Raw genomic sequence first — 41,227 nt, 5'->3', positions numbered from 1 at the left:
CTTAGCGACTGGGATCTTCGGCCCTTCTGAAGGTAGTGACGTGAAGATAGTCGTTATCGCTTCATCACCGAAATCCGCGACGACCTCAGATGCGACTACCTCCATACGTTCTCGATCTTCATCATTGAAGTCCGAGTCAACCAAGAATTCGAGGACAATCTCGTTGCCATTCCAGCCGCACGTAACAGCGGCTAGCGCCGACGATACTGCCCCAAGCAACGCGTGTTGCACACTAAGTCGAAGTCTTATTTCTCGATCAAGTGTGGACATCAAAAACCTCCGCCATGGAGCGATCTTATCGCACTATCACCACGGACTTTGTCAACAGGGCCTAGCGATTTGACGGCGCCGGAGTTGATCGTGCTGCACTAGAGCTCCGTGGTCCCGGCGACAACTGATCCATCCGGAAGACCTACGGCAGTCTGAGGACCTGCAAGAACTCCCGCTTGCTTGGTTTGCCCGCGCGGGCCTCCGGCAGGCGGCGGATCGTGGCAAAGCATTCCGGCAGGCCATAGCCCCGAAGCGGCGTTGCTAACCGAGCCCGACGATGAGGTCTTGCCGAAACCCGCGATGGATCGTGTCATTTTCGAAATATGACATCGTTTGGCTGATACAGCGACGATCCTATAGCCGCGTCCAAGTCTGGGATTTGCACAGCACGTTCATAACGCAACCCTGCATTCTGAGGCTGCGACCCGTGATTTTTAGCGTGCCGCTGTAGATCTTGTTGGTCTCTGGATCCGTGAGCTGGCCGCGATAGCTGTCGTCCTTTTCGCTGAAGGTGCCTATCTTGCGACCTGCATACTTTCCAGTCTTGATGGTGATGCAGTAGCCCGAACCGCAAGGGGTGATGGACGACGCTTCGCCGTTTTCAGTCTTCCAGTTTCCGACAAGAGCGTCGGCAGCGCTAGTCGCACCAGCGACCAGCAGAAGGGCTACTATGAGAATAGAGGCTCGTCTCATTGATAATCTCCGCGTTTGTCTGAACGATTCTCTTGATATGAGAGAAGCCGCGCCGGGATAAGGAGCATAGCAGTCACATCTTCTTCGGCATCCGATCTGGCGACACTTCAGTTCCACTCTTATTGCGGAGGTTCTATCTTTCTCGCAAGGGGCAGGAAGAGTATGGCGCAGCCGGTCAGAATAGCGATGCTCAGCCATGCTTCGTTCATGGCCTCGACGCTTGCGGCCGTCTGGATCAGTGGGTCGAGCACGGCCGTGGCATTGGCGTCGAAGGCTCCCATGTGTCCCGCCATTATCTGCGCCGGCGCGCCTATGAACGCGGCGGTCTCGGCATCGCCGCTCTGAAGCCGCTCCCACAGCTTTTGCCCGAGCGGCTCCGATCGCGTGTAGATGATGGTATCAATCAACGCGATGCCGATTGCGCCGCCGAGGTTTCGCATCAGGTTGAACAGGCCGCTTGCATCAGGAATGCGGTCCGGCGACAGGGTTCCGAGTGCGAGCCGCGTCGGCGGCAGCAGGCAGAACATGATCGCGACGCCTCGGATGATCTGCGGCCAGAACATCGCACCGAAATCCGAACGGGGGTCCTGAAACGCACTCATGCCTAGGCCGACGGCAAACAGCGCAAAGCCCGCGACAGACAGGAGACGTGCATCCACGCGTTTCTCCAACGCCACGGCGATCGGTGCGGTCACCAGCTGCGCGATACCCGTGACAAGCATAGTCGCTCCGATTTCAAGCGCGTTGTGTCCCCTGATAAAAGCCAGGAAAACCGGCATCAGGTAGACGGAACCGAAGAGGCCAATTCCGAGGACGAAACTCAGCACAGACCCGACGAGAAAGTTCCGGTCTTGAAAATTATGGAGATCAATGACCGGACGAGCCTGGCGCAGGCCACGCCAGACGAAGAAGCATCCCGAGGCAATGAACAGGGCAAGCAGGCTCATGACATACAACGATGTCCAGCCGCTCGTCGGCGCCTCCTTTAGGCTCAGCTCCAGGCTGGCAAGAGCCGTTGCCATCATCACAAGCGACAAGCCGTCGAGATGGCGCAGTTCAGAGAAATCGATCCGCTGCCGCGGCAAGAAACGACCGGCGACAAGAGCCGAGACGATACCCGGGACTATATTGATCAAAAACAGCCAATGCCAGGAATAGGTCTCCGTCAGCCAGCCGCCGACAATGGGGCCGACCGTCGGCGCTAGCACGGCAAGCACGCCGGCTATCGTGGTGGCGACCGCTTGCCGCTCATTGGGAAACAGAATGAAGACGGCGGAGAAGACGGAGGGGATCAGTGTTCCGCCTGAAAACCCCTGGAGAACACGCCAGGCCACCAGTTCGCCAAAGCTCCCACTGGTCGCACAGCCGATGGATGCAAAGACGAATAGGGCTATTGCGGTCACGAAGAGCCAACGCATCGAAAGCAGTCGGGTCAGAAAGCCGGTCAGCGGAATCGCGACCACTTCGGCAATCAGGTAGGAGGTCTGGATCCAGCTCATTTGATCCGGATCGATGTCAAGCGCCGACTGGATCGTCGGCAGCGACGTCGCAACGACCTGCACATCGAGGATCGCCATGAACATCCCGACGCACATGGCTATGAAACCCGTCCACACCAGCTGAGGGTTGATGGCAGAGCGCGGGAGATCAGGCCGGTTTTGCATGGGACAATCCTGAAAGGGCTGCATTCTCGGCCTTGATGCGTATGGCAAGGATCAGAGCATTGGCGATCGAGAACAGGAGTGTATAAAGCGGCATATCAAAGCACATCGGAAGAGCTGCGATCTCGCCGATCACCACAGCATAATTCGGGTGCCGCACAAACCGGTAGGGCCCTTCGACCACAAGCGTCTCTCCGGGTACAATGATGATCCGTGTCGTCCATCGCCGACCAAGCGTGGACAGGGTCCAGAGCCGCAAGACCTGAAGACCTACGAAGACTGCGAGCCATGCCATATTAAGTGGTGCATTCCACGCGAGAAGCCAGAGCCCGAGGAGCCATGCAGCATGCAGAGTGACGATCGCCGGATAGTGCGAGGCTGCAACTTCGACAGCTCCCCTTGCCATCAGTATCTGCGTGTTGCTTCTGGCAAGCCAGAGTTCGCCCAGCCTTTCAAGGGTCACCGCCGTCAGCAGCAGGATCGGCCAGATCATGCCGCAGCCTTCAAGGAGGCGCAATTCAGCGTAAATCCTGGTCCCAAGGCGGTGAGTAGCGTGCGTCGCGGCAATCCGGTGGAGATCAGCCGTTCCAAGACGAACAAAGCCGTTGGCGATGACATGTTTCCATAGTCCGACAAGACATCGCGTTCGTGGTTCAATGTTCCCTGCCCAAGGTCAAGCGCCGATTCCAGCGCATCGATAACCTTCGCGCCGCCGGGATGACAGGCAAACCGGTCGACGTTATCAATCTTCAGGTTGGAGCGCGCCAGAATGGACGCGACGGCAGGATGAATGTTCGCCTCGGCAAACGGCGGTATAGCCCGATCGAAGATCACGCCCAAACCCTCAGGTTCGACGCTCCAGCCCATGATGTCCAGCGTGTCGGGCCAGGTATGCTGGCCACTCATCTCGACTTCGGCGATGCCGTCATTCGTCGCACGAAGAATGCAGGCTGCCGCACCGTCACCGAAAAGAGCGGTTGCGACGATGTTGGCTTTTGTCAGCTTATCGATGCGAAAGGCAAGGGTGCATGTTTCCACCGCGACAAGCAGAACGACCGAGCCTGGCCTGGACGCAGCTAGTCGCGACGCAATGGAAAAGCCCGAAACACCACCGGCGCAACCGAGCCCGAAAACGGGAACGCGCTCGACATCAGCGCGAAATCCCATCTGTGCAATGACCCGCGCCTCAAGGCTCGGCGTGGCGATGCCCGTGGATGAAATGGTAACTATCGTATCAACATCCGCCGCCAAAAGGTTGGCTAATTGCAACGCCTTAGTCGCTGCAGACACGAACAGGGCGCTCGCGCCCTCGATGAAGGCGTCGTTCCTGTCCGGCCAGCCTAGCGTCTTGAGATACCAGTCGAGCGGACGAACGCCATACCGACGCCTGATACCGGAACTTTCGAAGACTTTTGCGAGGCGTTCGAAGTCTGGAAAGCGTGACGAAAATGCTTGGTGGGATGCGAGCGCGGCGTCACGCTGATCGATGACATGAGGAGGGACGGCAGTCCCGATGGAGACAAGCTTGACGGATTCAGGCATGGGATTCCCTACGCGGGCGCTTATGGGGCATGGGCCAGCTGCGCCGCGGCAGGTCCGTCACATGAACGTGCCGAGATGGCAAAGGTTTCATGCGGCCTTGATTGAGTTAGAGGTATTCTAAAAAAGAGCGTGCCGAGCAGAGATTGAAAGAGTCTGGCTGCGGAACAGCAGGCGATTGTTGAGTTCCACGTTATTTTCACCCTTCTTCACATTTCGCGGTGATCCATCAAAGTCGTCGGGACCCCTACGGCGCTTTGCGTTACTCATATCGGCTCGGGTCCGATATAAACGGAAAAAAGGGCCAAAAGGACTTGGATCCTTGCCACCTCCATTCTGGCAATGGCCCTCGGCTATTTCCTAATATTCCTGTACGACGGACTCATTGCACTCTTAGTCAAAGAAATTGGATTTTCGAGCGCCTTACTTGGAGCATCCGTGGCATCCGCAGGCGCCGGCGGAGTAATTGGTGCTTTGCTTCTCGAACAATTCTTTGGACAACGTGACCCTTCTCAGCTGATGATCGCTTCGGGCCTTGTCGGAGGGCTGCTAATTGCCTTCATGGGACATGTTGGGCGCGGCGATATCGTGATTCCTGCTGCGGCCTTCTGTCTACTTCTATTTGCCACAGGTTTGGCCAGCGCAGGTTTCTTCGTTCCCTATCGAGTGGTGCTACAGAAGGAGACACCACTTGAACTTTTAGGGCGCGTTGCGGCGGTAGGCGAAGGGCTCAGCGCAGCGGCGATGATGGCTGCCCCGCCACTTGGGGCCGGACTAGCGGAGATTGCCGGGGTGGCCGCACCGTATCTGGTTAGTGGCTACGCTACCGCCTGTTTGGCATTTGTGCTGCTCTTTGTACGGCGTCGAGTGAACAATAGGAATGACTTGGTTCCTGATGACTAACGCGGCGAGAGTCGGCACGGAATCGGAGACGGGGAGCTGTAAATTCATGAGATCGATGGTCTGAGTGAAGAGGCAACCAGAGACGACCGCGTCGCGTGATTTACAAAGCTCCTTGCAAGACCTCAGCTTTGCCTCACATGCGTTAACAGGATCTATGGCCTCGATGAAACATTTCAAAGATGGTGCAAAAACTATCCAAACCTGTCACGATCGCCGCCTGTCTAAGGGAGAGTATCCATGAGATTCGGTCTTTTTCTTGCCATAACGACGTTGGGAATCGTCGCCGGTACCGAGGCGCAAGCAGCCGCTGGCCGCGATTATGAAGTCACATATTACAAGGAATACGGGCTCAAGACGCAAGTCGGAACCTTCTACAAGCCGTGCGGCACCGGCACAGCGAGACTGACTGGGCGCCGGACGCCCTATTTTACGAAATCTCAATCGACATGCCTGGGCGGTGGCGGGCACTCGCCAGCGTCGGTCAGTTGCCACTTCACCCAGCCGGGCTGCACGGACGCTCTCGGCCGGGTGATCCCGAAGAAGCCGCGCAAGAAAGTGACCACCGCCAAAACGGTGAAACATCCTAGTCAATCAGCGCCTTGCTGACGGCATCGTCTAGGCCTGGGGTGGCATCGTCAATTTGACGGCAACGAGGGCATCCTTGTCGATCGATATCGCTTCGACGAAGGTCTTGATTGTCTCGTCCAGGCTCGCCCCAGCTTTCGTCCATGTCGCAGCGCTCGTCATTCCCCTCGTACTGACTATGCCGCATGCTTCGCCGGTTTCATCGTCAACGGCGATTTCCAACGTACCAACTGGGATGCTGTCAGGAGCGAGGTAAATGCCGACCGAGTGGAATTGAACTTCAGATCGATCCGCGACTGCCGATATCAATTCCGGTTCTGCCTGGTCTGGAGGCATATCGCTAGGAGGGGACCAATAGTAGAACGGCTCGAAATGAGCCTTGGTGCGCGGATCGTTAATTGCGTTGTCGTAGGTGACCTGCGATCGCAATAACCTGGCTTTTGCAACGATGCCTTTCAAGCACAACGCCTACCGCCGCCATCGTATTGGCAAGATGAAGTTCAAAGTCACGAACTGGCGGGAGTACGAGACAGGCCTTCGTCGGCGCGGAAGTCTGACGCTTTGGGTGACGCCCGAGGCACTGTCGTCCTGGCGAGCGCCGAAGCGAACGACGCGCGGCGGCCAGCCGCGCTATTCCGATCTGGCGATTGAGACTGCCCTGACGCTGGGACTGGTGTTCGGCTTGCGGCTGCGGCAGACCGAAGGCTTCTTGACCTCGGTACTGAAGCTGATTGGGCTGGATTTCGCCGTTCCCGATCACACGACCCTGAGCCGTCGGGCCAGTAAGCGGAAGGCGCCGAACAAGCGGCACGATGATCGCATCCCGGAGAAAGGGCCTGTCCACGTCCTGATCGATAGCACAGGGCTGCAGGTCTACGGCGCTGGCCAATGGCTGGAGGAAAAGCATGGTGTTAAATCCCGTAGGGCTTGGCGGAAACTGCATCTGGCGCTGGATGCCGACAGCTCTGACATCATCGCTCACGTTATGACGGACCGGGATGCCGGCGACGCCTCGCAGGTGGAGCCACTACTCGACCAGATCGACATGCCGATAGCGCAGTTCACGGCCGATGGAGCCTATGACGGTGAGCCGACCTACGCTGCCGTCATCAGGCACACCGCCGATGCTGAGGTAGTTATCCCGCCGCGTGCCAATGCGGTAGAACGTCAGCACGACGATCCCACCAATCAACGAAACCAACATATCGCGACGATCAACGCTGATGGCCGGATGAAATGGCAGGCCGCGACCGGCTACGGCAAACGATCCTTGGTCGAGACCGCGATCGGTCGCTACAAATCCATCATCGGCGGCCGGCTAAGAGCGCGCTCGTTCGCAGCACAGCAGACGGAAGTCGCCCTCAGCTGCGCAGTGCTCAATCGAATGCTGGCATGCGCACGCTCGAAATCCGTCCGGCTCAAGTTCGCTATCGCATAGTCGTAGCATCAAAGACGGAATTCCGTTCTTTCAACGATCCGCGCACCAAAGCCTTTTCGATCAACACCTTAAATGCAACTAGGTGGTACAATGCGAAATGAAAAAGTGGCGCAAATCTAGCTGAAACCCGACAGTTCTGTTTCGAAATAGCTTTCCCTAACTGAATCAAAACCAATACGGCGAGCCTGATGGAAGGGACGAGACTTGCGAACGGTCACGGTAAGATTTGATAATTTGATTGGATTCTCCTCCTTTTGTATAGCAGGCTGCCGATAAATTTCTATTTGTTGACATAGTATCAATATTGAGACATACGGTTATTTATGAGTTGACGTCCACTTTTTGGTCGGTAAGGGCATGCCATGTATCCTGCTCCATTTCGGTATCACAGGCCGATGACGCTTCAGGACGCCTTGTTACTTTTGGTGCGGTACGCACCCAACAGCGCTATTCTCGCCGGAGGTCAGAGCCTGATACCGCTCATGAACCTGCGCAAGGTAAGGCCTGGCACGCTCATCGACATTGGTCGCATTCCCGGACTTTCTCGAATGTCGTTTTCCGATGGCGTGTTCTCGGTCGGCGCAATGGTGCGCCATCAATCGCTCTGCGAGGGTGAAGTCGAACGGTTGGGGCTGCCGATCTGCTTTCTGCGCGTGCTAAAGCAGATCGGTTCGCAGATCGGCAATCTTGCCATCCGACATCGCGGCACTTTTGGTGGCAGTCTTGCACTGGCGAACCCGGCTTCACAATGGACTCTGCTTTCGGTGCTGTTGGATGCGAATGTGGTGATTGCATCGACCCGTGGCACTCGTCGCCAACGTTACGCTGACGTCCTAGGACCGCCGGCTCAAACCTGGCTTGGACCGGATGAAGTCGTCTTAGGCGCGGACATGCGCCTATCCAATTTGAATGAAGTGTTCGGATTCGCACAGGTTGCACCCTCTGCGGGAAGGCCAGCGATGGCCTTTTCGCTCGTAGCAACGCAACGCGACGATGACAGGATCTTGAACTGTCGGATAGCAATCGGAGCCTGCACGCCGCGTCCTTTGCGGCTCTATTCGCTGGAAAATGAGCTTGCGAACTCCCGCAGGGCCTGGCGCGAAGATATCGCCCTTGCCGATATCATTCGCAGCGAGGTTGGCCACCTGCAGATGATCGAGGGTACCGATTGCCGCTATGCCCGGGAGATCGCGGTTGCGGCGATAACACGTGCATTGAAACAGGCAATGATGCAATGACAACAGAGCAGATGTCCGGCCACATCTCATTCAAATTGAACGGTAGAGAGCAAATTGTCAGCGTTGATACCAGGACATCGCTTGCTGACGAATTGCGCGAACAATGCGGCATGGCGAGCGTCCGCGTTGGTTGCGCTCAGGGCGAATGCGGAACCTGTACAATCTTGCTGGATGGAATGCCGATACGCGCGTGCCTGCTTCTCGCGGTTCAGGCAGACGGAGCTCATGTCCAGACTGCGGAAGCCCTTTCTTCGCCGGACATGCTTGCAAGGATAAAAAGAGCCTTCAAAAAGCATAAGGCCTTGCAATGCGGCTATTGCACGCCGGGCTTTCTCGTACTGGTCGACTACATCCTTCGCCGGGCTTTGCCGCTCGACGAGGCACGGCATGTTCTGTCGTCGAACCTCTGCAGATGCACCGGTTACGAGCCGATCGTCTCGGCCGTGGCTGATCTGCTTTCCTCCCGCGGTGATGAGCTCGGGGAGTTGCAATGAGCTTTGTCGGAAAACCGGTCGAACGAGTAGAAGATGAGGACCTGCTCAGCGCCAGGACGCGTTTCGTAGGCGCATTGTCGTTTGACAACATGCTGCATATGCACGTCGTGCGTTCGCCACATCCGCATGCCTGCCTGAACGCCATTGGAGTGGATCGCGCAAAATCTGTCAGCGGCGTCGTCGCCATTTTCACCGGCAGCGACACACGCGAGCTCGCCCCGATCGGATTTCGCCGTGTCGTCGAACCCGAGCTGTCGCTTTATCAGCAACCTGTGCTGGCCCTTGATCGATTGCGCTACGTGGGTGAGCCGGTTGCAATCATCATTGCCACCGATCCGCGCATCGCCGAAGATGCGGCAGAGCTTGTTACACTCGATGTAGAATGTCTTCCTCCCGTCAGCAATGCAGTAGCGCCTGGCCCGGATGACGGACTTGGGCTTCACGTGCAAGAGGCTGCAGGCATTGACAAGTCCTACGGCGACATTGCCGCTGCCTTTGAAGCGGCAGCGCATCGGTTTTCGATATCCTGCGAAATCGCCAGGCAGACCGCGGTTCCAATGGAGACCCGAGGTGCGCTGGCTGTCCCTCATGGCGACGCCAGCGGATTTGATTTTTACGGCGCCGCAAAGGTGGTTCATGCAAACCGCGCCGAGCTTGCCCGGATCCTCTGCCTGGATCCGAACCGGGTCGTCCTGCGCGAGGGGCATGTGGGCGGTGGCTTTGGTGTCCGTGGCGAGCTCTATCCTGAAGATGTTCTTGTTGCCTTTGCAGCACTTCGGCTGCAGCGCGCGGTACGATGGATCGAAGACCGGCGGGAGCATTTCCTTGCGACCAATCACTCGCGCGGCCAAGTTGTCATGCTGGACGCTGCCGTTGATCACAACGGAGTAATCCTCGGATTGACCGCCGATATCGTTGCCGATCAGGGAGCGTATTTGCGCACGCACGAGATCAAAGTTGCCGATCTGTCCTGCGCCTTTCTACCCGGACCTTATCGGATCCCCGCATATCGGGCCCAAGCCAGCGTTCGGCTGACCAACAAAACGCCTTGCGGCACGTATCGCGCGCCGGGTCGTTTTGAAGCGACATTTGCGATGGAGCGCATGATGGACACCATCTCGCGTGTGCTCAAGATCGATCCGATCCAGGTGCGCCGCAGGAATCTAATCCCTGCCTCAGAGATGCCGTTTGATCGAGACCTAACTGCCGCCGGCAAGAAGGTTCGTTATGATTCCGGCGATTATGGCCTGACGCTGGACAAGGCTGTGCGCGCTTTCGATTTTGAAGGAATGCGCAAATCGGCGGCTGATCGTCGGGCGGCCGGCGAGCACGTCGGCGTCGGCCTGGCAATGTTCGTTGAAAAATCTGGTGTCGCGTTGCGCGAAACGGCGAGCCTTTGTCTTTCATCCGACGGCTCTGTCGAGCTCGTCACCGGTGCCTCTTCTCTCGGGCAAGGTCTCGAGACGGTTCTTTCCCAGATCGCTGCCGATAGCGTTGGTCTGGACATGAGTGACTTCAAGGTGGTCCGCGGCCAGACGGATCGCATTTCCCAAAGCGGCGGCACGTTTGGCTCGCGAGCCACCATCATGGCGGGGTCGGCCGTTCATGCAGCTGGACAATTGTTTCGACAGGCGATCATCAAACGTGCCGCAGAGCTTTTCGATGCGGCGCCCGAAGCTGTTCATCTGCAAGACGGTCGGTTGGAGATCGCCGGCCAGCCAGTAGACCTATCGCGGTTGCATATGGGCAACGGCGACAACGCGCCGGCCCTCAAAATTGAAACGACGTTTGACGCAGAAAATGTCAGCTATCCCTATGGGGTTCATATCGCGCAGGTTAGCGTCGATCCGGATACGCTGCAGGTTCGGGCCGAGCGATATTGCATTGCCTATGACATCGGGCGTGCCGTCAATCCCGACCTTGTCAAAGGGCAGCTCGTTGGGGGCGCTGTTCAGGGTATTGGTGGCGCGCTTTTTGAGGAAATAACATATTCCAACGACGGTTACCCGCACACCACCGGGCTTTCCACCTATGCCATTCCTAAAATGGCCGACATACCCGCTTTCGACGTGTTGGTGCTCGAAGACTGGCCGAGCCCGACAAATCCGCTCGGCCTGAAGGGGGCCGGCGAGGGCGGGATCAACGCAGCCGGTGCGGCAGTGGCTGCTGCGGTGGAAGATGCGTTCTCCTCACAGCTGACGCCGTATCGGCTACCGATGACCGCGCCGTATTTGTTCAAACTTAAAACAGCGAACGAGCGCCGACGCCGTCAGCTCGACAATCTCAGCGATTGAGCAAGGGTTATTATAGATGGATTTTGCAACTCGCTTTCACAATGTTGCTGACACCATATCACCGTTCTGCCTGGGCATAGATCCATCGACAGCACTGTTGGATGCAGCCGGCCTGCCAGACGATTGCCAAGGCGTGCGATCTTTCTGCGAGCGCTTGCTTCAGGCATCCGATGGATTGAATTCCATCATAAAGCCGCAAATCGCCTATTTCGAGCGATTTGGCGCCGACGGGCTCTTGGAACTCAAGCGTCTTGTCGACATGGCGCGCGAAAAAGGCCTGCTCGTCATCATGGACGCCAAGAGAGGCGATATCGATTCGACCTGCGCGGCCTATGCGCAAGCCTATCTCGGGCCGAAAAGCTACTTCAATGCGGATGCACTGACGGTGAACGCCTATATGGGCTTCGGCTCGCTTTTGCCGATTCTGGATGTCGCGGCCGAATACGGCAAAGGCATATTCGTTGTTCTGATGTCGTCGAACCCGGAAGGCGCGCCCATACAGACTGCGCTGGTTCAAGATGCGGAAACGACGGTTGCCGGCTTTCTGGCCGAGCAGATCGCCGCCTTCAACATTCGCAAAGAGCAGAAGGTAATCGGCGGTGTGCTGGGAGCCACAATCGGCGATCGCCTGGCCGACATGGTGGCGCGCATGGACAATGGGCTCATTCTTGCGCCGGGCATCGGACATCAGGGTGCGACTTTCGCCGACCTCGAAGCTGCGTTTTGCGATGCCAGACGGACGCTTGTTCCGACGATGGCGCGGGGGATCGTGCGCGAAGGCTTCAGCGGCAACGTTCTAAGAGCAATCGTGCACGAGAAGAGCGCCCAAGCACGCTCATTCAGAAACGGCGAGGGGATCGTCGCGGCGACATAGAAGGCAAGGCGTTGCAGTTCGACGCCGACACGACCGAAAGTCGGCATATTTCATCGGAAAGGGAAAGCATGGCTATCGATACACACGCCCATTACGTTCCAGCTGAGGTTCTGCATACGCTTGAGGAGAGTGCCCGGGATTTCGGCATCGCGCTGCATCGGGAGACGCCGCAGGCTGTTCCCGCTCTCCATTTCGATTACGGGCTTAAGGTACGCCCCTTTTTCCCCAAGCTAATTGAAACAGTCGAGCAGCGCCTATCAGGCATGGCCGAGATGGGCGTCACACATCAGGTTCTCAGCCAATGGACGGATATCTTTGGGTACGGGTTGCCGCCATCCCAGGCCGTCGCGTGGCACCGCCTCATGAACAGTGCCTATCAGAAGCTATGCGCGGCCTATCCGGAACATTTTTCCTTCATGGCATCGGTTCCGCTCAACAGCGGTGAACTGGCGGCGGCAGAAGCGGCTCATGCGGTGCAGGCCATGGGGGCTGTCGGCATCTGTGTTGCAGCCAATGTCGACGAGGTCAATCTGGGAGACATTGCGCTTGATCCGCTGTGGTCGAAACTCCAGGAACTCGGCGTACCTTTGATGATCCATCCGGTCCAGGCCGTTCCTGGCTCGCGTGTGAACAAGTATGCGCTTACGCAGGTCGTGCAGTATCCATACGATACCACGCTGGCGATCGGCTCCTTGATCGGTTCAGGCGTATTCGACCGTTTTGCCGGACTAAACGTCCTTCTGTCTCATGGGGGCGGTCTATTGCCATTCCTGATCGGGCGTTTTGATCGGCTTCACAGTCGGATGAACAAGCAGCAGCAACATTATGCCGCCGAGAACGAAACGTCGTTCTATCTGAAGAACCTCTATTTCGATACGATCGTCCACTCCCCGCGAACGCTGCGCTTTCTTGCCGAAACCGTCAGCACCGACCGGATCGTGCTTGGAACAGACTATTCGTTTCCGCCAGCGGATATGGCCCCGCTTTCAACTCTCCAGGCATCGCAACTGTCAGACATCGACCGCGGCAAGATTGCCAATGAGAACGCGTTGGCACTCTTTCCCGGACTAAAGACACAGTTGCGCAAAGGGGACGCTATCGGCTCGCCAATTTCACACAACTAGCGGCTTCGACTGCACTACTCCTAGGAGCGCCAGATGCGCGTATTTCTTCTCCATTCCCATCCGGTTGAATCAAGTTACGGTGCGGCGCTCTGCCGACAGGCAAGACAAGGGCTTGAAGCAGCAGGACACGAGGTTGATTACTGCGACCTTTATGCGGAGCAATTCGACCCGGTATTGTCGCGTCATGAACGTATCGTCTACCACGATGAATCGGTAAACCAGGAGGCGGTGGCAGGCTATGTCCACCGCCTGAAGGCCGCACAGGCGCTAGTATTGGTCACACCGATCTGGCACTTCGGCTTTCCGGCCATTCTCAAAGGATTTTTCGATCGAGTCTTCCTGCCCGGCGTGTCCTTCAAACTTGAGGGCGGACGGATGCAGTACACCTTGAAGCACATCACAAAGCTTGCGGCGATTACAACATACGGGGCAGATCGCACCAAGGCGCTCATTGTCGGCGATCCGCCCAGGCGGATCGTCAAGCGCGTCATCAGGGCTCAGATCCATCCGATGGCCAAGGTCTTATATCTCGGCCAATATTCGATGAACCGCACGACTGCGGTAGCGCGCACGAGATTCCTCGCCGCGGTGCAGCACGAAATGCAGCGTTTCTGACAGGGGCGCCCCCGCCATGCTGTTCGACAGAGCCGACTTTCCCCGGAGCGAAGCCTTCGTCCTCGCCAATGCAAGGGTCCCTCGCTGCGTGCTTGACGCCCATCTTCGGTTCTCGGGCGAAGATCTAATCAAGGTCGATATCGTTGTTGCCGGTTCATCCATTGCCGCAATTACCCCCGCCGGCATTGTCCAGCACGGATTGTATGGCGCCGACATCGATTCCGGGATCGTTCTTCCATGCTTCACGGATATGCATACGCATCTCGACAAAGGCCACATCTGTTCGCGAACGAGCAATCTGGATGGTACGTTCAGCGGTGCTCTGGAGGCCGTCAGACGGGATCGACCGTTCTGGTCGATTGAGGATGTCATGATGCGGATGGAGTTCGCGCTTCGGTGCGCATTTGCGCACGGAACGCATCTGCTGCGCACACATCTCGATTGTCGGCCGGCCAGCTATCATGCGGTTCTCTCGGCATTTTCGGAGGTCCGAAATCGTTGGCGAGATCGGATTTCCCTGCAGGCGGTCGCGATGTTTCCACTCGATCTTGTCGACGACGAGCGATTCTTCGGTGAGATATTGAGATTGGCCAAGCACCATGGCATCCATCTTGGTTGCGTGACCGAGCCGGGACCTGCGCTAGAGACAAGGTTTAAAACCCTGATCAAGGCGGCCTCGAAGGGTGGACATGACCTTGACCTGCATGTCGACGAAACAAACGATCCTACGACAAACACCTTGGCGACCGTTGCTTCGTTGGCAAAAGAAACGGCGTTTGAAGGCAGGATCATTGCCGGGCATTGCTGTTCTCTTGCGCTCCAGGATGCCGATACGGCCCTGAGGACGATCGGCGAGGTCGCGGCAGCAAAGATCGCGATCGTGTCTTTGCCCATGTGTAATCTCTATCTACAGGACCGAGTGCGCGGGCGGACGCCGCGATGGCGAGGCGTCACATTGTTGCAGGAGCTTGCGGCTGCGGGTGTCGATACAGCCGTAGCCTCGGACAATACCCGCGATCCCTTTTTCGCTTACGGTGACCTCGATCCGCTGGAGGTCTTGCGAGAGGCAATTCGCATCATGCATCTTGATCATCCGCTGGACGATGTCGCACGGCTCCTGACAAGTACGCCAGCTGGGATCTGCCGTGCACGTTCCATGGGCAAACTGGCCGTCGGGGGTGGGGCCGATATGGTCGTGTTTGGCGGTCGCAACTGGAGTGAGGTCCTGGCCCGCCCGCAATCAGACCGATTTGTCGTGCGCAACGGTTGCCTTCTTGATGCTAAGCTTCCTGACTATAGGGAGCTGGACATTATCGGCTGACTTCTATGATGCTGAAAACGGTTGAGTATGCGGCCGGCGCCGGGTTCTGCGGCGAAGATACCGTGTGCCGCTCCATGCAACTAAGGCTCCTGCGAGGCAGGTAAACACCACCAAGGATCCGACGCCGCGTATCCCGAAACCACCGAACATCGCGGCAAAACAAGGTGCACCGATCGTTGAGCCGAGATTTCCAAGCTGCGCGATCGCTCCGACCGCACGACCGCGTTGCTGTCGGGTTTCCGCCAGATATGGAATTGCTGTAAATGCGGACCCTTGCGCGATGCCGAGACACCACATCATGCCAAGGGCGCCTGCCAGCGTCAGGTCGCCAATACCGAGGACGAACACCAGAACCGCCATGAAGGAAACGGCGAGATAAGCCGTCATTGCCAAAGTGGTCGGCGCCTTCGTGAGCTTGGCCGACACTCCACTCGTTACCGATCCCGCTATTCCGGCCAATGGCAATAGTGATCGCAGCAACGCAATCTGATCTGCATCGCCAGAAACATGCGGTGCGAAGATGACCAAGGCCACATAGGTAAAAGTGTAGAACAGGAAGATGAATGCGGGCAGCCGTGTGGATGGGCTGCGGTAGGTCTCAACCGTCTCACCCAGAATATGGCTTGCAAAACCCGGGAACTGGGTGTTGCGAGGGGGTGTCTGATCAGCGTCGAGGAATATCGGTACCACCAGTGCCAGAAGAAGCATGAGCGCGCCGTGCAGAAGGAACAGGTCGGTAATTCCGAAGGATCGCGCGAAAGCCACGCCAATCGATCCCAATATGAAGAATGCCACTCCGAAAAAACTTCCCCAAACACCCATGACGACAGCTTGAGACCGCTCGGCGGTTGTCGACAGGAGCAAGACAGGAGCGCAGACAATGATCCCTAGGTGAGACAGACCCTCGACGATCCGGCTCAGCAGAAGTGGGAGCAAAGGCGGCATCAAAGCTTGGAAGAAGGAGCAACAGCTGCCCAATATCAGACAAAGACATAAAGCTCGGCGGAAGCCGATACGCCCACACAGACGACCTGCTGTCGCACCCAAAACCACTCCAAGGAGACCAGGGCTGGAGACCAAAAAGCCCGTGGCGGCGGTGCCCATATGATAGGCTGCGCGGATCTCATCGAAAATGACGGCAACTTTTGCAAATTGCATTCCGGCTGCGACGCCCGATGCAATAAGCAGAATGACGGCGGCCCGATTGGTGCGGATCATGAGGGCTCTCCAATGGACACGGCGGATCTTGGGCTGTTCAGCGCAGTGACGCTTGCCCGGTGAGAAGCCGATGCACCGAGCGCCAGACCTCCGGATCCCGGGCGATGAGCAGGCCCGGCTGCTGATCGCCCGGTAGATATTTAGAGCCATCGAGGCGCGCCACGACACCGCCTGCCTCTTCGGCAAAAAGGACTCCAGGGGCATGATCCCAAGGTAGCAGTCGCCAAAACATCAAAAAGTCCTGTTCTCCTGCGACAAGCGATGGATAATCTATGCCTGAGCATCTGCGCCCCGGAAGCAGTTCGGCGAATTCGTCCTTGCCGGCGAACAGGCTGTTCTTCATCTCCTCGGGAAGAAACCGTGTGAGCACCGCTCCTCGACACTTCGAGAGTGTCTGGGGGGCACTTGTCACCTTGACGCGATCGCCATTCAACGTCGCACCTTGACCGCGCACTGCAATCGCGAGGCGGTGTGAAAGCGGCGCAAGCATCCATGAGGCCATCGTCAGTCCGTTTCGCAGGAACGCCACCATGACTGCAAAATCGGGTGATCCTGCGACAAAATTGGCTGTACCGTCCAAGGGGTCGACGAGCCAGACATCTCCCTCGTCGAGCTGATCGAGCACGGAGGGATTTTGAGCCGCCGCCTCCTCGCCGACAACGCGCGAACCCGGAACAAGGCCGGCCAATTGCCGAGAGATGATCCACTCAGCGTCGCGATCGGCCGTCGTTACCACTTCGCCTGGCGTTTTCTCTTCGATTTCCGTTGTATGCAACCGGTTGAAACGCGGGAGTATTGCGGCGGCGGCGGCTTCGTCAATGATTGCGGTTACTGCGTCAACAAGATAGGCTTCCATTGTTCTTTCCGAGATGTTCATGAGATGATGGCGCTGGCCGCCTTCCTACGAAGCGATGCCAAGCAGATGGTATTGTCGCCTGAAGTAAATCAGGCACGGATCGCCTGCCTCGCCGTGGATGGCGAAGGGCCTGCCAAAAATAATCTTGTGAGTGGCAATATCCATGGAGCGGACGACTTCGCACTCCAGTGAGACGACCGCTGTTGGCAGCACGGGAAGCGGGGTTTCACTGGCCGTCCAATCACCAATCGCAAACCTTGCGTCCGTCGATGTCTTTCCGGCGAATGCACGAGATAGGCTCTGATGGCTTGCGGCAAGAACATTCACGCAGAAGAGCTGGTTTGCGACAAACGCGTTATGGACCGAACTCTGGCGATTGATGCAGACGAGCAAGGTTGGCGGGTCATCGGAAACGCCGCAAACGCTGGATGCGGTAAACCCTGCCTTGCCGCCGGGGCCATCGGTCGTGACGACGCACACTGTCCCGGCAAGCGGTGCTATCGCCGCCTTAAAGCGTTCTTTTGAAATTGGTGCAAATTGGCTGTCAGCATGCGCTTCCATGGCCATCGATATCCTCAGGTTCAAGATGGGCGGTATAGCGGCAGGGCCGGCCGGCGAGCGCGACACCGGTCTCGGCCAGATAGGCGTTGATCATTCGGTCATCGCAAAAGCCGAAAGGCGCCGTTGTATCGCGCGATAGCGAACCGACAAAAGCATCGAGCTGTTGGCGGACAATATCGGCCTCGTTGTCATGATTGCAGAGCGCCTGTGCGACGGTCTGCAGCTGAAGTCTCTTTGTGAGCGCGGCGGCTGTCGCGTTGCTGGTGGCCTGCAGAAACCGACGCAAGATCTGAGGTTGCTCGTCAAGCAAGGTATCTGTCGTGACGATGCACATTCCAGGGATCTTCAGACCGAACGCGGCAAGGTCCAGCTCTGCGAGCGAGTTTTCAAGCGAGCTCTTCAGAATTGGCAGTTCATTCGTTCGATAGACGCTGATGACATCGACGTCACGGCGTCGAAAAGCGTCGAGCTTATCTTGCGGCCGGGTGTTTCGGCGTCCGACTTTCTCGTAGTCGACCGCGTTTTTCTGGCAGAAGTGTTCGAGGAACGCGGTACCGGTTTCCCCGAGCAACATGGCCACGGCCTTTCCTTCCAAATCACGGGGGTGACGGACCGGGCAGTCGTCATGCGACACAAGACAGACGGGCGCCACCTGCTGATAAAGCGCCATGATCTTGACCGGTGCGCCGCCTTGGATGGCACTAACGGCAAATGGGCAGGGCAGAACGAGAAGATCGATCCCGCCAGATCGCAAGACCTGCAATGCGCTTTCCGCTCCGTTGCCGGGGCGGAACTCGATCGACAGCCCCGCACTCGAATAATAGCCGTGCTGCTGTGCGAAATAAAAACAGGCGTATTCGGGCTTGATGCTCCAGCTGAAACCGACGCGCAGTCTGTGACTGGGCGGCAGGTTTTGGGCAAACGGGTCCCTGGAGCCCATTGTCATGACATGCGCAAGCCGCTGCCAATAGGTTTCATGGACCATCGACACCTACTCTCCGGCGCTTTTGCAGCCTGCTTGACGGATCAATCATGAGCGCAACGGCAATCGCCGTCTCCAATTAGAGAAAGTTCTCGAAATATCAACTTTGTCTATTTATGTAGACAAAGCGATTTATTGTCAATATTATTCGGTCACCTGCTCGTCGGGATACCCAGCTCCGATACAGGGCTTCTCCTTCGCCGCCGCCGGCAAAGCCATTGTTAATTAGAGGAAGTTATTCATGGTATATCAGAGAGTTAGCGTAAGCGCGCCCAGTCGCTTCCATTTGACCCTGACGGATTTGAATGGTGCATTCTCGGGCCGCGTGGATGGTGGAGTTGGATTCGCACTGTCGAATCCAAGATTTGAGATTGTTGCATTGCCAGCAAGCGGAGCGGATCAGGTCGCCTGCCTTATCGATGATCCGGAAGATCGTCACGAAGCGGAAGGGGCAATCGCGGCAACGCTCGCTGGGCTGCAGAAGAAGCTCGGGCTGCCCCATGTCGATATTACCGTAAAGTCACCGGTTTCGTCTCACGCCGGGCTTGGCTCGAAGACGGCATTGCTCCTTGGGGTCGCCAGAGCTTACACGGCGCTTTTTGGCAATGACTTTGCCGGACGCGAACTCGCGCGCTTTGTCGGACGTGGCGGGACCTCCGGCATCGGGTCCAACAGTTTCGACAAGGGGGGCTTTGTCATTGATTGCGGCCATCCAGCCAAGGTCAAGGCCGGCGCCTTCATGACGTCTGGATGGGCGACGGATATTCCGCCTGGCCCGCTCCTGGCTCGCTACAAAATGCCCGATTGGCCGATGCTGCTCGTCACGCCGATCGCACGCAAGATCCATGGCGCCTTGGAGCAGGAGCTCTTCGCAAGTGTTTGCCCGATCCCGCAGGAGGATGTGAGGGCCGTGTGCCATATAACGATGATGATGCTCGTGCCTTCCGTCATTGAGGATGACCCTGCTGTCTTCGCACGCGGCATCAACGAATTGCAGAAGTGCCGCTGGAAGTCGCATCAAATCCAATGCCAGTCGGAAGTCGTCTCGACAACGATGCGCCGCTTGCACGAAATGGGCGTCAGCGGAGTGGCGATGAGCAGTTGGGGCTCTTCGATCCTCGCGATGGGGCCGGAGATGGAAGACCGCGCATTTCGATCGCAAGTGTCCGCAGACATAAAGCAGGTCATGGACCGCTACGATGGCGGCACGGTCGGCGAGATCCGATGCGACAATGAAGGGCACAGACTAAGAACCTTCAAAGCGCCGGCGCTGGTTGACTGAGTGGCATCATGCGCACATTGATCGAAAATCTGGATGTCCTGTTTCAGGTGGATGCGAACAATACCGTTCTTCGCGGTGCGAGCCTCGTCCTCAACGGCGGCCGCATCGTGGATGTTGGTCCGGCCGCAGAGATTGCAGAGCGTTGCCGGGATCTGACATATGATCAGGTTGTCGACGGTCGCGGGCATGCTCTTTGCCCTGGCTTCATTGATACGCATGTTCATCTTTCCGAGACGCTGTCTCGGGCAATTTTCCCCGACAATCTCAACACGCGAGCCTGGGTCTTTAATTGGGCGAAGCCATTTTATGCACACGTGACGACGGAGGATGAATATTACGGCGCGCTTTTGGGAATCTGCGAGATGCTGCGTTGCGGAACCACGTGTTTTCTCGACATGGGTTCGCAGCACGATCCCGAGCATGTTGTCGATGCCATCGAACGGTCAGGGATCCGCGGCATCACCGGCAGGCATGCAGCCGACAATCGTCCAAAAGACATTCCCGAGGGCTGGTCGGCAGAAATGATGGATCATCATTTTTTCCCGGACGCCGCGACTGCGCTTGCCGCCTTGGAGGACTGTGTGCGTCGCTTCAATGGGCGAGCCGGTGGCCGCATCCGCTGCTGGGTCAACATCGAAGGCAAGGAGCCCTGCACACTGGAGCTTCATGTCGGGGCAAGAGCGCTCGCCGAGCGCCTGGGAGTCGGTACGACATATCATCTCGCAACATCTGCGGAGGAGGCGCAGGTTTGCGAGAGAAATTATGGCACTTGGCCCGTCTCACGGATTGCTGCGGCCGGCGGCCTGGGTTCTAATCTCGTCATTGCCCATTGCGTGGCGGTCAACGACGCCGATCTGGACGCTCTTTCGGCTCACAGCGTCAAGGTTGCTTTCTGCCCCTGTTCATCACTGAAATTGGCCAAGGGCGCAAGCCGGATTGGCCGGTACCCCGACATGATGGACCGGGGCGTCATTGTTGGACTGGGAACGGACGGCGTTTCCGCCTCCGGCAATCTCAACCTCATGCGCCAGATGCATATTGTGTCCGGCCTTTTCAAGGATGCGAGGAACGATCCGGAGGCGGTGGGAGCGCAAAAGGCATTGCGCATGGCGACGGTCGACGCAGCCAAGGCATTGCTTTGGGACGATGAGATCGGCTCTATCGAAGTCGGAAAGCAGGCCGACTTCGTACTCTTCGACACAGATCACATCGAATGGACGCCGTTTCTCGATCCTTTGCAGGCCCTTGTCTATTCTGCCACCACAAGTTCGATCGCGCAGACCTGGGTTGCGGGCGTGCCGTTATATGCGAGCGGGCGGATTGCGACACTGGATGAAGACGCAATCAAGCGCAAAGCACGGCAGTTAAGCGCCTCCGCGGCGGACCGCGCCGGATTGTTCAAGTTGAACCCGGCCACGTCTGCGGTCACCCGATTGTATGACGAAGGTAACTGACGTGAACAGCGGCAGCTACTCCCCCTGTTTTGAAAGGAACTCAAATGCGCAGGATAGAGCTTGGCGTTTTCATGCCGGTCGGCACGAATGGCTTCCTAATGTCGACGACCGCGCCGCAATACCATCCCAGTTTTGCGCTGCAGCGCAAGATTGCGACGCTCGCTGAGGAGATCGGCTTCGACTTTCTGTTCTCGATGGGGAAATGGATGGGATTTGGCGGAGAGAGTGGATTTTGGCAAAAGACGATCGAACCTGTGGTGATGAGCTCTGCTCTGGCCAGCATTACCAGTCGTATCAAGCTGTTCGCGACGATCAATCCGCTGCTTCTCCATCCTGTCGTGGCCGCGAAAATGATTGCAACAGCCGACGAAATCAGTAACGGCCGCTTTGGCATCAACATCGTGACCGGAAATACGTTGGAAGAACTGGAACAGATGGGCGTTGTTCCGCAGGATTATGGGACGATCCGTTACGACTATGCCGATGAATGGCTGACGGTCGTCAAGCAATTGTGGTCGCAGGAACGCTGCAACCATTCAGGCCGGTTCTTTCAGCTTAGCAATTGCGTTTGCGACCCCAAGCCGATCCAGAGGCCTTATCCAACCATTGTCTCTGCCGGCCTGTCTGACGAGGGCTTGCAATTTGCAGCCAGGCATTCGGACTATCAGTTCGTCGGAGCCCGACCCGAGAAGGTTCTCGAGGTCAAGGCTGTGGCGGCTGCGCGGGGCCGAACCGTCAAGGCTTCCGGCAATATGCTCATTGTGCAAGGAGACACCGATGAGCAGGCACTTAAGCGCTTCAATCACATCGTCGCAGGCCGCGATGAGGCCGCCTTCAGCAATCTGATCGAATCGTTCGAGCGCGACCAACGAGATTCGTCGGCCGACAGGACATCTTTTTTGCGCAATCCGCGGATGGTCGGATTTGGCACCGGCGCGCCGTTGATCGGTTCGGCAATCACGATCGCCGAAAAGCTGGCGGATATCATCGTGACCGCGGACTTTGATGCCATGCAGCTGACATTCATCGACTTTGTGGAAGACCTGAGATCGTTCGGGCAGGAGATCTATCCGCGGCTGAAATCGTCCCTGGCAACTTATGGTGTCTCCCTGGGCGAGGGGCCTGCATCCGTTATCAAGGCCGGTGCGCATGCCTGAAGGGTCAGACTGCCGCAAAGTCCGTATCGCGCATCTGGCCGGACCAAATGCCACCATCCACAACACGCCACCGCTGATAACCTCCAACAAGGCTCGCAGGCTGCATGGCCTGCCGCTGTTGAGTGACGTCGATGGCAACCCCTCGCGCTACGATCCTCTGAGACCTCAAAGACTGGCGTTGCCGGTCTGGGTCTATATAGAGCATTTCTCTGCACATCCGCTTGAGGCTGATGCAGCCGAGCTCTATTGCGACCCCGACGGCTATCTGGACGCGCAGGGCCGGTTCTCGCCCACCCGATCATCGGCCACGGACGTGGCGGTGTTGAAGGTCGAACTTCGACCAGAGGATGGATACTATCCGCTGCCATATATGGCGCGCCAACGCGATGGAAGTGCCTGGGAGGCGGATGGGATTTCGCCGAAGGCGCCGCGCGATGCCAGCAGGCAGCCTTTCATGCCTGACGGTGAGCGGATGTTCGCCGAGATCGACAGATTGGGGGTGGACCCACTCGGTCTTGGCAATTCGATTGCGAACATCGCCGATGTCGATTTCTTCCGCGTCGTTCCCTCAGGCGGATACACAAAGGGAAGTGCTACAGAAGGGCAGGGCGCCCAAGGCAGCGCGTCGACCGCTCCCGAAATCGAGGGACGCGACTTCTTTGCCTATCGACCGGTGCATCTTGCGAAGTCGCCGCCCAGGGCAAGCCTTGCGCAGATCACTAACGCCGCGCAACGGATCCTCTCCAGCGGGCACTATGATGGCGCGATCTGGACACAGGGAAGTCCGAGAATTGAGGAAACGATCTATTGGCTGAACCTTGTGCTTGATGTGACGGCGCCGGTTTGCGGTAATGCTTCGCAACGATATCACGGTGAGACTAGCAATGATGGGCCCCGCAACCTCATCGACTCTGTCCATTATATTCGGTCGCGCTGTTGGGCCGATGAGCAAGGCCACAATCGGGCGGGAGCGGTTCTTGTGCAGGATCAGAGAGTGTTTGCGGCACGCGAGGTTGCCAAGGTTGACGCGCGCCCTGGCGGCTATATCGCAAGTGGCGGGCATGGTGGTGTCATCGGCTCGGCCGGACAGGGCGGTCCGAGCTTGCGGTTCTTGCCCTGTGCCAAACATACGCGTGACTCCGCAGTCAACATCACTCGTCTACCAGACGAGGTAATGGGAATTTCTCTTTCCGAAGGTCGGCTGGAGAGGGTTACCGTTCCAATCAAGAACGGCCGCGGCGAGCTGCTGGAGCACGCCATTCCGAAGGTTTCGATCGTCAAGGATTACAGCTATTCCGAAGACGACTACGGAACAAGGCCGGATCTGGAGGTCGAGATCAACGCGACGCTGGATCAGTATTTGCGACTACATCCGTTGTCAGGTTTCGTGTTGGAAGGGCTTTCACCATACGGCAAGCCGGCGGCAAGCTCCAAAGCGGTAGCGCTCGAGCGGGCGCTTTATTGCGGCGTTCCGGTCGTCATCGTTGGGCGCGGGAACTCGGAAGGTTTTGCATTGTCGGGCGGGCTTTTCGTCGGCGGTTCAAACCTGACGGCAACGAAAGCACGCCTCTTGCTGATGCTTTGTCTGATGAAGTTTGGAATGTTGCCGCCGGCCAAGGATCCAGGACAGCCAACCGCTTTGGAAAAGGCTGTAACCGAGGCGCGGCTTCGGCTCTATCGCGAGGTTTTTGACACACATTGATCGCAACGCGCGCCGCTTTGATTGAGCATGCATCGTCTGCCATCCGCGCGCCCGTGGGAGTGATCGCATGTGGATAATTCTTGCGACCTCAGCCGGCGCCGTCCTTGGATGCGGCGATGTGTTTCTCAAGTATCTTTCCAGGCGGCTCAAGCCAAGTGTCGCCTGCTTTGGTCTCTACTTTCTCGGGATGCTGGTGTGGGTGCCGATTCTGAGCCTGACCGGCAGGTCGCAGGCTTTCCTGCAGTCCGTCTATCTGCCAACCGATATCCAGTTGCTGGTGCTGGGCAGGTCGCTGCTTCAGCTTTTCGCCTACGCGCCGATATTCCTTGCACTACGGACATTGCCGCTGAGCACCTATTCGGCGCTGCGTGCGCTTTCTCCCGTTCTGGCGCTATCGGCGGGAACTTTGATGTACGGCGACCGGCCTTCAGTCGCCGCGTGCTTAGGGATCGTCGCAATCCTGCTCGGGGTGGTTACGGTGTCCCGGACAGACTATCGGCGCACCTTGTCTGCGTCCGGCACATCTTGCCCTCGACGACATCTCACGCTGAGCTACATCCTGGCGGTCAGCGCTGCGACTTGCTCCGCCATCATGCCTATCTACGACAAGAACCTTCTTTCAATAGCCCATGCGGACAGCTTCGTTCTGCAAGCCCTGTCAGATCTGTATCGACTGGGATTGCTTCTGGTAATTCTCCTTTTTGCCGGTCGACCCGCCACGCCGCTTTCCTGGCGTTTGAGCCAATCCGCGAAGAACGTCTCAAGGGCGTTGGCGGTGGCGGCCCTGTTGATTGCTGGGGGCGAGATGCTCTCCTTCTATGCCGTTTCGCTGCCGGGCTCTTTGCCTTCGGTCGTCGCCATTCTGCGGCGGGCAAGCTTGCCGGTCTCGGCAATATTGGGAAAGCTGGTGTTTGGCGAAGCTTTGAGGCTGGAGAAGATAGCAGGAATAGTTGCCGTGGTGCTCGGTATCATGCTGATCAACGGAACGTGATTGGTTCGCGATCGTGTGGCGAAGTGCCGTCGATTAAAGTGATGATAGGTCGCTTCGTAGCCGCGGGGTCCGATTTTCTAGACTTTTGATGGATTATAAGCTTCATTCGCCACTTATGAGACGTTGACATCAAAGATCAAAAAAGTATTACAAAACATTAAAGTAGAGTTAGAATGTTAGAAACGATGGAAAACGAACGAGTAGCGAACGACTCGATCCGTGTCAGCGATATCGGCGCCAGATTGCACGCCTATCGCATCGGACGTGGCATGTCCCCAGAAGAGCTTGCTGAGCGGCTCGGAATCTCACGTGCGGCGCTTTATCGCGCCGAAAAGGGCGAGATCTTCAAGATTGAGACGCTAACCAGAATTACCAACGTGCTTGGCGTTTCTCTGCAGAGCCTGCTCGGCATTGGGATGGAATATGTCGACACCGCTGTCGCATTCTTCGAGCGTATGCGACAGCTTGAAGAAGAAAGCGAGCAGATCATAGGATTTTTTGGCCCAATATCCTATCTGCTGACGTCGCCAGTCTATGACGACATGCTCAGTGAAGTATTTCAGGACTCTTCAGAGAACACGGCTGCGGCTGCGGCCATCAAACAGTTGCTTGTTGTTCTCAAGCAGCGCAAGGACGCGTATCTCAGACGCCGACCGCTGCTGGTCAATCTGATTGCCTCCTCCGATCTTGAGCGATTTCTTTTGCATGGCTTGGTTGGTCGACCGGATTTGCCCGATGACATACAGGAAAAGCGTCGCGTTATGGCAAAGCGCGAAGCGCTGCATATCGTAGACTTGCTAAAAACGCAGCCGATCGGTGTTCAGATGTGTATCGTTCCCCAATCTCCACCTGCGACAAGCTTTCAGATCTTTCGCCAAACGTCGCGTTCAGTTCTGGCCATCAGCCCGTTCCGTTTGGGCGAACAGCCGAACATTCGTGTCGGTGTCGGCCTCATAACGTCATCGCCTGAAGCCATCACCCTACACGAAGATATTGCCAAACAATTGTGGGAGCGGTCTTTGAAGGGCAGTGATGCAGCTCGTTTTCTGGAGCAACTGATCGAAAAATATGGTGTTTGCCAATAGCTCGTAGGCTGCGGGCGGTCCTCCAGCCTTTAAATCAATGCGGAGTGTGGGAGTGGAGTTCGTAGATGGCCGAATTGCCGGCATGCTCACGGATTTCAACCGACTCGAGCCATACGCGCCCATTGGTCTTTTCTCGTGCGATGGTCGCTACATGATCATGGACATATCGTGCCAGCGCCTCGCAGCCAACACCTGGCAAAATTCGCAGATCGACGAGTTTTGCATCGGCAAGATTGTGGAAGCGTGGTAGCTCAGGATCGTCTGCGGCAACGATCATCGTGTGATCCAACAAGGAATGCAACCAGGCTTTGACTTCCTTCAGTGCACCAAAATCGAAACACCAGTTTCGTTCATCGAGATGATGGGTGGCAAAGACGAATTTGACTGCCAATGCATAGCCGTGGATCAGCTGGCAATGGGAATCGGCGCGCCATTGCCGAAAGCAACAGGATAGGCCTTCATTGTGATCGTAGCTCTTCGTAGATCTGTATGTTTCAATGTGCTTGCGCGTGCTCGTCACCCGGTCGTCGGGCATAGTGATGCTGCTGGTCATGGGTCACCTCAAAACTTCTCGAGTGCTGCGCATTCCTGCAAGAATTCGGACTTCTTGGCAGCATCGGATTCCAGCCTTCCGTAGAATGCGTTCGTGACCATGCGACTGGCCTGCGATGCTTTGACGCCGCGGTGGGTCTTGCACATGTGAACAGCGCTGATGCGAACCGCGAGACCCTGGGGGTCCGTCTTCTCGCAGATGAAGTCGCCGATTTGCTTCACGAGCTCTTCCTGGATCTGAAGTCGTGCCGCAAAATAGTTCACGATCCGATCGTATTTGGACAGTCCAATGATCTTGCCGTCCTTGGACGGCAGAATCCCGATGAAGACGCTGCCGTGGATCGGCATAAGGTGGTGTGCGCAGGTCGAGCGCAGCTCGATTGGACCCGTGACGATAAGTTGGTCGAAGGCTCCAATGTTTTCGAACTCGGTGATCTTGGGAGGCTCCGAGTAACGTCCCTCCAGCGTTTCGCACACCAACATCTTGGCAAATCGCATCGGTGTATCGCGTGTATTGTGATCGTTGACATGATCGATGCGCAGGATGTCGAAGAGTTCCTCGATCTTCACCGATGCAGCGGAAATCATCTGCCGCCGCTGGCCCTCATCGAGGCAATCGTCAATCGAATGGTTCCCGAGCCGGGAAAAGTCATTTCTCTTAAGCAATTCGGTCTCCTTCCAGAGGTCGTGCAGTCGTTTCATTTCGTCGATAAGTGTAATTTTATGCGAAAAATCTAACTATTGAGACGACTACGTCAAGCTGTTTTCGTAATCGTCTCGATATGGGCGCCTTGTCCTTAATCTCACGTAGGCCTAAGGCAGAGCCGGCGACCGCAGCGTGAGATTTGAGCGCCTGCGGTTCAGTTACAATCTTCTAGTTCAGACACGCCTATGTCATTGAGGAGGTGCAATCGCTCCTCGGGCGTGGCGGCCTCGATCGCAACGGCGCGCTCGACAAAATTGAGTAGGCGGGACATCGCTTCATCGGCAACCGTAGCTCTTAAGGGCTGGTCGTCATATGCATCGGCAAAGCGACCGGACAAATCTCCCAACAAACGTGCAAGCGCCGCATTGGTCGGCCTCGCATACCTGATTGAAAGAGACATATTTCGAAAATCCGAGAAAGTCCTGACACCACCCTTTTGGTCTTTCAGCCATTCCAGTAGTTCATGCATGATCGGTCTCCTTGATCTTCTTGAAAAAAGCTGCATGCGGGTCTGACCCGATTACGGGTGTTTCCTCCACCGTCTTGAATTGATTACGATAAAACCTCCACCAGCGCTTCGCGTATAACCGCGCACCCCACCATGAGGTCGTCGACCTCCATCGCTTCCCTGGGGTTGTGAGATCCCATCTCGTTGCGCACGAAGATCATGGCGGCGGGAATGCCGACATTCGCAAAGACTGCGGCATCGTGACCGGCGCCGCTTGCCATATCCATGCAAGCGATGTCCAGTTTTGCGGCAATGCGTTTCAGCCGTTCCACCCAATCGTCGCTCATTGCCGCGGATGCGACTTCAAGCTTGCGATCAAGGTCGAAGCGCACGCCCCACTCGCGCGCGACATTGCTGCATTCGGCAAGGAACAGCTGATAAAAGGCACCGAGTGTGGCTTCACTCTGGCTTCGCGCTTCAAATGAAAAGCTGACCTCACCTGGTATGCGCGCTATGGCATGCTCGCGTGGATCCGTCCCGAAGACGCCGGACGTGATGACAATGTCGTGGCCTTCCTCGAGCAGTTTGCGCCAATGCTGGTCGAGACGTGTGATGAGCTCGGCTGTTGCGAAGACGGCGTCATGACGCAGCCAGCGAGGAACCGTTCCTGAATGCCCGGCCTCGCCGATACATCTGATGGCGCGATGGCGGATGTTACCGCGGATACCGGTCACGATACCGATAGGAAGATTTCTTGCCGCCAGCACGGGACCTTGCTCGATATGGAGCTCGAGCCAACCGGTCATGCGCGCCAGCTCGATCAGTGGCTGTCCTAAGCGAATGCGGGCCACGTCGGCGCCGACATCGCGCATGCATTGCTCCAGCGTCTTTGCTCCGTTGCTTTCATGAGTGTCGAGCTCTATCGACTTGAGTTGGCCGACCAACGCGCTCGACCCCAGATATGCTTTGCCGAACCGGGCACTCTCTTCTCCACGAAGAGCAAACAGCTTGAGAGTCCGTTTTGGTAGAAATCCTTCGCGTTTTAGGCTGACCAAGGCGGCCAAGCCGGCAATCACGCCTGCGGCGCCGTCGAAGTTTCCTCCTTGTGGAACCGAATCAATGTGGGATCCGCAGGCCATGAAACCGAGCTGCGGTTGGGCCCCCTCCAATGTCACGACAAGATTTGCTCCAGCATCCCGCTCGCTCGCAAGGCCGTGCTTCATTGCCGCAGCTTCGATGATATCGAGCGCTGCCGTTTCCTGCGCGCTGTAAGCTTCCCGGGTTATGCCGGCGCCATCCCCCGTTGCGGCTCGAAGCGAGGCGAAAAGTTCCTCCACCATCTGATGTATGCTTCCAAATGTGTTTGGATCGCTCGGGACAAGGGCGCTTTTCTTGCTCATAGCGGATCCATCCGCCGTGTCTGACTTGTTTGGCTGTCATCCAGGACGAGACCGCCTATCAGGCTTGCGACACGATCAATCCCGCGCCTGGTGCAAAACGCCTGCATGTCATCCAAGATTTGTGTCATCGCATCGGGTCGCAAAAACGTTGCCGTTCCGACTTGCACGGCAGCAGCGCCCGCCAAGATATATTCGATGGCATCTTCGGCGCTGGTAACTCCTCCGCATCCGATCACGGGGATTCGTACCTTCTTGGCGCATTGGTACACCTGTCGCAGGATGATTGGCTTTACGGCAGGACCAGAAAGTCCTCCCAGGATGTTGCCCAGGCTTGGCTTGAAGCTCTTCACATCAATGGCCATCGACAGGATCGTGTTCGCAACAACGACGGCGTCGGCTCCTGCCTCTTCGGCTGCCTGCGCAACCGACGGGATGTCGCCAGTGTTGGGAGTAAGCTTGACCCAAAGGGGAAGGGTGGTCGCTTGTCGAAGAGCATCCGTGACCTTCCAGGTCGATGTCGGCTCCATTGCAAACGCCTTTCCGTCTTCCTCGATATTCGGACAGGATATGTTCGCTTCAATCGCCGCAACGCCCGGCACCGTGAGCTCTGCGGCAAGACTTGCAAATCCTTCGGCAGTCGGCGCAGAAATGCTGACGACAAGGGGTGGCTCGTAGCACCGGTAAAGCGGTATCACGTCGTTTAGAAAATGCTCCACCCCCATGGACGGTATGCCAATGGCGTTCAGCATTGCACCTTGGCGTTCGACAACTCTGGGCAGGGGATTGCCGGCTCTCAATTCGCGCGTAATGGTCTTGGTAACCAGCGCTCCGAGGCGATCGAAATCCACGGCCTTCGCCAATCCATCGGCAAAGGTACCCGACGCAGGCATGATCGGAGTGCGCAACCGCAGGCGGCCAATCTCGGTGGTTAGATCCACTGCATAGTGACTTGTCACAGCATGACCTCCTGCAGGTCAAATACCGGCCCTTCGGTACATATGCGGCGACTGACTATCTGGCTTTCGGCGTTGAAATCGCGAACGCAACAATAGCAATGCCCCAACCCGCATGCCATCTGCTCTTCCAGCGCTGCCTGCGCGGGTATGTCGAACTCCCTTGACAGGGCTTGCTGTATCCGCATGAGACGTGCCGAGCCACAGGTAAACAATGCGTCACAGCGAAGCCCGCGAATAAGCTCCCGCAAAATTTCTTCGACGGTTGTCGGATCGCTTGTCGATTGGGCGTCCGTTACCGTGATCACACTGGCGCCGAGGTTTCGCAGAACATCTTCGGAAACGATAAGATCTGGGTGGCGAGCGCTAAAGAGCGCTGTAACATTCGTGCCCTGACGTCTCGCGACCGAAGCGATAGGTACCAGCGTTGCCAGCCCGGCACCCCGTCCAACCAACACGATATTCCGCCAGGAACTGTCGATGGTAAAGCCAACTCCAAGTGGACCGACAATGTCGAGTGTGTCCCCGGATTTCAACATCGACAAGCCGCGGGTACCTGCACCGGTAACCTTATATAGGAATTCTACACGGCCGCGCTCCGGGTCGGCATGATAAAGGCTCATTGGCCGACGTAGAAACGGTTTTTCGTCCAGCGGCTGTGGGCATAGCAGCTGAAAGAATTGCCCGGGTCGGGCACCAGCTGTGATTTCCCCACATAGCGCAACCAGATGCCAGTACTCGGCGTTGACAGCGGTGTTCGATACGACTTCCGTTACATCCCTGGCGACTGTCGCATTCCAGGGGGCCTGATCGGCGGAAATGGTGGATTGGTGACAAATGTTCATCGGCTGAAGCCTGGATTCAGTTCAGTTCTGCGCCGCGACGCTCGGGAATGAGCGCGAGCAAGGCTGCAATATCGACAAGATACAGGGCGGCTAGAAATGCTATCGCTGTTTCGAAGCTATAGGCCGATGCCAATGCTCCAACGACGAGCGGCCCGAAGCCGCCGACACCGCGGCCGATATTGAATAGGACGTTTTGCGCGGTTGCACGGACGTGGGTCGGATACAGTTCGCTGATCAGGGCGCCGTAACCGCCAATCATTCCATTGACGAAGAAGCCCATGATCGCGCCGTTGATGAGGAGGGCGATCGGATCGGTAAGCTGAGAGTAAACCACGACCATAATCGATGCGCCGATCATATAGGTCAGGAATGTCGGCCTGCGCCCGATGCGATCTGCGATATGGCCAAATGAAAAGATTCCAACCGCCATGCCTGCGATCGTGACGGACGTCCAGATGGCAGATTGAGTAAGCGCAAATCCGAACCGGGAAGCCAGATAATTTGGCAACCAGATCATAACGCCGTAGTAGCAGAAGTTCTGAACTGAACAGAGCACGACCATTCCCGCGCTACGCTTAAGCGCCGACACATCGCACACCAACAGACCAATAGACGGACTTGCCTCACTTTTCCGCAATTCAAATATCTGAGGCTCATGAAGTGAATGTCTGATGAAATAAGCAGCGACAGCCGGAAATACTCCCAACAAAAACATCCCACGCCAACCAACGATTGGCAGTAAAGCCGGCGTCACGATCGCAGCGGCCAGGACGCCCAGTTGCCAACCCAGTCCCACATACGAAGAAGCACGGGCTCGCTTCGTCGCAGGCCAAGCTTCAGCGACGAGCGCCATGCCAATACCAAATTCGCCTCCCAGACCGAGGCCGGCGATTGTGCGGTAGGCTAACAGATCCCAATAGCCCTGAGAGACGGCACAAAGACCTGTGAAAACCGCGAATAATAAGATTGTCCAGGTGAGCACGCGTACACGCCCAATCCTGTCGGCGAGCACGCCAAATATGAAGCCGCCGATCACCGCGCCAATCAGCGTGGCAGTGACAAGAGAGGCGGCTTGAACCGGAGAGAGCGCCAGATCGGCGGAGATATTCTTGAGCATGAAGCCTAGGATCAAGAGATCAAAGCCATCCATGGCATAACCCAGTGCTGAGCCAAGGAGCGCTTTCTTTGCCTGAGACGTGACCTCAGCAAAGGGCGGTTCGATTTCCCCGGTAACGGCAATCTGCTCGCTGACCATTGACGTTCCCTTTTTTGTTCATTGGCCTGAATGCCTAACTATACATTTCAGCGTCTCCCTTGCAAGCAATTATCTCAATTTTGGGATTAATCTATAAAATAAGTGAATCCCCACTTATGTTTCGCCGTTTGAGAAAGGGTGTTGAGCCGGTCGCTTGACTTTACAAGAAAATATGTAAAAAGAGACTGTTTTTCATTTTTTAGACGACCAGCGCAAACCTGGCAATCATTGCACGGAGCACCCAATGCAGAGCTTATCCGCTATAGCCGATCGACAACATATCGCCAGACAAGCTGCAAGAATGCTGCTCGAGATAAAGGCAATTCACTTCTACGACGAAAAGCCGTTCTTCTTCACCTCGGGATGGGCGAGTCCGGTTTATATCGATTGCCGGAAGATCATCTCTTATCCGAGGTTGCGATCGGCACTAGTGGACTTTGCCGCAGCAACAATAGTCCGTGATATCGGCTATGAATCCTTGGATACTATCGCCGGTGGAGAGACGGCGGGTATTCCTTTTGCCGCTTGGATCTCTGATCGTCTGATGCTCCCGATGCAATATGTAAGAAAGAAAGCAAAGGGCTTTGGACGAAATGCTCAAATTGAAGGTGACATCGCCGTTGGAGCTCGCACGCTTTTGGTTGAAGATCTCGCGACGGACGGTCGGAGCAAAGTCAATTTCTGCGAGGCCCTGAGGAAGGCAGGAGTTCAAGTCGATCATTGCTTTGTCTTCTTCTACTATGACATCTTCCCGAACAGCCGGGAGCTCATGTCTGAATTGAACATCAATCTGCACTATCTTACTACCTGGTGGGATGTGTTGGCCGCTGCTAAAGAGACAGGGCATTTCAAGGCTGCCGTTCTCGATGAAGTTGAGAGCTTTTTGAATGAGCCCTCAAAATGGTCAGCTGCTCATGGTGGAATCGCCGAGTTTGCGACTGCCGGTTAGCAAAGGAAAGCCCGCTGGCTGCCCAAGCTGCTCCTAGACAGAAAACGCACGTCGCGCCCGTTGACGGACAGTTTGTACAGCGGGCCAAGAAGGATTTGGCTTTCCGCTCTCGAGCGAAGCCCTGCAGGTTTCCAACGGCATGACTGACCAGTTTTGACGACACGTCCTAAAGGCCGATGTGCGGCAGACTTTATCCTAATCCTAAGAGATCCTAAGAGCGCTTCGCCCCAGGCTGCGGCCTCAACCGGTTCCATGTTGGATATATTGAAGCAATTATGATACGAATCTCATCTTTGAGATTCAAGTTGCGTCGGTGAAGGTTTTGTGAAAGCTTTGCCTCTTTCTTAGATGGGAAGGCGGCAGAGCGGCTGCTGATCGTCGAAAGGCTTATGGCTTTTCCTGTATCTGATACATGGAGTTTTCGGGTGGTGCAGTCGGAGCGGATGATCGATATTGCGGGTGTTCACAAGACATTCGTCGCGGACCATGGGACGGTGACGGCTCTGGAGCCGCTCAGCATTACCATCAAGGAAGGCGAGTTCATTGCAATCGTCGGACCCTCCGGCTGCGGAAAGTCAACCTTGCTGCGCCTCATCTCCGGCCTTGATCAGTCGAGTGGTGGCACGATCACGCTTGATACGGCCGGCCGTAAGCGTCCCGTCGGCTTTGTTTTCCAGGAGCCGGTTTTGCTGCCGTGGAAGACGACCCTCGAAAACGTTCGCTTTCCGCTCGATACCGCCAACGTCAGCCGCCTCGAAGCTGACAGGAAGGCGCTTGACCTTATCAAGATGGTTGGGCTGGCCGGCTTCGAAAATGCCCTGCCGCGCCAGCTCTCCGGGGGCATGCGCCAACGTACTGCAATCGCCCGTTCGCTTTCCGACGACCCACAGATTCTTCTTATGGACGAACCGTTTTCTGCCGTCGACCTTTTGACCCGCGACACGCTGAACGATGAATTGTTGCGCATTTGGCAATCGACCGGCAAGACCATCCTGCTCGTCACCCACAGTGTCGAGGAAGCCGCCTATCTCGCTGACCGGGTAATGGTAATGACCGCTCGCCCCGGCAAACTGAAATGCGTTCATGATGTCACTCTCGCCCGTCCGCGCGGTGAGGAGACGAAGCTCGATCCGGCCTATCACGCACTCGTCGCCCAGCTCCGCCGCGATCTAAGGACGCCAGGTGGGGAGAGGAGCTGATGGTCAAGCGCCTTATCGCGTGGATTGATTATTCGCTGGCACTTGTCGCGCTTCTGGTTGCCTGGTGGTTCGCAACTGGCCCGATGGCGATGCCGACCTATCTCCTCCCGTCACCATTGCGCACTTGGAACGCGCTGGCGGGCATCGCGGTGACCGGTGAGCTCTGGCTGCATCTCGGTTTCACGCTACAGAACATCATTCTCGGCCTTGTACTTGGCTCCGTGGCGGGAATCGCGCTGGCTTATGTGATGACCCGCTTTCAGAAGCTGGCGGTCTGGCTCGATGGTCCGCTCGTCATTCTCCAAACGGCACCGAAGATCGCGCTCGCGCCACTCTTCGTCGTGTGGTTCGGATTCGGTGTCCTATCCAAGGTCATCCTGATCTTCTCACTGGTCTTCTTTCCGGTTTTCATCGGCGCTTGCGCCGGCTTCCGGGCGCTTGATCCGAAGATGAAGGATTTAGCCAAACTGTTGGGCCTCGGCAACCTCCAGCGGTTCCGCCAGATCGAGCTGCCTGCCGCAATGCCAGAAATCTTCGTCGGCCTAAAGATCGGCGCGGTGCAGGCTCTGGTCGGCGCAGTCCTTGCGGAGTGGATGTCCGGCAAACTCGGCCTCGGCTACCTGATGACCTATGCCGGGGCGACTTACAAGACGCCGCTGCTGTTCGCGGCCGTTCTGTTGACGACTTTCCTCGGACAACTCATGCATGTCGCATTGAGCATTCTCGAAAATCGACTACTCTACTGGAAGGGCGTGAAAAAATGAGCATGACCAGCGCCGCCTTCCCTTGGGAGAATGGGCGGCCGCCGCATCTTCCATGCGGTACCGGTGATATCGCCGAGAATGTCCTCACCCCCGGTGATCCCGATCGCGTGCGACTGCTGGCCGACATGTTGGAAGAGGTGACGGATTTCGGCCGCAAGCGGGAATTCGCCGTTATCACCGGCATCTATGAGGGCCAGCGGTTGACGATCTGCTCAACCGGTATCGGTGGCCCATCAACCGAGATCGCTTTGGTGGAACTCGCCATGCTCGGCGCCAAGCGTGTTGTACGGATCGGCGGGATGTCCTCCTTGGTAGCGGAATATGCGCCCGGCTCTTTCGTGGCGGTAGATCGCGCCCTTGGCGATACCGGCACAGCCCGCACATACCGCGCGGTGGGTGGTGAGGCGAAAGCTTCCTCTCGTATCGTCGCCGGTCTTGTCGGTGCTGCAACAGAACTTGGCCTCACCTGTCGACCGGGCGTGGTTGCGTCCACGGACAGCTATTATTTCGGCCAGGACCGCCGCTATCGCCCCGTTGATGACGGGCAGGACCTGTCCGCCAATTTCATTGGACGCTTCCAGGCTGAGGGTGCCATCGGCGTCGAGATGGAGAGCGAGATCACTATGACCGTCGGCGGAGCCATTGGCCTTGAAACCGGCTGCCTACTTGGTGTCCATGGGAATCGTGCCACCGACAGCTGGCTCGACGACTATGAGGCAACCCAGCGCAACCTTCTGCGCATTGCAGGAAGGCTATTTTCCTCCACAGAATGGGAACTCAGGGGATAACAACAATGATCCAGTTTCGCGCGACGACTGTGGCAAGTCTCATTGCCCTCAGTGCCTCGCCCCTATTTGCTATCACCGCCGAAGCAGCTGACAAGGTCGTGCTGCAGATCGACGGTGCCGCAGCACCCTTCTACGCACCGCTTTATGCTGGCGTAGAGAAGGGCATTTTTGAAAAGAACGGCATCGAGGTCGAATTCATCTATGCCGCCGCCGCCGACATCCTGACCAATATCGCAGCCGGCAACGTCGATTTCGGCTTCCCGAACGGTGACGCCGTCATTGCCGCTGCCGCCAACGGTCTGCCGGTCAAGGTGGTCCACACCACTTACCAGCGCGGCATTGGCGCTCTGCTCGCCAAAGAATCGAGTGGGATCAAGTCCTACAAGGACCTGAAGGGCAAGAAGATTGCCGTCACCAGCCTGGCCAGCCCGAACTACCTGCAACTTCAGGTCGGCCTGCAACAAGCGGGTCTGAAGCTCGATGACGTATCCGTCGAAGTCGTCGCTACTGGTGCCATCATCCCGGCGCTAAAGGCTGAGCAAGTCGATGCCATCGTATTCTCGGAACTGCGCAAGTACAATCTGGAAGCTGACGGCACCAAGGTGACCATGATCTTGTCGAATGGCTTCCTGCCGTCCTTCGGCAACGTGGTCGTTACCAGTGACAAGAAGCTTGCGCAGAACGCCGACGTCGTGAAACGCTTCACCACTGCGGTCACGCAGTCCTATCAATGGGTCATCGATGGTCACACTTCGGAGGCGCTGGACATCACGTTCAGCAAGTACACGCCGACCTGGCCGAAGGACCAGAAGGGAATTCTGACGACCGCTTTCGAGCAAACTTTCATCCCATCCGTCTGGCAAAGCCCGCTCACCCAGCAAAAAGGCCTCGGTGCGGCCGATATGGGCGGCTGGCAGAAGAGCGCCGACATACTGGCGCAGTACAAGGTGATCGACAGCGCCCCGAAGGCCGCCGATTTCGTCGTCGATCCTTCAACCATCGGTCAATAAGCATGATTCTGCGCGGCATAGCGGGTCTGATCGTGACCCTTGTTCTTTGGACGGCGATCGTTTTTATCTTCAATGTCCCAGCCTTTCTCTTGCCGGGACCCGCCGAGGTGTTCGAACGCGTCGCCTTCCTGTTCGAGAACGCCAAGCTCGCCCGGCATATCTGGGTAACACTGTCGGAAATCGTCGCGGGTTTCATCATCGGAGCCGTCGCCGGCATTTTTGCTGGCGTCGTTTTCTCACGCCTGCCCCGTGTCGAACGCTTTGCCACACCGTTGATCCTGCTTCTGCAGACCGCTCCGAAAATCGCGATCGCGCCACTCCTTCTTCTTTGGCTCGGCATTGGCCCGGCGCCGAAAATTGTGCTGATCGCGATCGTCACTTTCTTCCCCGTCATGACGGGGATGGTCACCGGGCTACGCTACGGGGAGGGGAGCTTCCGCGATCTCGCCTCGGTGCTGAAGCTCGGTCCCTGGCAACGCTTTCGGCATATCGAGCTGCCCTCAGCGCTCCCTTCCGTACTTGCCGGCATGGCGGTCGCCACGACGCTTGCCATGACCGCCGCCGTCATCGGCGAGCTGATCGGTGCCAACGAGGGTATCGGTTACCTTCTTTCCTCGGGCCAGGAAAACAGCGACACGGCGGCCGTCATCGGTATGGTCATGCTGCTGTCGGCGATCGGCTGGGCCTTTTACGAAGTCATTGAGTTAATCCGCCGTCGTTCGCTTGGCCGCTTCCAGCTTTCGTGAGATCGAGCCCATGGCACGCGTCTTCCTCTGCGTTCTCGATTCCGTCGGCTGCGGCGGCGCTCCTGACGCGGCACGATATGGCGACGAGGGCTTTAACACGCTTTTTCATGTCGCCGAGGCCTGCGCAGCGGGCCGCGCGGAAGATTGTAGGAGCGGTCCACTGAGCCTGCCGAACCTCGACGCGTTGGGGACTGGGTGCAGCAATTGGTCTGCGGGTAGCGTCGGATTAACGTGTCTGTGGTGAACGGGTTGGTATTGGTGGCAATGACCGAAATCTCTCCTGCTCATTTCAGACGCCACCGTTTTCCCGCCGAGATCATCGCCTATGCGGTCTGGCTCTATTACCGGTTTCCACTCAGCTTTCGAGACGTCGAAGATCTGCTGGCCGAGCGCGGCATTGAGGTCTCGTTTCAGACCGTCTCGGAATGGGCTGCGAAGTTCGGCCTCAAATTCGCTCATCAGCTTCGTCGACGGTCCCGCGGTCAATTTGCTGATAAATGGCAGCTCGACGAAATGGTGGTGACGATCAAGGGGAAGAAATTCTGGCTGTGGCGGGCAGTCGATGTAAACGGTTACGTCCTCGACGCCCTGCTGCAAAGCCGGAGAAACAAGCGAGCCGCCCTCCGGCTGATGCGCAAACTGCTCAAGGGTCAGGGTACCACCCCACGGGTTATGATCACCGACAAGCTGCGGTCCTACTCTGCCGCCAAGTCCGAATTGATGCCGGGCGTCGAGCATCGGTCACATAAGGGCATCAACAACCGCGCCGAGAATTCACATCTTCCCGTGCGACGACGGGAACGGCGCATGATGCGCTTCAAGTCGGCGCGGCAATGCCAGCGTTTCATTTCAACCCACGGCCAGATCGCCAATCTCTTTCTTCTTCACCGCAAACACCTGACCGCAGCAGATCACCGCCAGCTTCGCTCCAACGCCAACGCAACATGGCGGCAGATCACTATGTTAATCAACGCGTGAAGGCTGACACGATGCCAGACGCGCACCCTGTCCCAGCTTAAGGCGACGCCCCCTTTCGGGCAGCTTCTCCGGCGTTTTTACCTGCAAGGAGAGCTTCGTGACCGGCTCGAACAGTTTCGCGCAGTCCAATTCCGTCAGGACGCCGCGCCCCTCGCCGGGCAATGGAATGTCGATTGTCAGCAGGATCACGGGCACCGACGATCCGTTCGATTCCGCCACAGGTGGCAATGAATACATCGCGCCCGCGCCCGACGGGCATTCGAACACGCCCGGCTTGTTGGTGAATCGTCCATAAGCATCGGCCATGAAGCCTGCGGATCGCTCGTCGCGGGCCATCACATGGCGAATTTTGTCTTCGTGGTGCTGGAGTGCTTCATAGAGCGGTACGTTGGTATCCCCCGGCACGCCAAAGATCGTGTCAACGCCGTATCCGATGAGCATATCTACTAGAATATCCGCGCCGCGCATTCGTTTCTCCTGTCTTTCGCTGACATCAGGAGAATAATGAAAGAGAGATGTGCCGGGGACCGGCAAATCGACGGTTGGAATCGCCTAGGCCGTCGATTTGGCGGCCATTACCGTCGAACATCGATAGCTCGACCTGTTCGGCCTTGCCGATAGCGTGCAGCTTTCAGGCTGCGGATTGGTGGCGGTGATGAAATCGCGTGTGGGCTCTTCGCGTTGCCCCAGTCATCGTATCCAAGACAGCAGGTGGCTGTGAAGGTCCACGAGATCTAATTGCTGGATCTTCGGATTAATAAGATGAAGGTGAAGTCAGGGAATTTTCAAGAGATTTGCGGCTGACCAATGGCAGCCACTATGGGGCTGTGAGTTCGGTTCCAGTCAAGACCACCTAAGTACTTTTTGTCTGATGGACATAATGGACGAGGCGGCGCGGCTCGCTGCTCTGTCGGATTGCTAGTTCATTTTCCGATTGGAGATTCTCATTTGTGGATCGGCGCCGATTTCAAAGCTATGCGATCGTTGGCCAGAGTTGCACGCTCATAGTATTTTTATTGCTCATCCGGTGAGCTTTAGAAGCCGTTCGATTGCGCCGCCATCAAGCCCTCCGACACCTTCGCGAATATCAGCGTCAATTGCCCGGGCGACAGCCTCCTCGTCACGTTGTCGCAATGCCTCAATCGCCTCTTGATGGCGATCAACAAGATAGAATTCTGCAACATGCTCCATAGCTATTCCAAGTAAAGGTCCAAGCTGAAGCCACAAGCTCTCTATCATCGGCATCGCGAGTTGCGCAGGATTTGCCATATAAATGCGTCGATGAAACTCCTGGTTGGCAATAAGTGCTCCAGCCTTGTCTCCGACGGAAATTGCAGCCTCTATGGCATCATCCAACACGACCAGCTGGTCGATCTGCAGCTCCGAAAGGTGCATGACCGCTCTTCGTGCTGCGTGACTTTCCAGCGCGATGCGCAGGGAAATGAGTTCCTCGAAACGCGCTGGCGTCGTTCTTGGGACGACGATCCGGCGGTTTTCCAAAAGATGCAAAGCGCCAACTGAAGTTAACTGTCTCAGTGCCTCCCTAACCGGCGTTGGGCTGCTGTCTAAAATATCGGCTAGCCCGCGGATGGTAAGTGATGTGCCTGGTTTGAATGCTCCCACCATGATAGCCTGTCTGAGCCGCTCAAAAACATACTCTTGGGTTGTCATGCCCGCAGGTCTTTCAAAGGCTGGCATGTCTGGTTGTTTCAACGGGAGCAACTCCTTCGCTCGGTGGGCTGACTTCAGGTAGTGGAGCTTCACTTCACTATTGGAATCATATCGACATTGACGTTATGTGATCACAATTTGTTCGTTGCATAACTCTTTGAAGTTGAGTTGTCGAGGCCGTCTGATTGCGTCGAAAAACGCTTGGAACCTCCACAAAATCCCGCCGCCGGAATCCCATTCCACCGATCATAAAGAACGACTCAGTGCCCTAGGTCACATACCCATAAAATAGTTTTTGTTTTTAATGGATTGTGATTCACTGCTTCCGTTGATTTGGAGGCAGTGATGGCTCGCTTTGATTTGACGGATTTCGAATGGTCGGTGATTGAACCGCTTCTTCCAACGAAGGTACGCGGCAAGGCGAGGGTTGATGATCGGCGGGTGCTGAATGGTATCTTCTGGCGACTGAGAACGGGTGCGCCCTGGGCGGATATCCCGGCTCGATATGGTCCCTATACCACCTGCGTAAATCGCTTCAACCGGTGGCGCCATGCTGGGCACTGGGAGCGTATTCTCAACGCAATATCAGAAGCTTACGATGGCGACATCCAGATGATCGACAGCTC

The 41,227-nt window shown here is 56.8% G+C and carries 43 protein-coding genes and 1 pseudogene; 25 read left to right on the top strand and 19 right to left on the bottom strand.

The window, feature by feature from the left end; all coding sequences use genetic code 11:
* The 5 genes from GA0061101_RS39970 to GA0061101_RS35590 form a co-directional block, all read right to left on the bottom strand.
* Positions 1-270 (bottom strand): MafI2 family immunity protein (locus tag GA0061101_RS39970; RefSeq protein ID WP_092577103.1); only part of this gene is annotated, 270 nt, incomplete at its 3' end.
* Positions 271-624: 354 nt separating this feature from the next.
* Positions 625-963: a DUF2147 domain-containing protein gene (locus GA0061101_RS35605; protein WP_037197869.1), complete on the bottom strand. Its 339-nt coding sequence runs from the start codon at positions 961-963 to the stop codon at positions 625-627.
* A gap of 119 nt (positions 964-1,082) precedes the next feature.
* On the bottom strand, positions 1,083-2,627 hold the full coding sequence (locus GA0061101_RS35600) for a DHA2 family efflux MFS transporter permease subunit (protein WP_037197868.1): 1,545 nt from the start codon (positions 2,625-2,627) through the stop codon (positions 1,083-1,085).
* Complete coding sequence (locus tag GA0061101_RS35595) at positions 2,611-3,117, bottom strand: isoprenylcysteine carboxyl methyltransferase family protein (RefSeq protein WP_037197867.1); 507 nt, start codon at positions 3,115-3,117, stop codon at positions 2,611-2,613. Before GA0061101_RS35595 ends, GA0061101_RS35600 begins: the two co-directional genes overlap by 17 nt.
* On the bottom strand, positions 3,114-4,166 hold the full coding sequence (locus GA0061101_RS35590; protein ID WP_037197866.1) for a type III polyketide synthase: 1,053 nt from the start codon (positions 4,164-4,166) through the stop codon (positions 3,114-3,116). The genes GA0061101_RS35595 and GA0061101_RS35590 overlap by 4 nt, the downstream gene beginning before the upstream one ends.
* Positions 4,167-4,505: 339 nt before the next feature.
* Between GA0061101_RS35590 and GA0061101_RS35585 the strand changes: the two genes are divergently transcribed.
* Together GA0061101_RS35585 and GA0061101_RS35580 are read left to right on the top strand one after the other, a co-directional pair.
* Positions 4,506-5,066, top strand: a complete 561-nt coding sequence (locus GA0061101_RS35585) for an MFS transporter (protein ID WP_037197865.1) — start codon at positions 4,506-4,508, stop codon at positions 5,064-5,066.
* Positions 5,067-5,303: 237 nt separating this feature from the next.
* Positions 5,304-5,672 carry a hypothetical protein gene (locus GA0061101_RS35580; RefSeq protein ID WP_092577096.1) on the top strand — a complete coding sequence of 123 codons (369 nt, stop codon included), beginning with the start codon at positions 5,304-5,306 and terminating at the stop codon, positions 5,670-5,672.
* A 9-nt stretch (positions 5,673-5,681) separates the two neighbouring features.
* Here the strand turns inward: GA0061101_RS35580 and GA0061101_RS39125 are convergent, their stop codons facing one another.
* Positions 5,682-6,110, bottom strand: coding sequence for a hypothetical protein (locus GA0061101_RS39125; RefSeq protein WP_112440419.1), 429 nt, complete (start codon positions 6,108-6,110; stop codon positions 5,682-5,684).
* Between GA0061101_RS39125 and GA0061101_RS35575 the strand changes: the two genes are divergently transcribed.
* The 8 genes from GA0061101_RS35575 to GA0061101_RS35540 all read left to right on the top strand — a co-directional run bounded on the left by GA0061101_RS35575 (position 6,100) and on the right by GA0061101_RS35540 (position 15,049).
* On the top strand, positions 6,100-7,089 hold the full coding sequence (locus tag GA0061101_RS35575; RefSeq protein WP_092577101.1) for an IS5 family transposase: 990 nt from the start codon (positions 6,100-6,102) through the stop codon (positions 7,087-7,089). The two genes, GA0061101_RS39125 and GA0061101_RS35575, sit on opposite strands and share 11 nt — an antisense overlap.
* A gap of 362 nt (positions 7,090-7,451) precedes the next feature.
* On the top strand, positions 7,452-8,327 hold the full coding sequence (locus tag GA0061101_RS35570) for an FAD binding domain-containing protein (protein ID WP_081938753.1): 876 nt from the start codon (positions 7,452-7,454) through the stop codon (positions 8,325-8,327).
* Complete coding sequence (locus tag GA0061101_RS35565) at positions 8,324-8,821, top strand: (2Fe-2S)-binding protein (protein ID WP_037197863.1); 498 nt, start codon at positions 8,324-8,326, stop codon at positions 8,819-8,821. The genes GA0061101_RS35570 and GA0061101_RS35565 overlap by 4 nt, the downstream gene beginning before the upstream one ends.
* The gene (locus GA0061101_RS35560) at positions 8,818-11,115 is read left to right on the top strand and encodes a xanthine dehydrogenase family protein molybdopterin-binding subunit (protein WP_051963680.1); all 2,298 of its coding nucleotides are present in this window, start codon (positions 8,818-8,820) and stop codon (positions 11,113-11,115) included. Before GA0061101_RS35565 ends, GA0061101_RS35560 begins: the two co-directional genes overlap by 4 nt.
* A gap of 16 nt (positions 11,116-11,131) precedes the next feature.
* On the top strand, positions 11,132-11,989 hold the full coding sequence (pyrF, locus tag GA0061101_RS35555) for an orotidine-5'-phosphate decarboxylase (protein ID WP_037197862.1): 858 nt from the start codon (positions 11,132-11,134) through the stop codon (positions 11,987-11,989).
* A gap of 11 nt (positions 11,990-12,000) precedes the next feature.
* Positions 12,001-13,113: an amidohydrolase family protein gene (locus GA0061101_RS35550; protein WP_037197860.1), complete on the top strand. Its 1,113-nt coding sequence runs from the start codon at positions 12,001-12,003 to the stop codon at positions 13,111-13,113.
* Positions 13,114-13,146: 33 nt separating this feature from the next.
* Entirely contained in the window at positions 13,147-13,728 is a 582-nt protein-coding gene (locus GA0061101_RS35545) for an NAD(P)H-dependent oxidoreductase (RefSeq protein WP_037197859.1), read from the top strand.
* Between the two features lie 16 nt (positions 13,729-13,744).
* Positions 13,745-15,049 carry a cytosine deaminase gene (locus tag GA0061101_RS35540; RefSeq protein WP_037197858.1) on the top strand — a complete coding sequence of 435 codons (1,305 nt, stop codon included), beginning with the start codon at positions 13,745-13,747 and terminating at the stop codon, positions 15,047-15,049.
* A gap of 3 nt (positions 15,050-15,052) precedes the next feature.
* Here GA0061101_RS35540 and GA0061101_RS35535 read toward each other — a convergent pair whose 3' ends face one another.
* Genes GA0061101_RS35535 through GA0061101_RS35520 form a run of 4 tightly spaced genes read right to left on the bottom strand, consistent with a single transcriptional unit; the run spans position 15,053 to position 18,669 of the window.
* Positions 15,053-16,267, bottom strand: a complete 1,215-nt coding sequence (locus GA0061101_RS35535) for an MFS transporter (protein WP_051963678.1) — start codon at positions 16,265-16,267, stop codon at positions 15,053-15,055.
* Between the two features lie 37 nt (positions 16,268-16,304).
* Complete coding sequence (locus GA0061101_RS35530) at positions 16,305-17,123, bottom strand: inositol monophosphatase family protein (RefSeq protein ID WP_037197857.1); 819 nt, start codon at positions 17,121-17,123, stop codon at positions 16,305-16,307.
* A 45-nt stretch (positions 17,124-17,168) separates the two neighbouring features.
* On the bottom strand, positions 17,169-17,684 hold the full coding sequence (locus GA0061101_RS35525; RefSeq protein ID WP_051963703.1) for a flavin reductase: 516 nt from the start codon (positions 17,682-17,684) through the stop codon (positions 17,169-17,171).
* Complete coding sequence (locus tag GA0061101_RS35520) at positions 17,668-18,669, bottom strand: ABC transporter substrate-binding protein (RefSeq protein ID WP_051963675.1); 1,002 nt, start codon at positions 18,667-18,669, stop codon at positions 17,668-17,670. Before GA0061101_RS35520 ends, GA0061101_RS35525 begins: the two co-directional genes overlap by 17 nt.
* Positions 18,670-18,907: 238 nt before the next feature.
* Between GA0061101_RS35520 and GA0061101_RS35515 the strand changes: the two genes are divergently transcribed.
* The 6 genes from GA0061101_RS35515 to GA0061101_RS35490 all read left to right on the top strand — a co-directional run bounded on the left by GA0061101_RS35515 (position 18,908) and on the right by GA0061101_RS35490 (position 26,337).
* Positions 18,908-19,948: a beta-ribofuranosylaminobenzene 5'-phosphate synthase family protein gene (locus tag GA0061101_RS35515; protein WP_037197853.1), complete on the top strand. Its 1,041-nt coding sequence runs from the start codon at positions 18,908-18,910 to the stop codon at positions 19,946-19,948.
* 8 nt (positions 19,949-19,956) lie between these two features.
* Positions 19,957-21,402: an amidohydrolase family protein gene (locus GA0061101_RS35510; protein WP_037197852.1), complete on the top strand. Its 1,446-nt coding sequence runs from the start codon at positions 19,957-19,959 to the stop codon at positions 21,400-21,402.
* A 44-nt stretch (positions 21,403-21,446) separates the two neighbouring features.
* Entirely contained in the window at positions 21,447-22,559 is a 1,113-nt protein-coding gene (locus tag GA0061101_RS35505) for an LLM class flavin-dependent oxidoreductase (protein WP_051963673.1), read from the top strand.
* Entirely contained in the window at positions 22,552-24,261 is a 1,710-nt protein-coding gene (locus tag GA0061101_RS35500) for an asparaginase domain-containing protein (RefSeq protein ID WP_037197851.1), read from the top strand. The genes GA0061101_RS35505 and GA0061101_RS35500 overlap by 8 nt, the downstream gene beginning before the upstream one ends.
* A 67-nt stretch (positions 24,262-24,328) precedes the next feature.
* A complete protein-coding gene (locus GA0061101_RS35495; protein WP_037197850.1) occupies positions 24,329-25,252 on the top strand; it encodes a DMT family transporter in 924 nt (307 codons plus the stop codon).
* Positions 25,253-25,425: 173 nt separating this feature from the next.
* Complete coding sequence (locus GA0061101_RS35490) at positions 25,426-26,337, top strand: helix-turn-helix domain-containing protein (RefSeq protein WP_245297648.1); 912 nt, start codon at positions 25,426-25,428, stop codon at positions 26,335-26,337.
* 34 nt (positions 26,338-26,371) lie between these two features.
* On the opposite strand, the gene GA0061101_RS35485 is transcribed toward GA0061101_RS35490, so the two are convergent.
* From GA0061101_RS35485 to GA0061101_RS35455, 7 genes are all read right to left on the bottom strand, one after another.
* A complete protein-coding gene (locus GA0061101_RS35485) occupies positions 26,372-26,890 on the bottom strand; it encodes a 6-pyruvoyl trahydropterin synthase family protein (RefSeq protein ID WP_197072772.1) in 519 nt (172 codons plus the stop codon).
* An 8-nt stretch (positions 26,891-26,898) separates the two neighbouring features.
* Positions 26,899-27,555: a GTP cyclohydrolase I gene (folE, locus tag GA0061101_RS35480; protein ID WP_162693674.1), complete on the bottom strand. Its 657-nt coding sequence runs from the start codon at positions 27,553-27,555 to the stop codon at positions 26,899-26,901.
* A 194-nt stretch (positions 27,556-27,749) separates the two neighbouring features.
* On the bottom strand, positions 27,750-28,064 hold the full coding sequence (locus tag GA0061101_RS35475) for a hypothetical protein (protein WP_037197848.1): 315 nt from the start codon (positions 28,062-28,064) through the stop codon (positions 27,750-27,752).
* Positions 28,065-28,147: 83 nt separating this feature from the next.
* A complete protein-coding gene (locus GA0061101_RS35470) occupies positions 28,148-29,383 on the bottom strand; it encodes a Zn-dependent hydrolase (protein ID WP_037197939.1) in 1,236 nt (411 codons plus the stop codon).
* Positions 29,384-29,439: 56 nt separating this feature from the next.
* The gene (locus GA0061101_RS35465; protein WP_245297647.1) at positions 29,440-30,399 is read right to left on the bottom strand and encodes a dihydroorotate dehydrogenase; all 960 of its coding nucleotides are present in this window, start codon (positions 30,397-30,399) and stop codon (positions 29,440-29,442) included.
* Positions 30,396-31,241, bottom strand: coding sequence for a dihydroorotate dehydrogenase electron transfer subunit (locus GA0061101_RS35460; RefSeq protein ID WP_037197844.1), 846 nt, complete (start codon positions 31,239-31,241; stop codon positions 30,396-30,398). Before GA0061101_RS35460 ends, GA0061101_RS35465 begins: the two co-directional genes overlap by 4 nt.
* A 16-nt stretch (positions 31,242-31,257) precedes the next feature.
* Positions 31,258-32,496, bottom strand: a complete 1,239-nt coding sequence (locus tag GA0061101_RS35455; RefSeq protein ID WP_051963669.1) for an MFS transporter — start codon at positions 32,494-32,496, stop codon at positions 31,258-31,260.
* Between the two features lie 244 nt (positions 32,497-32,740).
* Here GA0061101_RS35455 and GA0061101_RS35450 point away from each other — a divergent pair, with 244 nt between their 5' ends.
* The 8 genes and pseudogenes from GA0061101_RS35450 (at position 32,741) to GA0061101_RS35415 (ending at position 38,930) form a co-directional block, all read left to right on the top strand.
* Positions 32,741-33,445, top strand: coding sequence for an orotate phosphoribosyltransferase (locus GA0061101_RS35450; protein ID WP_037197843.1), 705 nt, complete (start codon positions 32,741-32,743; stop codon positions 33,443-33,445).
* 425 nt (positions 33,446-33,870) lie between these two features.
* Complete coding sequence (locus tag GA0061101_RS35445; RefSeq protein WP_245297646.1) at positions 33,871-34,644, top strand: ABC transporter ATP-binding protein; 774 nt, start codon at positions 33,871-33,873, stop codon at positions 34,642-34,644.
* Positions 34,644-35,408: an ABC transporter permease gene (locus tag GA0061101_RS35440; RefSeq protein ID WP_092577091.1), complete on the top strand. Its 765-nt coding sequence runs from the start codon at positions 34,644-34,646 to the stop codon at positions 35,406-35,408. The genes GA0061101_RS35445 and GA0061101_RS35440 overlap by 1 nt, the downstream gene beginning before the upstream one ends.
* Positions 35,405-36,196, top strand: a complete 792-nt coding sequence (locus GA0061101_RS35435) for a nucleoside phosphorylase (protein ID WP_051963666.1) — start codon at positions 35,405-35,407, stop codon at positions 36,194-36,196. The genes GA0061101_RS35440 and GA0061101_RS35435 overlap by 4 nt, the downstream gene beginning before the upstream one ends.
* 5 nt (positions 36,197-36,201) lie before the next feature.
* The gene (locus GA0061101_RS35430) at positions 36,202-37,206 is read left to right on the top strand and encodes an ABC transporter substrate-binding protein (RefSeq protein ID WP_092577089.1); all 1,005 of its coding nucleotides are present in this window, start codon (positions 36,202-36,204) and stop codon (positions 37,204-37,206) included.
* A 32-nt stretch (positions 37,207-37,238) separates the two neighbouring features.
* The gene (locus GA0061101_RS35425) at positions 37,239-37,952 is read left to right on the top strand and encodes an ABC transporter permease (RefSeq protein ID WP_245297645.1); all 714 of its coding nucleotides are present in this window, start codon (positions 37,239-37,241) and stop codon (positions 37,950-37,952) included.
* 10 nt (positions 37,953-37,962) lie between these two features.
* A pseudogene (locus GA0061101_RS40610) lies at positions 37,963-38,148 on the top strand (phosphopentomutase); the annotation flags it as partial.
* A 68-nt stretch (positions 38,149-38,216) separates the two neighbouring features.
* On the top strand, positions 38,217-38,930 hold the full coding sequence (locus GA0061101_RS35415) for an IS6 family transposase (protein ID WP_037197833.1): 714 nt from the start codon (positions 38,217-38,219) through the stop codon (positions 38,928-38,930).
* Here GA0061101_RS35415 and GA0061101_RS35410 read toward each other — a convergent pair.
* Positions 38,916-39,398, bottom strand: a complete 483-nt coding sequence (locus tag GA0061101_RS35410; RefSeq protein ID WP_245297644.1) for a thiamine pyrophosphate-binding protein — start codon at positions 39,396-39,398, stop codon at positions 38,916-38,918. The two genes, GA0061101_RS35415 and GA0061101_RS35410, sit on opposite strands and share 15 nt — an antisense overlap.
* 552 nt (positions 39,399-39,950) lie before the next feature.
* Positions 39,951-40,628 carry a GntR family transcriptional regulator gene (locus tag GA0061101_RS35405; RefSeq protein WP_425350053.1) on the bottom strand — a complete coding sequence of 226 codons (678 nt, stop codon included), beginning with the start codon at positions 40,626-40,628 and terminating at the stop codon, positions 39,951-39,953.
* A 318-nt stretch (positions 40,629-40,946) separates the two neighbouring features.
* Here GA0061101_RS35405 and GA0061101_RS35400 point away from each other — a divergent pair.
* Positions 40,947-41,227 (top strand): IS5 family transposase (locus GA0061101_RS35400; RefSeq protein ID WP_141694159.1); only part of this gene is annotated, 281 nt, incomplete at its 3' end.

Source organism: Martinezella lusitana (assembly GCF_900094565.1).
GTDB classification, from domain to species: Bacteria; Pseudomonadota; Alphaproteobacteria; order Rhizobiales; family Rhizobiaceae; genus Rhizobium; species Rhizobium lusitanum.
This window is presented reverse-complemented; position numbering and strand designations above follow the sequence as displayed.

What these genes read in the sequence shown, in the direction of transcription:
- GA0061101_RS35450 (WP_037197843.1), top strand. Translation starts at nt 32,741, where the DNA reads ATGCAGAGCTTATCCGCTATAGCCGATCGACAACATATCGCCAGACAA.
- GA0061101_RS35460 (WP_037197844.1), bottom strand. Translation starts at nt 31,241, where the DNA reads ATGAACATTTGTCACCAATCCACCATTTCCGCCGATCAGGCCCCCTGG.
- GA0061101_RS35570 (WP_081938753.1), top strand. Translation starts at nt 7,452, where the DNA reads ATGTATCCTGCTCCATTTCGGTATCACAGGCCGATGACGCTTCAGGAC.
- GA0061101_RS35405 (WP_425350053.1), bottom strand. Translation starts at nt 40,628, where the DNA reads ATGCCAGCCTTTGAAAGACCTGCGGGCATGACAACCCAAGAGTATGTT.
- GA0061101_RS35410 (WP_245297644.1), bottom strand. Translation starts at nt 39,398, where the DNA reads ATGCGCGGCGCGGATATTCTAGTAGATATGCTCATCGGATACGGCGTT.
- GA0061101_RS35585 (WP_037197865.1), top strand. Translation starts at nt 4,506, where the DNA reads ATGGCCCTCGGCTATTTCCTAATATTCCTGTACGACGGACTCATTGCA.
- GA0061101_RS35485 (WP_197072772.1), bottom strand. Translation starts at nt 26,890, where the DNA reads ATGACCAGCAGCATCACTATGCCCGACGACCGGGTGACGAGCACGCGC.
- GA0061101_RS35595 (WP_037197867.1), bottom strand. Translation starts at nt 3,117, where the DNA reads ATGATCTGGCCGATCCTGCTGCTGACGGCGGTGACCCTTGAAAGGCTG.
- GA0061101_RS35535 (WP_051963678.1), bottom strand. Translation starts at nt 16,267, where the DNA reads ATGATCCGCACCAATCGGGCCGCCGTCATTCTGCTTATTGCATCGGGC.
- GA0061101_RS35495 (WP_037197850.1), top strand. Translation starts at nt 24,329, where the DNA reads ATGTGGATAATTCTTGCGACCTCAGCCGGCGCCGTCCTTGGATGCGGC.
- GA0061101_RS35520 (WP_051963675.1), bottom strand. Translation starts at nt 18,669, where the DNA reads ATGGTCCATGAAACCTATTGGCAGCGGCTTGCGCATGTCATGACAATG.
- GA0061101_RS35580 (WP_092577096.1), top strand. Translation starts at nt 5,304, where the DNA reads ATGAGATTCGGTCTTTTTCTTGCCATAACGACGTTGGGAATCGTCGCC.
- GA0061101_RS35415 (WP_037197833.1), top strand. Translation starts at nt 38,217, where the DNA reads ATGACCGAAATCTCTCCTGCTCATTTCAGACGCCACCGTTTTCCCGCC.
- GA0061101_RS35440 (WP_092577091.1), top strand. Translation starts at nt 34,644, where the DNA reads ATGGTCAAGCGCCTTATCGCGTGGATTGATTATTCGCTGGCACTTGTC.
- GA0061101_RS35475 (WP_037197848.1), bottom strand. Translation starts at nt 28,064, where the DNA reads ATGCATGAACTACTGGAATGGCTGAAAGACCAAAAGGGTGGTGTCAGG.
- GA0061101_RS35525 (WP_051963703.1), bottom strand. Translation starts at nt 17,684, where the DNA reads ATGGAAGCGCATGCTGACAGCCAATTTGCACCAATTTCAAAAGAACGC.
- GA0061101_RS35505 (WP_051963673.1), top strand. Translation starts at nt 21,447, where the DNA reads ATGCGCAGGATAGAGCTTGGCGTTTTCATGCCGGTCGGCACGAATGGC.
- GA0061101_RS35575 (WP_092577101.1), top strand. Translation starts at nt 6,100, where the DNA reads ATGCCTTTCAAGCACAACGCCTACCGCCGCCATCGTATTGGCAAGATG.
- GA0061101_RS35565 (WP_037197863.1), top strand. Translation starts at nt 8,324, where the DNA reads ATGACAACAGAGCAGATGTCCGGCCACATCTCATTCAAATTGAACGGT.
- GA0061101_RS35510 (WP_037197852.1), top strand. Translation starts at nt 19,957, where the DNA reads ATGCGCACATTGATCGAAAATCTGGATGTCCTGTTTCAGGTGGATGCG.
- GA0061101_RS35470 (WP_037197939.1), bottom strand. Translation starts at nt 29,383, where the DNA reads ATGGTGGAGGAACTTTTCGCCTCGCTTCGAGCCGCAACGGGGGATGGC.
- GA0061101_RS35530 (WP_037197857.1), bottom strand. Translation starts at nt 17,123, where the DNA reads ATGGAAGCCTATCTTGTTGACGCAGTAACCGCAATCATTGACGAAGCC.
- GA0061101_RS35490 (WP_245297648.1), top strand. Translation starts at nt 25,426, where the DNA reads ATGTTAGAAACGATGGAAAACGAACGAGTAGCGAACGACTCGATCCGT.
- GA0061101_RS35435 (WP_051963666.1), top strand. Translation starts at nt 35,405, where the DNA reads ATGAGCATGACCAGCGCCGCCTTCCCTTGGGAGAATGGGCGGCCGCCG.
- GA0061101_RS35600 (WP_037197868.1), bottom strand. Translation starts at nt 2,627, where the DNA reads ATGCAAAACCGGCCTGATCTCCCGCGCTCTGCCATCAACCCTCAGCTG.
- pyrF (WP_037197862.1), top strand. Translation starts at nt 11,132, where the DNA reads ATGGATTTTGCAACTCGCTTTCACAATGTTGCTGACACCATATCACCG.
- GA0061101_RS35560 (WP_051963680.1), top strand. Translation starts at nt 8,818, where the DNA reads ATGAGCTTTGTCGGAAAACCGGTCGAACGAGTAGAAGATGAGGACCTG.
- GA0061101_RS35540 (WP_037197858.1), top strand. Translation starts at nt 13,745, where the DNA reads ATGCTGTTCGACAGAGCCGACTTTCCCCGGAGCGAAGCCTTCGTCCTC.
- GA0061101_RS35545 (WP_037197859.1), top strand. Translation starts at nt 13,147, where the DNA reads ATGCGCGTATTTCTTCTCCATTCCCATCCGGTTGAATCAAGTTACGGT.
- GA0061101_RS35430 (WP_092577089.1), top strand. Translation starts at nt 36,202, where the DNA reads ATGATCCAGTTTCGCGCGACGACTGTGGCAAGTCTCATTGCCCTCAGT.
- GA0061101_RS35500 (WP_037197851.1), top strand. Translation starts at nt 22,552, where the DNA reads ATGCCTGAAGGGTCAGACTGCCGCAAAGTCCGTATCGCGCATCTGGCC.
- GA0061101_RS35605 (WP_037197869.1), bottom strand. Translation starts at nt 963, where the DNA reads ATGAGACGAGCCTCTATTCTCATAGTAGCCCTTCTGCTGGTCGCTGGT.
- GA0061101_RS35515 (WP_037197853.1), top strand. Translation starts at nt 18,908, where the DNA reads ATGGTATATCAGAGAGTTAGCGTAAGCGCGCCCAGTCGCTTCCATTTG.
- GA0061101_RS35455 (WP_051963669.1), bottom strand. Translation starts at nt 32,496, where the DNA reads ATGGTCAGCGAGCAGATTGCCGTTACCGGGGAAATCGAACCGCCCTTT.
- GA0061101_RS35590 (WP_037197866.1), bottom strand. Translation starts at nt 4,166, where the DNA reads ATGCCTGAATCCGTCAAGCTTGTCTCCATCGGGACTGCCGTCCCTCCT.